Annotated in this window: 63 protein-coding genes and 1 riboswitch; of the genes, 53 read left to right on the top strand and 10 right to left on the bottom strand. The window is 38.1% G+C overall.

Annotated elements, in window-relative coordinates:
- The first annotated feature begins 227 nt into the window (after window positions 1–227).
- The 11 genes from H514_RS0109995 to H514_RS0109935 all read left to right on the top strand — a co-directional run bounded on the left by H514_RS0109995 (window position 228) and on the right by H514_RS0109935 (window position 8,439).
- Window positions 228–860, top strand: a complete 633-nt coding sequence (locus H514_RS0109995; RefSeq protein ID WP_027446845.1) for a stage V sporulation protein AA — start codon at window positions 228–230, stop codon at window positions 858–860.
- Complete coding sequence (locus H514_RS0109990) at window positions 841–1,257, top strand: stage V sporulation protein AB (RefSeq protein WP_027446844.1); 417 nt, start codon at window positions 841–843, stop codon at window positions 1,255–1,257. Before H514_RS0109995 ends, H514_RS0109990 begins: the two co-directional genes overlap by 20 nt.
- Window positions 1,258–1,271: 14 nt before the next feature.
- On the top strand, window positions 1,272–1,730 hold the full coding sequence (gene spoVAC / locus H514_RS0109985) for a stage V sporulation protein AC (protein ID WP_027446843.1): 459 nt from the start codon (window positions 1,272–1,274) through the stop codon (window positions 1,728–1,730).
- A 12-nt stretch (window positions 1,731–1,742) separates the two neighbouring features.
- On the top strand, window positions 1,743–2,759 hold the full coding sequence (gene spoVAD / locus H514_RS0109980; protein WP_027446842.1) for a stage V sporulation protein AD: 1,017 nt from the start codon (window positions 1,743–1,745) through the stop codon (window positions 2,757–2,759).
- Window positions 2,759–3,109, top strand: a complete 351-nt coding sequence (spoVAE, locus tag H514_RS0109975) for a stage V sporulation protein AE (RefSeq protein WP_027446841.1) — start codon at window positions 2,759–2,761, stop codon at window positions 3,107–3,109. The genes spoVAD and spoVAE overlap by 1 nt, the downstream gene beginning before the upstream one ends.
- A gap of 6 nt (window positions 3,110–3,115) precedes the next feature.
- Window positions 3,116–3,685, top strand: a complete 570-nt coding sequence (locus H514_RS0109970; protein WP_027446840.1) for a stage V sporulation protein SpoVABEA — start codon at window positions 3,116–3,118, stop codon at window positions 3,683–3,685.
- Entirely contained in the window at window positions 3,675–5,171 is a 1,497-nt protein-coding gene (locus tag H514_RS0109965) for a spore germination protein (protein WP_051255102.1), read from the top strand. The genes H514_RS0109970 and H514_RS0109965 overlap by 11 nt, the downstream gene beginning before the upstream one ends.
- A gap of 246 nt (window positions 5,172–5,417) precedes the next feature.
- Complete coding sequence (gene lysA / locus H514_RS0109960; RefSeq protein WP_027446838.1) at window positions 5,418–6,722, top strand: diaminopimelate decarboxylase; 1,305 nt, start codon at window positions 5,418–5,420, stop codon at window positions 6,720–6,722.
- A 14-nt stretch (window positions 6,723–6,736) separates the two neighbouring features.
- Window positions 6,737–7,171 carry a peptidylprolyl isomerase gene (locus H514_RS0109955; RefSeq protein WP_027446837.1) on the top strand — a complete coding sequence of 145 codons (435 nt, stop codon included), beginning with the start codon at window positions 6,737–6,739 and terminating at the stop codon, window positions 7,169–7,171.
- A gap of 46 nt (window positions 7,172–7,217) precedes the next feature.
- On the top strand, window positions 7,218–7,682 hold the full coding sequence (locus tag H514_RS25375; RefSeq protein WP_027446836.1) for a site-2 protease family protein: 465 nt from the start codon (window positions 7,218–7,220) through the stop codon (window positions 7,680–7,682).
- Window positions 7,683–8,097: 415 nt separating this feature from the next.
- Entirely contained in the window at window positions 8,098–8,439 is a 342-nt protein-coding gene (locus tag H514_RS0109935; RefSeq protein ID WP_027446835.1) for a GNAT family N-acetyltransferase, read from the top strand.
- A gap of 58 nt (window positions 8,440–8,497) precedes the next feature.
- On the opposite strand, the gene H514_RS0109930 is transcribed toward H514_RS0109935, so the two are convergent.
- Window positions 8,498–9,022: a DUF309 domain-containing protein gene (locus tag H514_RS0109930; protein WP_027446834.1), complete on the bottom strand. Its 525-nt coding sequence runs from the start codon at window positions 9,020–9,022 to the stop codon at window positions 8,498–8,500.
- A 143-nt stretch (window positions 9,023–9,165) separates the two neighbouring features.
- Window positions 9,166–9,255, bottom strand: coding sequence for a YjcZ family sporulation protein (locus H514_RS24315; protein WP_084103087.1), 90 nt, complete (start codon window positions 9,253–9,255; stop codon window positions 9,166–9,168).
- 149 nt (window positions 9,256–9,404) lie between these two features.
- Here H514_RS24315 and H514_RS0109920 point away from each other — a divergent pair, with 149 nt between their 5' ends.
- The 18 genes from H514_RS0109920 to H514_RS0109830 all read left to right on the top strand — a co-directional run bounded on the left by H514_RS0109920 (window position 9,405) and on the right by H514_RS0109830 (window position 26,286).
- Entirely contained in the window at window positions 9,405–10,148 is a 744-nt protein-coding gene (locus H514_RS0109920) for a segregation/condensation protein A (RefSeq protein WP_027446833.1), read from the top strand.
- Window position 10,149: 1 nt separating this feature from the next.
- The gene (gene scpB, locus H514_RS0109915; protein WP_027446832.1) at window positions 10,150–10,743 is read left to right on the top strand and encodes an SMC-Scp complex subunit ScpB; all 594 of its coding nucleotides are present in this window, start codon (window positions 10,150–10,152) and stop codon (window positions 10,741–10,743) included.
- 147 nt (window positions 10,744–10,890) lie between these two features.
- Window positions 10,891–11,304 carry a hypothetical protein gene (locus tag H514_RS0109910; protein WP_027446831.1) on the top strand — a complete coding sequence of 138 codons (414 nt, stop codon included), beginning with the start codon at window positions 10,891–10,893 and terminating at the stop codon, window positions 11,302–11,304.
- Window positions 11,305–11,359: 55 nt separating this feature from the next.
- Entirely contained in the window at window positions 11,360–11,848 is a 489-nt protein-coding gene (locus tag H514_RS0109905) for a DUF3907 family protein (protein ID WP_027446830.1), read from the top strand.
- 56 nt (window positions 11,849–11,904) lie between these two features.
- Window positions 11,905–12,789, top strand: coding sequence for a superoxide dismutase (locus H514_RS0109900; protein ID WP_027446829.1), 885 nt, complete (start codon window positions 11,905–11,907; stop codon window positions 12,787–12,789).
- A 674-nt stretch (window positions 12,790–13,463) separates the two neighbouring features.
- Entirely contained in the window at window positions 13,464–14,567 is a 1,104-nt protein-coding gene (locus H514_RS0109890; protein ID WP_027446828.1) for a D-alanyl-D-alanine carboxypeptidase family protein, read from the top strand.
- Window positions 14,568–15,158, top strand: a complete 591-nt coding sequence (locus H514_RS0109885) for a nucleoside recognition domain-containing protein (RefSeq protein WP_027446827.1) — start codon at window positions 14,568–14,570, stop codon at window positions 15,156–15,158. It begins immediately after the preceding gene.
- Complete coding sequence (locus tag H514_RS0109880; RefSeq protein ID WP_027446826.1) at window positions 15,155–15,685, top strand: spore maturation protein; 531 nt, start codon at window positions 15,155–15,157, stop codon at window positions 15,683–15,685. Before H514_RS0109885 ends, H514_RS0109880 begins: the two co-directional genes overlap by 4 nt.
- A gap of 196 nt (window positions 15,686–15,881) precedes the next feature.
- Window positions 15,882–16,622: a pseudouridine synthase gene (locus H514_RS0109875; protein WP_027446825.1), complete on the top strand. Its 741-nt coding sequence runs from the start codon at window positions 15,882–15,884 to the stop codon at window positions 16,620–16,622.
- Between the two features lie 56 nt (window positions 16,623–16,678).
- The gene (gene resA / locus H514_RS0109870; RefSeq protein ID WP_036843447.1) at window positions 16,679–17,230 is read left to right on the top strand and encodes a thiol-disulfide oxidoreductase ResA; all 552 of its coding nucleotides are present in this window, start codon (window positions 16,679–16,681) and stop codon (window positions 17,228–17,230) included.
- A gap of 30 nt (window positions 17,231–17,260) precedes the next feature.
- Window positions 17,261–18,895: a cytochrome c biogenesis protein ResB gene (gene resB, locus H514_RS0109865; RefSeq protein ID WP_027446823.1), complete on the top strand. Its 1,635-nt coding sequence runs from the start codon at window positions 17,261–17,263 to the stop codon at window positions 18,893–18,895.
- Between the two features lie 34 nt (window positions 18,896–18,929).
- Window positions 18,930–20,132, top strand: a complete 1,203-nt coding sequence (gene ccsB / locus H514_RS0109860) for a c-type cytochrome biogenesis protein CcsB (protein WP_027446822.1) — start codon at window positions 18,930–18,932, stop codon at window positions 20,130–20,132.
- A gap of 85 nt (window positions 20,133–20,217) precedes the next feature.
- Complete coding sequence (locus H514_RS0109855) at window positions 20,218–20,934, top strand: response regulator (protein WP_027446821.1); 717 nt, start codon at window positions 20,218–20,220, stop codon at window positions 20,932–20,934.
- On the top strand, window positions 20,934–22,697 hold the full coding sequence (locus tag H514_RS0109850) for an ATP-binding protein (RefSeq protein ID WP_027446820.1): 1,764 nt from the start codon (window positions 20,934–20,936) through the stop codon (window positions 22,695–22,697). Before H514_RS0109855 ends, H514_RS0109850 begins: the two co-directional genes overlap by 1 nt.
- Before the next feature lie 95 nt (window positions 22,698–22,792).
- Window positions 22,793–22,981, top strand: a riboswitch (cobalamin riboswitch).
- A 197-nt stretch (window positions 22,982–23,178) separates the two neighbouring features.
- Entirely contained in the window at window positions 23,179–23,604 is a 426-nt protein-coding gene (locus H514_RS0109845; protein ID WP_051255101.1) for a DUF4430 domain-containing protein, read from the top strand.
- 4 nt (window positions 23,605–23,608) lie between these two features.
- On the top strand, window positions 23,609–24,154 hold the full coding sequence (locus H514_RS0109840) for an ECF transporter S component (protein WP_027446818.1): 546 nt from the start codon (window positions 23,609–23,611) through the stop codon (window positions 24,152–24,154).
- A 202-nt stretch (window positions 24,155–24,356) separates the two neighbouring features.
- Window positions 24,357–24,899, top strand: coding sequence for an RNA polymerase sigma factor SigX (sigX, locus tag H514_RS0109835; protein ID WP_027446817.1), 543 nt, complete (start codon window positions 24,357–24,359; stop codon window positions 24,897–24,899).
- Window positions 24,886–26,286 (top strand): GerMN domain-containing protein, encoded by a 1,401-nt coding sequence (locus H514_RS0109830; protein ID WP_027446816.1) that lies wholly within the window; start codon window positions 24,886–24,888, stop codon window positions 26,284–26,286. The genes sigX and H514_RS0109830 overlap by 14 nt, the downstream gene beginning before the upstream one ends.
- Before the next feature lie 865 nt (window positions 26,287–27,151).
- Here the strand turns inward: H514_RS0109830 and H514_RS0109825 are convergent.
- Window positions 27,152–27,643, bottom strand: a complete 492-nt coding sequence (locus H514_RS0109825) for an inorganic diphosphatase (RefSeq protein WP_027446815.1) — start codon at window positions 27,641–27,643, stop codon at window positions 27,152–27,154.
- Between the two features lie 133 nt (window positions 27,644–27,776).
- Between H514_RS0109825 and H514_RS0109820 the strand changes: the two genes are divergently transcribed.
- A complete protein-coding gene (locus tag H514_RS0109820) occupies window positions 27,777–28,229 on the top strand; it encodes a helix-turn-helix transcriptional regulator (protein WP_027446814.1) in 453 nt (150 codons plus the stop codon).
- Between the two features lie 41 nt (window positions 28,230–28,270).
- On the opposite strand, the gene H514_RS0109815 is transcribed toward H514_RS0109820, so the two are convergent.
- Complete coding sequence (locus H514_RS0109815) at window positions 28,271–28,519, bottom strand: ferredoxin (RefSeq protein WP_027446813.1); 249 nt, start codon at window positions 28,517–28,519, stop codon at window positions 28,271–28,273.
- A 190-nt stretch (window positions 28,520–28,709) separates the two neighbouring features.
- Between H514_RS0109815 and H514_RS0109810 the strand changes: the two genes are divergently transcribed.
- Genes H514_RS0109810 through H514_RS0109795 form a run of 4 tightly spaced genes read left to right on the top strand, consistent with a single transcriptional unit; the run spans window position 28,710 to window position 32,534 of the window.
- Window positions 28,710–29,738: a YpbB family protein gene (locus H514_RS0109810; RefSeq protein WP_027446812.1), complete on the top strand. Its 1,029-nt coding sequence runs from the start codon at window positions 28,710–28,712 to the stop codon at window positions 29,736–29,738.
- 13 nt (window positions 29,739–29,751) lie between these two features.
- On the top strand, window positions 29,752–31,308 hold the full coding sequence (locus tag H514_RS0109805) for a RecQ family ATP-dependent DNA helicase (protein WP_027446811.1): 1,557 nt from the start codon (window positions 29,752–29,754) through the stop codon (window positions 31,306–31,308).
- The gene (locus H514_RS0109800) at window positions 31,286–31,867 is read left to right on the top strand and encodes a CPBP family intramembrane glutamic endopeptidase (RefSeq protein ID WP_027446810.1); all 582 of its coding nucleotides are present in this window, start codon (window positions 31,286–31,288) and stop codon (window positions 31,865–31,867) included. Before H514_RS0109805 ends, H514_RS0109800 begins: the two co-directional genes overlap by 23 nt.
- A gap of 4 nt (window positions 31,868–31,871) precedes the next feature.
- Complete coding sequence (locus tag H514_RS0109795) at window positions 31,872–32,534, top strand: LysM peptidoglycan-binding domain-containing protein (RefSeq protein WP_027446809.1); 663 nt, start codon at window positions 31,872–31,874, stop codon at window positions 32,532–32,534.
- A gap of 54 nt (window positions 32,535–32,588) precedes the next feature.
- Here H514_RS0109795 and H514_RS0109790 read toward each other — a convergent pair whose 3' ends face one another.
- The 3 genes from H514_RS0109790 to H514_RS0109780 are packed head-to-tail and all read right to left on the bottom strand — an operon-like array spanning window position 32,589 to window position 33,673.
- Window positions 32,589–33,158 carry a manganese catalase family protein gene (locus H514_RS0109790; protein WP_027446808.1) on the bottom strand — a complete coding sequence of 190 codons (570 nt, stop codon included), beginning with the start codon at window positions 33,156–33,158 and terminating at the stop codon, window positions 32,589–32,591.
- A gap of 39 nt (window positions 33,159–33,197) precedes the next feature.
- Complete coding sequence (locus H514_RS0109785; protein ID WP_027446807.1) at window positions 33,198–33,461, bottom strand: spore coat protein CotJB; 264 nt, start codon at window positions 33,459–33,461, stop codon at window positions 33,198–33,200.
- Window positions 33,458–33,673, bottom strand: a complete 216-nt coding sequence (locus H514_RS0109780; protein WP_027446806.1) for a spore coat associated protein CotJA — start codon at window positions 33,671–33,673, stop codon at window positions 33,458–33,460. The genes H514_RS0109785 and H514_RS0109780 overlap by 4 nt, the downstream gene beginning before the upstream one ends.
- Before the next feature lie 166 nt (window positions 33,674–33,839).
- Here H514_RS0109780 and H514_RS0109775 point away from each other — a divergent pair, with 166 nt between their 5' ends.
- From H514_RS0109775 to H514_RS0109745, 7 genes are all read left to right on the top strand, one after another.
- Window positions 33,840–34,472 (top strand): CBS domain-containing protein, encoded by a 633-nt coding sequence (locus tag H514_RS0109775; protein WP_027446805.1) that lies wholly within the window; start codon window positions 33,840–33,842, stop codon window positions 34,470–34,472.
- 57 nt (window positions 34,473–34,529) lie between these two features.
- Window positions 34,530–34,913 (top strand): hypothetical protein, encoded by a 384-nt coding sequence (locus H514_RS0109770; RefSeq protein WP_027446804.1) that lies wholly within the window; start codon window positions 34,530–34,532, stop codon window positions 34,911–34,913.
- Window positions 34,914–35,648 (top strand): metallophosphoesterase, encoded by a 735-nt coding sequence (locus H514_RS22850; RefSeq protein WP_051255100.1) that lies wholly within the window; start codon window positions 34,914–34,916, stop codon window positions 35,646–35,648. It abuts the gene before it with no gap.
- 93 nt (window positions 35,649–35,741) lie between these two features.
- Window positions 35,742–36,650: a MerR family transcriptional regulator gene (locus H514_RS0109760; protein ID WP_027446803.1), complete on the top strand. Its 909-nt coding sequence runs from the start codon at window positions 35,742–35,744 to the stop codon at window positions 36,648–36,650.
- 113 nt (window positions 36,651–36,763) lie between these two features.
- Window positions 36,764–37,345, top strand: coding sequence for a genetic competence negative regulator (locus H514_RS0109755; RefSeq protein ID WP_027446802.1), 582 nt, complete (start codon window positions 36,764–36,766; stop codon window positions 37,343–37,345).
- Between the two features lie 376 nt (window positions 37,346–37,721).
- Window positions 37,722–39,002: a Glu/Leu/Phe/Val family dehydrogenase gene (locus tag H514_RS0109750; protein ID WP_027446801.1), complete on the top strand. Its 1,281-nt coding sequence runs from the start codon at window positions 37,722–37,724 to the stop codon at window positions 39,000–39,002.
- Window positions 39,003–39,103: 101 nt separating this feature from the next.
- Complete coding sequence (locus H514_RS0109745; protein ID WP_027446800.1) at window positions 39,104–40,081, top strand: YpdA family putative bacillithiol disulfide reductase; 978 nt, start codon at window positions 39,104–39,106, stop codon at window positions 40,079–40,081.
- 535 nt (window positions 40,082–40,616) lie between these two features.
- Here H514_RS0109745 and H514_RS0109740 read toward each other — a convergent pair.
- Entirely contained in the window at window positions 40,617–41,585 is a 969-nt protein-coding gene (locus tag H514_RS0109740; protein ID WP_027446799.1) for an asparaginase, read from the bottom strand.
- 92 nt (window positions 41,586–41,677) lie between these two features.
- Here H514_RS0109740 and prsW point away from each other — a divergent pair, with 92 nt between their 5' ends.
- Window positions 41,678–42,367 carry a glutamic-type intramembrane protease PrsW gene (prsW, locus tag H514_RS0109735; RefSeq protein WP_027446798.1) on the top strand — a complete coding sequence of 230 codons (690 nt, stop codon included), beginning with the start codon at window positions 41,678–41,680 and terminating at the stop codon, window positions 42,365–42,367.
- A 185-nt stretch (window positions 42,368–42,552) separates the two neighbouring features.
- Here prsW and H514_RS0109730 read toward each other — a convergent pair whose 3' ends face one another.
- Window positions 42,553–42,753, bottom strand: a complete 201-nt coding sequence (locus H514_RS0109730; RefSeq protein WP_027446797.1) for a hypothetical protein — start codon at window positions 42,751–42,753, stop codon at window positions 42,553–42,555.
- 190 nt (window positions 42,754–42,943) lie between these two features.
- Here H514_RS0109730 and sleB point away from each other — a divergent pair, with 190 nt between their 5' ends.
- From sleB to fni, 8 genes are all read left to right on the top strand, one after another.
- Window positions 42,944–43,774, top strand: coding sequence for a spore cortex-lytic enzyme (gene sleB, locus H514_RS0109725; protein WP_027446796.1), 831 nt, complete (start codon window positions 42,944–42,946; stop codon window positions 43,772–43,774).
- A gap of 18 nt (window positions 43,775–43,792) precedes the next feature.
- Complete coding sequence (gene ypeB / locus H514_RS0109720; protein WP_027446795.1) at window positions 43,793–45,130, top strand: germination protein YpeB; 1,338 nt, start codon at window positions 43,793–43,795, stop codon at window positions 45,128–45,130.
- A gap of 266 nt (window positions 45,131–45,396) precedes the next feature.
- Complete coding sequence (locus H514_RS0109715) at window positions 45,397–46,062, top strand: flagellar brake protein (protein ID WP_027446794.1); 666 nt, start codon at window positions 45,397–45,399, stop codon at window positions 46,060–46,062.
- Between the two features lie 57 nt (window positions 46,063–46,119).
- Window positions 46,120–46,320 carry a DUF5359 family protein gene (locus H514_RS0109710; RefSeq protein WP_027446793.1) on the top strand — a complete coding sequence of 67 codons (201 nt, stop codon included), beginning with the start codon at window positions 46,120–46,122 and terminating at the stop codon, window positions 46,318–46,320.
- 138 nt (window positions 46,321–46,458) lie between these two features.
- A complete protein-coding gene (gene cmk, locus H514_RS0109705) occupies window positions 46,459–47,133 on the top strand; it encodes a (d)CMP kinase (RefSeq protein ID WP_027446792.1) in 675 nt (224 codons plus the stop codon).
- Between the two features lie 12 nt (window positions 47,134–47,145).
- Window positions 47,146–47,727 (top strand): lysophospholipid acyltransferase family protein, encoded by a 582-nt coding sequence (locus H514_RS0109700; RefSeq protein WP_027446791.1) that lies wholly within the window; start codon window positions 47,146–47,148, stop codon window positions 47,725–47,727.
- Between the two features lie 95 nt (window positions 47,728–47,822).
- Complete coding sequence (gene rpsA, locus H514_RS0109695; RefSeq protein ID WP_036842915.1) at window positions 47,823–48,959, top strand: 30S ribosomal protein S1; 1,137 nt, start codon at window positions 47,823–47,825, stop codon at window positions 48,957–48,959.
- 15 nt (window positions 48,960–48,974) lie between these two features.
- Window positions 48,975–50,006 carry a type 2 isopentenyl-diphosphate Delta-isomerase gene (gene fni / locus H514_RS0109690; protein WP_027446789.1) on the top strand — a complete coding sequence of 344 codons (1,032 nt, stop codon included), beginning with the start codon at window positions 48,975–48,977 and terminating at the stop codon, window positions 50,004–50,006.
- 173 nt (window positions 50,007–50,179) lie between these two features.
- Here the strand turns inward: fni and H514_RS24310 are convergent, their stop codons facing one another.
- Entirely contained in the window at window positions 50,180–50,314 is a 135-nt protein-coding gene (locus tag H514_RS24310) for a YpzI family protein (RefSeq protein WP_081672986.1), read from the bottom strand.
- A 108-nt stretch (window positions 50,315–50,422) separates the two neighbouring features.
- Here H514_RS24310 and H514_RS0109680 point away from each other — a divergent pair, with 108 nt between their 5' ends.
- The 3 genes from H514_RS0109680 (at window position 50,423) to H514_RS0109670 (ending at window position 53,568) form a co-directional block, all read left to right on the top strand.
- Window positions 50,423–51,025, top strand: coding sequence for a YphA family membrane protein (locus tag H514_RS0109680; RefSeq protein ID WP_027446788.1), 603 nt, complete (start codon window positions 50,423–50,425; stop codon window positions 51,023–51,025).
- 194 nt (window positions 51,026–51,219) lie between these two features.
- The gene (der, locus tag H514_RS0109675) at window positions 51,220–52,530 is read left to right on the top strand and encodes a ribosome biogenesis GTPase Der (protein WP_027446787.1); all 1,311 of its coding nucleotides are present in this window, start codon (window positions 51,220–51,222) and stop codon (window positions 52,528–52,530) included.
- 15 nt (window positions 52,531–52,545) lie between these two features.
- Complete coding sequence (locus H514_RS0109670; protein ID WP_027446786.1) at window positions 52,546–53,568, top strand: NAD(P)H-dependent glycerol-3-phosphate dehydrogenase; 1,023 nt, start codon at window positions 52,546–52,548, stop codon at window positions 53,566–53,568.
- Window positions 53,569–53,870: the final 302 nt, after the last annotated feature.

Raw genomic sequence — 53,870 nt, 5'->3', positions numbered from 1 at the left:
CCCGCCGCTCTCCACAAAAGCAACGGAACCATACGCCCTTTATCTCGATTTCAAGTCTTCAAGATAAGGGGGCTATTATGGAATAAGAAGGTTACAAAACAGCTCCTCTTCTGAATTCTCCTGCTCACTCCTCATAATACAAAATTTTTACATCTCCACATTACGAATGATACCAGCCAAGGTGACTCATACTAATTTTAAACTTCTCTATCAAGGAGGGGTGTCAAATGGGGAAAATTGTTTACTTGCGTTTAAAAAATAAAGTAGAAGCTAAGCTTCATCAAACCATCAAACTAGGAGACATCGCACTTGTTTCAGCAGAAGATGAAATCAGAAAAAAGCTTATGAATACAGAGTTATATGAGATCAAAAAAGAAGATCGTAATATTGTTATTATTGATGTTTTTAGAGTCATTCATCAGTTAAGCCAACGATATACCAACCTTGAGTTTCAACAAGTAGGACCCAATCAAACCATCATTAACATACAGAAACCTAAAAAAACTTCTTCAATGGTATTTGTAACCCTTATTTGGCTCCTTCTATATATCGGTGCGGCTATGGCGATTATGAATTTTCATTATGATGTCAGCATGGAAGAGGTGCAACAGCGACTCCATTACCTCCTTACCGGTGAAGAGGTTAAGCATCCATTGTGGATTCAAGTCCCTTACTCGATTGGCTTAGGAGTAGGTATGATTTTATTTTTTAATCACCTGTTCAAGAAACGGATTAATGAAGAGCCCAGTCCACTTGAAGTAGAAATGTTTAAATACCAACAAGACTTAGATCAATATGTCATTTTACATGAAAACAAATTGGTAAAGGATCAATCCAAAGATGACACATCGAATTCTTGAAACATTTATAGGTCTTGCAGGTGGGCTTGCAGTTGGTGCAGGTTTTGTAGCTTTTTTGACGGTTTTAGGGATTATACCAAGGCTCGTTCAATTGAGTAAAAGTTCAAAGGCAACGAAGTTATATGAGTTTTCTGTGGTTATTGGTGTATTAAGTGGTACGTTTTTGTCGTTTGATGATATGACCATTTCAATACCTGTGATCTTTTTAGCAATATGGGGAGCCTTTCATGGTGTATTTATTGGCATGTTAGCTGCAGCACTGACAGAAGTATTAAATGTGTTTCCGATTTTAACAAGAAGGATCGGAATGGAACAAAGTTTATTGTGGTTTCTAATGGCCATTGTTTTAGGGAAAATTTCAGGATCTCTATTCCAGTGGATAATTTTTGTTAAATGACGAGGTGGAAGATCATGAGTGATCAATTTAATCAAAAGCAATACAACAATACATTGAAAAATTATCAGCCCAAACCTAATTTGATCGTAAATTGTTTGAAAGCTTTTGTAGTGGGTGGGCTAATTTGTTTGTTTGGACAAATGCTTACAGATATATATATGAATGTATTTGATATGACTGAAAAAGAAGCGGGGAACCCCACCGTTACAACATTAATACTGCTTTCAGCTTTACTAACTGGCTTTGGTGTTTACGATAAACTAGGACAATTTGCTGGAGCTGGTTCAGCAGTTCCTGTAACAGGTTTTGCGAATTCCATCACAAGTGCAGCATTGGAGCATCGAAGCGAAGGAATTGTATTAGGTGTTGCTACTAACATGTTTAAGCTGGCTGGGTCTGTCATTGTATTTGGAGTTGTAGCTGCTTATGTAGTAGGGATTATCCGATATGTATTTCAATCCATTTTTATGTAAGGAGGGATAGCTATGAGAAAGGTTGGTAAGCAGACATGGATGTATGAGAATCCAGTCTATTTAAATTCATCTGGGACAGCAGTTGGGCCTAAAGAAGCAGAAGGTCCATTAGGAGACACGTTTGATATAAGTCACGATGAACTCCATTGTGATGAAGATAACTGGGAACTTGCAGAGCGTAAGTTAATGGAGGAAGCTATTCATACCTGTCTTGAAAAAGGGGGCCTATCTAAAGATCAGATCGACCTATTTTTAGCCGGTGACTTGTTAAATCAAAATGTAACTTCCAATTATGTAGCAAGGTCACTATCTATCCCTTTCTTATGTATGTTCGGTGCTTGTTCTACATCTATGGAAACATTAGCTGTAGGGAGTGCACTTGTTGACGGTGGATTTGCTGAAAATGTTGTAGCAGCGGTCAGTAGTCATAATGCCACTGCAGAGCGTCAGTTTCGTTATCCAACTGAATACGGGGGGCAAAAACCAAAAACTGCGACCTCAACCGTTACAGGGGCTGGGGCAGCGCTTGTCTCTCGAAAAAAGTCGAATATTCGAATTGAAAGTGCTTCGATTGGAAAAGTTATGGATTACGGTACAAAAGATCCCTTTGATATGGGCTCAGCCATGGCACCTGCGGCTTATGACACCATAAAGACACACTTTGAGGACACAGGGCGTGATCCTGATCATTATGACTTAATTGTAACAGGGGACCTTTCTGGAGTAGGGAGTCCCATACTCAAAGATATGTTAAAAGAAGATAATTACGATATTAATGCTAATCACAATGACTGTGGCTTAATGGTATATAACAGTGATCAGGAAGTATTCGCTGGAGGTAGTGGATGTGCTTGTTCAGCAGTGGTCACATATGGTCATCTTATTCAGTCATTAGAAAGTGGAAGATACAATAAGATCTTTGTTGTGGCTACTGGGGCATTAATGAGTCCAACAATGGTACAACAAAAAGAAACTATCCCTACTATTGCGCATGGGGTTGTATTAATGCGAGAGGAGGGCGGAGTTTAATGGATTATTTCTGGGCTTTCGTTGTAGGCGGAGGGATTTGCGTAATTGGACAAATCTTATTAGATGTATTTAAGCTAACACCAGCTCACGTGATGTCTTCATTTGTTGTAGCGGGTGCTGTATTAGATGGTTTTGATATCTATGATAACCTGATTGAATTTGCAGGTGCAGGTGCTACTGTACCCATTACAAGTTTTGGACATTCACTCTTGCACGGTGCGATGGAAAAAGCCAATGAAAATGGCCTAATGGGTATCGCTATGGGGATTTTTCACCTTACATCAGTGGGTGTTGCATCAGCTATCTTATTTGGTTTTCTCGTAGCCATTATCTTTAAACCTAAGGGGTAGGTTTGTATGGAATCAAAAAGAGTGATCGTCATAACTGACGGAGATGCATATGCTCGAAATGCACTTGATTATTTAGCGAAGCGGATTGGTGGAACATGTCTTACCGACTTAGCTGCAAATCCTACAACGGCAACCAAAGATGAAATGTTAAAAGCTATTCAAAGAGCTGATGAAGAGCCAATTTATGTATTATTTGATGATGCTGGCGTTCCTGGAGTGGGGATGGGTGAGGAAGTTCTTGTGGATTTGGCGAAAGAGCCAGAAATTGAAATTATTGGTGCGATAGCAGTAGCTTCTCACACACGATCATTGGAGTGGTCACGTTTTGACTTTGCTATTGATGGAGAAGGGCAACTCGTTCCTAATGGAGTGGATAAAGAAGGTGTCCCTGAAATGGAAATTGGACGCATAAGTGGAGACACTGTCTACTGCTTAGACCAACTTGATATTCCTACCATTGTAGCTATAGGTGATATTGGGAAGATGCGTGGAAATGATGATATAGATAAAGGAGCCCCTATTACAAGAAAAGCGATCGAACTGATCCTGGAAAGGGCTGATGTAAATGGGAAATAGTGAATTAAGAGAACGAAAAGAAAAAAATGAAAAACAACCAATCTCTTCAGATATCAAAACAGTAGAAGCCTATATGAAGGAAAATGCAGGGGTAGGAGTTTCCTTTGATTTAGGTTTTCGCAAACTACAAATCCTAGGTACAGACATTGATATTTATTATTTAACTGGTATGGTTGATGCAAGTTATGTCATACAAATCATTGAGAACCTTGTAAAAATCAATGATGTTGAGAAGCCTGATCCATCTAAGATTGATGACATTATTCAGAATCGTCTCGTTCATATGCAGGTTGAAAAAATAGACTATATGAACAAAGCAATCACACAAATGCTTTCTGGCCTAATTGTCGTTTTTATTGATGGATTTGATCAAGCGATAACAATAGATACGCGTCATTATCCTGGTCGTAGTCCTAAAGAGCCTGATACTGAGAAAGTAGTTCGTGGTTCTCGAGATGGTTATACTGAAAACATTATCGAAAATACAGCTTTAACGAGAAGAAGAATTAGAGATGAAAGACTTCGTCATGAAATCTTTCAAGTGGGTGAGCGATCCAAAACAGATATTTGTATATCTTATATAAAGGATGTAGCTGATCCTGGATTAATTAAGCTAATCAAAGAAGAACTTCAAAACATAGATATCGATGGTCTCTCCATGGCAGATAAAACGGTTGAAGAATATATTGTGAGTCAAGGTAAAAACCCTTTTCCGTTAGTACGCTATACAGAGCGTCCTGATGTCGCCTCTGCCCATTTATTTGAAGGGCATGTCCTAATTATGGTAGATACATCACCGAGTATGATTATTACACCTACAACATACTTTCATCATGTACAGCATGCTGAGGAGTTTCGACAAGCCCCTATTGTTGGTTCTTTTGTAAGATGGGTCCGTTACTTAGGTATATTTATGTCGGTTTTCTTATTACCTCTTTGGCTCTTGATGGTTATGGATCCTACTTTACTTCCGCAAAATTTACAGTTTATTGGACCGCAAGAAGAGAGTAATATTCCTGTTGTGTTCCAGTTACTCATAGCTGACCTCGGGATTGAGTTTCTAAGGATAGCCGCTATTCACACCCCTACGCCGTTATCAACTGCTATGGGTCTGATTGCTGCAGTACTGATTGGACAAATCGCGATCGATGTTGGTTTGTTTATACCAGAAGTTATTTTATATGTTGCGATCAGTGCCATCGGTGCTTTTTCTACGCCTAGTTATGAATTAAGTGTAGCGAACAAAATTTGCAGATTGATCATGCTTGTTATTACAGCTTTGTTTGGCGTTAAAGGTTTGATGATTGGGTTCACCGTTTATATCTTACTGTTAACTCGTACAAATTCTCTTAACACTCCTTATTTATGGCCTTTACTACCATTTAACTTCGGAGCTAGTATGCAGCTACTATTCCGAGTATCTGTACCATTATCTAAAAAACGTCCAAGTATTGTTAATCCGCAAAATCGCCACCGCCAATCATAATTGAATATTGAATAACCATGCATGTTGTGATAAATTTATTTTAATCTTTCAGTGTGTGAAAGGGAAAAGAAGACAGATAATCTGTCTTCTTTTTACACGTTAAGAAAGTATAAAATTTTAGCACAAGTTTTCTTTAAGTGTACATTTAAGGATAATCTTTTATTAAAATGAAAAAATTGCATTTATATATTCTATGTACTTTTAGTCAAATTCATTTATGTTCTAGAGGTCGGGGAGTGATTTAACATGAATAGAGAACAGTTCAACAGTAAAGGTCATCTACTTGTAGGGGGAGTAGATACCGTTCAATTAGCTAATGAATATGGAACTCCTTTATATGTCTATGATGTCGAAAGAATCAGACAAAATGCACGAAGCTTTGTGGAAACATTTAAAAAGTTAGGTGTACAAGCCCAAGTTGCCTATGCTTCTAAAGCGTTTTCCTCTATTGCCATGCTTCAAGTTGCAAAGGAGGAAGGTCTAAGCTTAGATGTTGTATCAAGAGGAGAGCTATATACAGCTATTCAAGCAGAGTTTCCAACAGATCGTATTCATCTACATGGAAATAATAAGAATATAGAAGAATTGGAAATGGCGATTGAACAGGATATTGGGTGTATCGTCATTGATAACTTTTGGGAGATTGATTTACTCAATGGTTTACTCGAAGAACATGGAAAAGAAATGGATGTTCTTTTACGTGTAACACCAGGAATTGAGGCTCATACACATGATTATATTTTGACAGGTCAAGAGGATTCCAAGTTTGGGTTTGACTTATGGAATGGTCAAGCTGAACAAGCCCTAACGCAATTAATGGATCTTGAGAGAATTCATATAAAAGGACTTCATTGTCATATAGGGTCTCAAATTTTTGAAACTCATGGATTTGTGATGGCTGTTCGTAAATTATTTGAAGCTCTAAATAACTGGAAGAGTCAATATGGTTTTATTCCTGAAGTCTTAAACCTCGGTGGGGGATTCGGAATTCAATACACGGATGAAGATGAGCCTCTTCCAAGATCGACCTATGTTGAAGAACTTGTTACAGAGGTGAAAAGACAAGTTGAAAGTATGCAAATTGACATGCCAGAAGTTTGGATTGAGCCCGGAAGAGCGATCGTAGGGGATGCTGGATTAACCCTTTATACTATAGGGGCTATAAAGGATATCCCGAATGTACGGACTTATGTGTCTGTTGATGGCGGTATGACAGATAACCTTCGTCCAGCTCTTTATCATGCTAGGTATGCTGCCGCTGTTGCAAATAAGATGAATGCACCAAGAGAACAATTAGTTTCTATTGCAGGGAAGTGCTGTGAATCAGGAGATATGTTAATATGGGATGTGGAGTTACCACACGTTGAAAGTGGTGACATCCTGGCCACATTTAGTACAGGTGCTTATGGATATGCCATGAGCAATCACTACAACCGTTTTCCTAAGGCAGCTGTTGTATTCGTTGAGAATGGAGAACACCAGTTAGTGATTCAGCGTGAATCGTATGAAGATATCACACGATTTGACCTACCGTACGAAAGGCCGTATTAGAGGAGGAGAAAAGAATGAAAAAAGGTATCATCGAGTTTGAAAATGGAGAAAAGATTACATTTGAATTATATGAGGATGCTGCACCAGGTACAGTAGAAAACTTTGTAAAGCTAGCAAACTCTGACTTTTATAATGGACTTACTTTTCACCGAGTAATTCCAGATTTCGTTATTCAAGGCGGTTGCCCTGATGGTACAGGAGCAGGTGGTCCTGGCTATACGATTAAATGTGAAACCGAAGGAAATCCTCATAAGCACCAAAGAGGAACACTATCTATGGCACACGCTGGTAAAGATACAGGCGGAAGTCAGTTCTTTATTTGTCATTCCCCTCAACCACACCTTGACGGCCGACACACTGTCTTTGGACAGGTTGTAGAAGGTGTAGAAATTGTGGACCGTGTACGTCCTGGAGATGTCATGCAAAAAGTAACGATAATAGAGGAGTGAGTCTAATGACTCACTCTTCCTTTTTGTTGCTTAGAAAGGTGATCAGATGATTGTTGGGTGGCTCCTCTTACTCTTTATAATTGTACCTCTAGGCTTGTTTTTGCATGAGCTAGGACACGGCTTTTTTGCTTTTATTCGGAACGTTTCTTCCATTCATATTGGAATTGGGAGGGGTAAAGAAATCTTCTCGTTTCAAATGGGGAGGATTCATGTACATATATCTTTGTTCTTTTTTATAGGAGCATTTGCTAGTTATTCTAGTGAGGAAGCATTTACATATATGGATAAAATAATGATATCGTTAGGTGGTCCTTTATTTAGCATGGCTGCCTTTTGGTTAAGCTGGTGGGGGTTTCTTACAATTCAAACAAACTTTCTTTTTACTCTAATGCTTTTCAACGGTTGGTTAGCATTTATTAATTTAATCCCTTATAAAGTGAAAGATAAAAAATCTGATGGTTATACGATCATAGAAGCTGTAATAGCCCGTTTTTTCAATAAACCTGCTTAGTATCCCTTCCCTTATCTAGCAACTAGGATACCACTTGCATATTTACGCATTGTCGTTATAATAAGGGAGGAGTGACTACAATGAAGAAGAAAAATTGGACTCTGTTTGCCATATTATTAGGCCTAAGTATGGTCTGGGGTATTATCTATTGGATGATATTTGTCCTGAAATAAAATCATGCAATATAATAGCTGTGACTTTTTAGAACATGCCATTTACGCTTACGTATTAAATCATTGACAATTTCTAGGTATTACGTCATAAATAGAGAGACACATGAATATTAAACTTGAGAAGGTGTCGGTGAATGAAAAGCGATAAACAAGAGAAAAAACTATTCTGGTTAATAATTACTGTAGCTGGGATCTTTCTATTATCGATGCTAGGAAAGTTATTTTCTTAATGAGGGGTAATTATGTTAATTCGATATAAAAAAAGCTTTGAAAAAATTGCCATGGGGCTCTTGTCTTTCATGCCTGAGGAAAAGGATGTTAAAAAACTTCTTAGTACTATTAAAGAGTATGAGACAAATGATAGCTGGCAATTATATTTATGGAAAGAGGAAGATATTTTAGGAGCTGTTGGAGTTAAGTTTGATGAATCACAAGCAGTCATCCAACACATCACAGTTAATCCTTCCCATCGAAATCAAGGAATAGGAAAAAAGATGGTAGAAGCATTAAGAAGTGAGCTTCAAAATGAATATACTATTTGTGCGAATAAAGTAACGGAAGAATTTGTTGAGCAATGCGATTAATTCTTTGTACAAAAAGGAAGCCAGTTCCTGCTAGAACGAGGAACTGGCTTTTGTTTGCTTAATTCTTCTTTTCTTTTCGTTTACGTAGTTCTGCTTCTCGCTCTTCAATAACCTCTGTTCTATCACGCATAGAGTGACGGTGAATTAAATGTTCATTTTCAATGTCACTAGGCACTCCATATGAAGAGCCTAATTCTTCGCAGCGTTTCTTAACAAGGGACAGGAGTTGATCGTGAATGATAGGGAGCTCTATGCTTTGATAATCTTCACCCTTGTTAATCTTATTCTCTAACGTTTCTAATAAGCTAAGCGTACGTTTTTGGTCGAGACCATAAGAATCTAAGTGATCTTGTTTGGATTGAATGATATCATTCGCTTTTGCCAATGTTCGAAGAGCTCCTGATGTATTTCCTCTTCGATAATGATAAAGGGAAACTGATAGTTGAATGAGTCCAACCCACAAGGATTGTTTATCTAAAGGCGTTTCTTCTTTCCAACGCTCTTCTAGTAGTTCGTGACACTCAAAGTAATCTCTTGTTCCGTGAAAATGAGCGAGATAGTCGATATATGCTTGATCATACATGGGATTAGCTCCTTAACTCTTTTTGATATCAGTGTATCATATATGAAAAGCTGTAAGTCAAAGCCAGAACTTATTACATATACTATGTACAAATGAAATGGAAAACGCGTTAAGCTTGACAGCTTAACGCGTGAAATGAGGTTCTAGTACAACCAGCTAGCCCCTACGATAATTAGTAAAATGAACAACACTACGATTAACGCGAAACCTCCGCCGTATCCGTATCCACTCATTATGAATTCCTCCTTTTTTCTGTTAACGGATAAATGTTTTTTTGATAACATTTATCTTACAGTATTACTTTATGACGGCGGTGCATTTGACGTATGGGCGTTTGTAATGTAATTTGAATATTTAATTAGATGTTAGAAAGGAATAGCCTATGAACGATCGTTATACGGTTAAAATAGACGCCTTTGAAGGCCCGTTAGACTTGCTATTACACTTAATCAATCGGTATGAAATTGATATTTATGATATTCCTGTTGCAGAGATCACAGAGCAATATGTATCTTATATACATACGATGCAACAGTTAGAGCTAGATGTCGCAAGCGAATATCTTGTGATGGCAGCGACTTTACTGGCTATGAAAAGTCAAATGCTTCTTCCGAATCAAGATCTCGATCTTGAAGATGAAGAGTACGAGGAAGAAGATCCTCGTGAAGAGCTAATGAGAAGACTTATTGAATATCGAAAATATAAGGAAGCGGCAGATGGTTTAAAAGAACGTGAATTAGAAGCAAATCAAATCTATACACGACCACCCAAAAGCTTAGATGAGTATCAAGGGGAAGAAAAACCTATAACAACACAAGGTGATGTCACAATATATGATATGATCGGTGCTATGCAAAAACTTTTTAAGCGTAAAAAGTTAGAACAGCCCCTTGAGACAAGAGTGCAAAGACAAGAAATCCCCATTCAAGATCGAATGGACGAAATCATGACGGAAATTGAAAACCATAAAAATGGAATTAGTTTCTATAATCTTTTCCCAGTACCTACGAGACCGCATATTGTAGTAACCTTTATAGCAATCTTAGAACTTATGAAAAGTAGAAAAATATTATGTGAACAATCTAGTCATTTTGAAGAACTAGTGGTGTATAAGATGGAGGAGTAACATGGAAGTACAGAAATATAAAGCTATAGTGGAAGGATTACTTTTTGCATCCGGCGATGAAGGCATGACTAAAAAACAAATCGCTGATGTAATGGATTTAGATGATGAAACAGTTGAACTGGTATTAGATGAATTAAAATATGATTATGACCATGAGAGTCGTGGTATTGCGATTATGCAGTCAAAAGCTTACTTTCATTTGACTACCAAACCCGAACATGCTCCGTATTTCCAGCGCTTAGTGGAATCACCGCATGCATCTCGACTGTCTCAAGCAGCACTTGAAACCTTGGCGATTATTGCATATCAACAACCTATTACTCGTACAGAAGTAGAGGAAGTACGTGGTGTGAAGAGTGAGCGTCCCATTCAAACATTGGTTACACGTAATTTGATTGAAGAGCGTGGAAGAAGAGAAGGTGCTGGGAGACCAATTCTTTACGGGACTACTACAGACTTCTTAACGTATTTTGGCTTAACGTCTATTGAAGAACTTCCTCCCTTACCTGAAGCTGTCGAGCAAGGCGATGTAGAGGATGAAGCAGACTTATTCTTTGAGACGTTTCAGGGAATGGAAGAAGAACAATCAGATTGATCAGTCAAAAAACACTCGTCACTTGGCGAGTGTTTTTCTATACCCTTCCTTATGTAATTCAAGAATTCTTACATTTTGTCAGAATCATCAGAAATTACATTAGTATTATGATAATATAAGATGTAATTAGAAAGGGGGAACATTCTCATGCAATTGCTACAATGTAAAGGTAAAGAGTTAGAAAAAGAGAAAAAGAATTCTCCTGAAGATTTTTTTAATGAATCTACTATTAAATACGTAGATAAGGGAAATGAACATGAGTTACGTGTACTTTATGTAAGGTATTTTGAGGAAGATCTTTCTTCATTTACTCCTTTTGATACAAATCCAATTATGTCTTTTGGTGATCAAACATTTGACTTAAAAGATATAGTGGGGCTGGTTGCACTTATAAAAAAACCTGGTTTTAAACATAGAAAGAGGGTATATATCAATCAACAAGACGAATTCGATGAAATGTTTAAAGATCTTAAATGGGATAAATTACAACAAGTTTGCATGAAATTGGCTGATGGAAAACCATATGACTTAGAATCAACACTTGAGTTTATGACATCATAAGAGTATCTACTCATTTTGGTAACAGCGCAAGCTCATTATTTTGGGAGGCCCTCTCATGAATAATCAAATGGTTCAATCTCAGTTAGAAGACGTAAGAACGGTTTTAAACAACTCGGTACAACGAATTAGTTCTTACTTAGACCAACATTGTCTAGATCAAATGCTAAAAGAAGAAGGTAGTGGGAATGAGGATTACTACTCTTCTCTTTTGAAGGCACTTAGGCGATTAGAAGTTTTTTGTGATGAGGCACATGATGCAGTTCATGTAATCCTCAAGTCAGAAGTATTTCGAAAGCATGCAGCAGAAAAAACCTTATATGGCATATATCATCAATGCATTATGGAATTTTTCTCACCTAAGGGAGATATTTGGTACGAAAATAGTCGTGCTGCTTATACAGGAAAAGATACAATTACGTATCATCATACACCACCAGACTCATTTGAAACACTAATCCATTCTTTGGAAAATGGGTTTCAACAACTTCGTGAGGACTTGGCTTATTATGAAACAAATTACCAAAGAAAAAGCTCTCCATCCTAATGGAGAGCTTTTCACTTTTTCTAGGCGTTAGGCATACGATAGGTCGAGGTGATTGTATGCATAAATCCAAACAACAATATCTAAAATCTCTTCTTAATTGGGCCGAAGAAGTTGAGCAAAAAGTGAATGATACTCATATGAGTGAGGAGAACCAGAAAGAATGGAACAAGAAAATGAATGCTTGGAAAAAAGACATTAAGAAAGTTCTGGAGCAAGATGATGTAACTGATTCTGAAATTGTTCAATTACAACAACAAGGGAAAGAGTTAATCTACAATTTAGAAGAATATTACGATCAAGAAAGACAAAAAAGTTCTGTGGCAGTGGGTGAACATAAACTCCCACCACTCCCTTATCCGTACAATGCTTTAGAACCATATATTTCAGAGGAAATCATGCGTCTTCATCATGATATTCATCACAAAAGTTATGTAGATGGGTTGAATAAAGCTGAGAAGAAGCTTCAAGAAATTCGTCAAAGTGGAGATGCAGACCTCATTAAACATTGGATGAGGCAACAAGCATTTAATGGTTCTGGTCATTTTCTGCACACGATCTTTTGGTTTAATATGAAGCCGAATGGTGGAGGAAAGCCAAAAGGACCATTACTCAAGCAAATTGATAACGATTTTGGAAGTTTTCAAGCCTTTAAGAAAGAATTTACTGAAGCGGCTAAATCTGTAGAAGGTGTTGGTTGGGCCATTCTTGTTTGGGAAATGCGTTCTGGAAGGCTTGCTATCCAAACGGTTGAAAAACATCAAATGTTCTCCTTATGGGATGTTGTACCATTACTCGTATTAGATGTGTGGGAGCATGCTTACTATTTGCAATATCAAACCAAGCGCGGTGAATACGTGAACAACTGGTGGAATATTGTGAATTGGGACGATGTTTCGAAACGATTTAATGAGGTTAAAAATGTGACTTGGACTTTATATTAGAAAAAGCTTTTTGGAGGAAGAAATCATAACTGATTTCTTCCTTTTATATTATAAGGGGTAAATGTTGTTCAACAATCTGGCAGGATTGTTGAAGACTTGATTCCGAGATATTGGTTGGGAGAAGTCCGTTGCTGTTGAGTAATTTGTTCCGGTCAGTGAAACGGCAAGCCTGTTGTGGAAGAAAAGCCGAGCCTCCTCGTGCCTGCGGGGTCTCGTCTTCCCTTTGTTACCACGACAGTTTGCCGTTTCCTTCCCTCCACGCGTTTATAGAGACTAACGGACCATAATTTGGACTTTCCCATCTCAAATTGATTGGAAATCATATTCAGAGAAGTTGCTCAGACCCTTGTCATGAGCGGTTCCGTTAGTCACCATTCGGCAAAGGTGGGATGTGGAGCGGGTTGACTCCAGCGGAAGAACGGAGTGACGAGACCCCGCAGAGAGCTTGCGAATGAGGAGGCTCGGCGCTTCGTCCGCAGGAAAGCAACCCGTTCCACAGCCCGCCTATCTGCACAAAAGCAACGGAACCATACGCACTTTATCTCGATTCCAAGTCTTCAACAATAGGGGGCTATAGTGGAATAGGATATCTACACGTTTTGTATCAAAATCATTCATATGCCTGTCCTCCTAGCATAAATATGTACAAAGCATATTGAATGGGAGGACTACCCTTGAAACGAAAGTCGATCATAATACTAACATTGTGCTTAACCATGTTAATCTCCCCGTTACAGGCTTATGCAACGTCTAAGCCGAATGTTTCAGCGCGTAATGCTGTGCTCATGGAACAAGAAACGGGACGAGTTTTGATGGAAAAGAGAGCGCATGAAAAACGAAATATAGCAAGTATCACTAAAATAATGACTGCGATTGTTGCAATTGAATCTGGTAATTTAGATAAAAAAGCTACTGCTTCACGAAAAGCTGTTTATACAGAGGGCTCATCCATCTACCTCGAACAAGGAGAGAAGATGTTACTAAAAGATTTAGTGTATGGGCTCATGCTACGTTCTGGAAATGATTCAGCAATCGCGATTGCTGAAAAGGTGGGAGGAAGTGTCGAGGGCTTTGTTCATTTAATGAATGAAAAAGCTGATTGGATCGGTATGACCAATACGAACTTTGCCAACCCTCATGGATTAGACCAGGAAGGACATTATTCCACAGCTTATGATATGGCACTTCTAATGCGTTATGCAATGCAAAATGACTTATTTCGAAAAATCTCTGGAACAACTACTTATAAAGCAGACTCAAGGGTTTACGCTTGGGGCAACAAAAATAAATTGCTAACGAAATACTATGAATACTGTACAGGTGGGAAGACAGGATATACGAAAACCGCTGGTCGTACATTAGTTACAACGGCTAAAAAAGATGATATGGAACTTATAATGGTAACGCTGAATGGACCGGATGATTGGAATGACCATAGTCATTCATTTGAATGGGGATTTAAAGAGTATGATATGAAAGAAATTCGTAAAGAGGGCAAATACGACCTGGACTCAGGTGATGAGGAAACAATGGGGTATTTATGGGAAGATGTTCGAGTTCCTCTTACAAAAGAAGAGGTAGGTCAATTATCTGAAAGAGTTATAACAACAAATACAGGCGGATTATCACCTCTTTCATCAATAGTTGGAAAAGCCATATATACTGTCAATGGAGAACAGATTGAGGCCGTTTCGATCATGGCATCTCCTGAAGAGAAGGATCGATCCTATTTTGATCAACTTATTCAGGTCATCAAATCAATGGCAGGAGCCTATTAAATGGTTAACCTCATATGGGTGGCGATGGCAGCAATCGGTATTTTTTATGCCATGATCAATGGGACCATGGAAGATGTCAACGAAGCACTTTTTAAAAGTGCTGATGATGCCGTTATGTTATCCATTGGACTGATTAGTGTATTAGTTTTCTGGCTTGGTCTAATGAAGATTGCAGAAGCCTCTGGTTTACTTGAGGGGATGTCGAAAATATTTAGACCTTTTATAAAACGTCTTTTCCCTGACATCCCACCTGATCATCCAGCTATGGGTTATATTTTATCCAACATATCTGCAAACCTCTTTGGGCTTGGCAATGCAGCTACACCAATGGGCATAAAGGCAATGGAACAGATGAAGAAATTAAGTGGTTCGGATCGTGCTAGTCGATCTATGATTACATTTTTAGCTATAAATACGTCGAGTGTTACGTTAATTCCGACGACTGTTATTGCTATTCGAATGAAATACGATTCCATTTCACCGACTGAAATTGTAGGTACTACGATAATTGCTACACTTATATCAACTTTGGGAGCCATAATCGTTGACCGTATTTTTCACATCATTCGTACACGGAGGAATGAATCATGAGTATTGTTACTACCATAAGTACGTGGCTAATTCCTTGCATTATTTTACTTGTGTTACTAGTAGGGACCTGGAAGAAAGTTCCGACTTACGAGACGTTTGTCGAAGGTGGTAAGGAAGGGGTACAAATGGCGATATCCCTTCTTCCTTTTTTATTAGGGATGATGGTGTCGATTGCCATTTTTCGTGCATCTGGTGCAATGGAAGCTTTTGTTTCTATGCTAAATCCTATTCTGAGTATGATAGGGATCCCAAGTGATATTGTACCATTAGCTATGGTTCGTCCGATTTCTGGTACAGCAGCCTTGGGAATGACAACTGAACTTATATCAACACATGGTCCAGATTCGTTTATTGGTCGATTGGCTTCTACGATGCAAGGTAGTACAGACACTACTCTTTATATCATAACTGTTTATTTTGGAGCCGTAGGAATTAAACGTATGGGAGATGCCTTGAAGGTTGGACTATTAGCTGATTTTATTGGTATAATGGCTTCAATCATAGTAGTCTCAATTGTTTTTGGTTAATAAAAGCGTTAAGATAGGTAGGGTGCTTTTTAATAAGCCTTTAAACAAAGCGTTATAAAGAGGTAAGTTACAGGAAACAACTACTTTTAACCTATAAAGGTCGGAAGTAGTGTTTTCTATTGGAAATAAAAAAGAATGTACGCGCCCAGTTAATATGGGGAAACCAATTCATACGAACGAAAAAGGAGATTCATTTATGTCTGAAAATCGAGAACGTTTACAAAAAGTAATTGCAAATAGTGGTTTTACATCAAGGAGAAAAGCTGAAGAGCTCATACAAGATGGTCAAGTGAAGGTGAACGGAAAGGTTGTCACGGAGCTTGGAACCAAGGTTGGTCCTAACGAAAAAGTAGTAGTAAATGGTATTCCAATTGAAAAAGAAGAGCCTGTCTATCATTTGCTCTATAAACCTCGTGGAGTTATTTCGAGTGTGGAAGACGACAAGGGTCGTAAAACCGTTACAGACTTTTTCCCACAAGTAACACAACGTATCTATCCTGTTGGCCGACTGGATTATGATACATCAGGACTCATTATTCTTACCAATGATGGTGAATTTGCACAATCTCTTATGCACCCGAAACATGGTATTGATAAAGTATATGTGGCGAAGTTAAAAGGTATTCCAACTAAAGAAGAACTACATGAATTGAAAAAAGGGATCGAAGTTGATGGGGAATTTCTGAAAGCTGTTCACACGAAAATTTTATCTACCGATCGAAAAAAAGGAACAGCGATCGTTCAAATGATCCTACATGAAGGAAAAAACCGTCAAATCCGCAGAATGTTTGAGGCAATGGGATATCCGGTTTCTAAATTAAAACGTGAACGATATGCCTTTTTAACGACTCAAGGGCTTCAGCCAGGAGAAAGTCGAGAGCTAACTCCATATGAAGTTAAGATGTTAAAAAAGGCTGCGAGTGAAAATGTTAACTAAACTTTCAAATTTTCAAACCGTTTTCAATGATATAATGACCAGGGGGAGTGACAAGCATGGCTAATAAAAACAAAAAGAAAAATAGGCTTATCTTCCGGGTTATTGTATTGATTGTACTTGCTGCTGCAACGGTCTTTGCATTGTACTCCACATTAACCAAGGATGATCAAGAAGTCATTCAAGAAGGAGATCAAGCACCTAACTTTCAATTGAAAACAGTAAATATGGAACAAGAGACTATGTCACTGGGGGAATTAGAAGGTAAAGGTGTTATGTTAAACTTCTGGGGTACTTGGTGTCCGCCTTGTAAAAAAGAGATGCCATATATGCAAGAGTTGTACCCTGAGTATAAAGAAAAAGGTGTGGAGATCGTTGCGGTTAGTTTAGATGATAGTCGACTAGTTATAGAAGATTTCTTAAACGAGTATGGACTGACATTTCCAATTCTTCATGATAAAACGTATCAAGTGAATGACGCCTATGGAGTGGGATACTTACCAGCTACATTTTTCATTAATGAGGATGGCGAAGTTGTCAAAAAAGTCGTTGGTGGCTTGACACTTGATAAATTAGAAGGTCATTTAAAAGAGATCGTACCAGAATCTTAAGCGCACCTAGAAGATTGAGAGGGTAACGCAATGAACAAAATTAAGTGTGAATGCGGACACATAAATCCTGAGGGTACTGTGCTGTGTGAATCATGCGGGAAGCCTGTGGAACAAAACCAACATATCGATGGTAATAAACATAATAAGCTTCTAAACATGCGTTATGATGGAAGTGCCCGCCGTTCGCAAACCTATAATAAATCGTTCGTAGATAAAATATGGAATTTCTTTTCATCCGTTAAAGTGGGCGTATGGTTGATTGCCATAACATTATTGGCTTCGTCTTTAGGAACCATTTTCCCTCAAGAGATGAATAACCAATCTTCTCTGCCTGCCGATGAGTATTACGAAGTGAACTATGGATTAGCTGGGAAAATCTATTACCAACTTGGATTCCATGATCTATATGGTTCCTGGTGGTATATGTTGCTAATTGCTTCAATTGGAATTTCTCTAGTTATTTGTAGTATTGATCGAGTAGTCCCTTTATATAGAGCTTTGAAGAAACAGAAACCAGTAAGACACGAGTCCTTTCTAAAGCGTCAACGCGTCTTTGGAGAAGCTGAACATGTTACAGATGAAGAGAAAGAAACTCTTTTAAAGCAGCTTAAGGAACGTCGGTTTAAAGTAATGGAACAAGACGGCCACCTATTAGCAGAAAAAGGACGGTTTTCAAGGTGGGGACCTTATGTAAATCACATTGGTCTTATCATCTTCTTAATCGGAGCCCTTCTTCGATTTGTACCTGCAATGTACGTAGATGAACAATTGTGGGTTCGTGAAGGGGAAACAGAAGTGATTCCAGGTACAGAAGGAGAATACTACATAAAGAATGAGGATTTCTTTGTAGAAATGTATGATGAAAACGATGAACGATATAAAGAAGCCATTCAAAAAGAAGGTGGCAGTGTACCGAAAAATTATCAAACGAATGCCGTTCTCTATCAACGTACCGATGATTCGCTTCCAGGTGCACAACCTGAGCTAGAAAAGGTGAAAGAAGGATCTATTCAAGTAAACCGACCATTAAAGATCGATGGATTCGCTCTCTATCAAACAACTTATCAATTAAATGAATTTAAATCGATGTCATTTAAGTTACACGAAAAAGACGATCCAAACGAAGAGTCACTTGGTGAGATCACAGTGGATCTCATTGATCCTAAACAAGAATATAAGCTTGATAATGGCTATCGAGTTGTTCTAGATAAATATTATCCTGAATTTAAAATGGAGAATGGTGAACCGATTACAGAGTCGAAGTATCCTAGAAATCCAGCTTTAGTATTTAATATTTATACACCTGAAAATCCAAATGATCCTGAAGTAAGCATGTTAGGAGTAGGGTTTAACATTGATCCATCTGAGTCAAATGACTATAAGCTTGGGATAACAAATGTTGAAATGCGAGATGTTACAGGTTTAACCATTACTAAAGACCTCACTCTACCGATACTTGGTATAGGTGGGTTCATCTTTATGATTGGTGTGATTCAAGGAATGTATTGGAATCATCGACGTATTTGGGTGCAACCTCGTGAAAATGGCTTATGGATAGCAGGACACACGAACAAAAACTGGTATGGATTAAAACGAGATATCCAACAAGTTATTGCTGGGACAAATATTCCTGAGCCTAATGATCAGCTTGAACGTAAAGAATAACCGACTTGATAAAGGAGGTTAAGGAGGAATAGGAATGGAACTAAGTACAATAAGCAGTTATTTGTTATACACTGCCTTTGTCCTTTATTTAATTGCAACGGTCTTTTTTGCCGCAACAATTAAAGAACAAGAAAAAGCCACTAAGCAATCAAAGGCCGGTAACATCGGTATTGCGATTACCATTATAGGCTTTATCTCACAGGTAGGATATTTTATTACAAGGTGGATTGCAAGCCAACACGCACCTGTAAGTAACTTATTTGAGTTTACTACCTTCTTCGGTATGATGTTTGTATTTGCGTTTATTGTCATTTACTTTATCTACCGGTTTAACTTGCTAGGGCTATTCACATTGCCTGTGGCATTATTAATTATTGCATATGCATCGATGTTTCCAAGAGAAATTTCACCTTTAATACCAGCGCTTAAAACACATTGGCTATACATTCACGTTACAACAGCAGCGATAGGTGAAGCGATTTTAGCTGTCAGCTTTGCTGCAGGTCTTATTTACTTAATACGCACAATTGATCAATCCTCACTGAATAAGAAAACGTTTTGGTTAGAATTCATTATTTATACACTTTATGCGACGATAGGATTTGTTCTTATTACGATGGCCTTTCGTGCAGGTGGATATGAAAATGTGTTTGAATTTCAAGCTACTGATAATAATGGTAAGGAAATTACAGTACAATCGGAATACACTTTACCTCCTTTATTCGGACCTCATGACAATAAGCAACTTACCGAAGGGGCAATGAAACCATTGGTAGAGGTTCCGAGTTGGTTGAAAGGTGAGCAAGCAGCTAGAAAGTTAAACACACTTGTTTGGTCAATCGTGACAGGCTTAGCGCTGTATGGTCTCACATTACTTATTTTACGTAAGAGAGTAGCGGCTTGGATTCAACCTGCCCTACATCGTGTTAATCCAGACCTTGTTGATGAAGTATCTTACCGTGCAGTTGCAATTGGTTTCCCAGTATTTACGCTTGGTGCTCTAATCTTTGCGATGATCTGGGCTCAACAAGCTTGGAACCGGTTTTGGGGTTGGGATCCTAAAGAAGTCTGGGCTTTAATTACTTGGTTGTTTTATGCCTGGTTTTTACACTTGCGACTTTCCAACGGTTGGCATGGAGAGCGATCAGCCTGGTTGGCCGTGATTGGGTTTGCAATCATTATGTTTAACCTGATTGCAGTAAATCTAATTATTGCAGGATTACACTCTTATGCCTAGAATTACAATAAAGAGGCTGCGAATCGTTAGATTTGTAGCCTTTTTTACACATTAAGAATGAATAAGCAAAAGGGGGAGCTCTGACATGGAACAGGGATCAAAAATTTTAGTAGTTGATGATGAGGAACGTATTCGCCGATTAATTAAAATGTATCTTGAAAGAGAAGCATTTGAAGTAACAGAGGCGGAAGATGGAGAAGAAGCTTTAAAAATCGCATTAGAAGAAGATTTTGATGTAATTTTATTAGATTTAATGTTACCTGGTATAGATGGAATTGAGGTTTGTAAAGAGTTACGTGAAAAGAAGGCTACTCCAGTTATTATGCTTACGGCTAAAGGAGAAGAATCTAACCGTGTCCAAGGGTTTGAGGTTGGTACAGATGACTATATCGTTAAGCCATTTAGTCCAAGAGAAGTCGTACTACGTGTGAAAGCACTCCTACGTCGTTCTTCCTCAACGAAATTCTTACAAACAGAAACAGCAGCTAAAGATGTTATTGAGTTTGAACATCTTACAATAGACAATGATGCCCATCGTGTTTTAGCAGATGGTAAGAATGTAAGTTTGACACCAAAGGAATATGAATTATTACTATTCTTGGCACAATCTCCTGATAAAGTCTTTGACCGTGAGGAACTTCTTAAGGAAGTATGGCAATATGAATTTTTCGGAGATCTACGTACAGTCGATACACACGTAAAACGTTTACGGGAAAAGTTAAGCAAGGTATCAAAAGATGCAGCGAAAATGATCGTAACTGTATGGGGTGTTGGATATAAATTTGAGGTTGTGGGTGACTAATGTTTTGGCGGAGTGTCGTTGGTAAGCTATGGTTTACCATTTTACTTCTAGTATCCTTTGTTTTATTTATATTAACTGTACTGTTACTTGAGTTCTTTGAAAATTACCATGTCTTTCAAGCTGAACAAGAGTTAATGCAGTCAGCTAAAAAGATTTCCACTATTGTAGAAGAACATGAAGACCGTGAGTTAGCTCAGTCCATCGCGGAGCAAGTTATTGATCCATCTAGTCGTGTAGTCATTGCCTTTGATCAGGATGATTATTGGGAATCGGACAGATTTAATGATTCGATTCCAAATGTACCAGTGAAATGGATATTTCATCATGAATTATTATCGCAAGTGTTAACACAACGTGAATCAATTAAACAGGAAGAAGTTGTACCTACTACGAATACCAACATCATGATTGTGGGTCACCCTCTTCAGCGAGACGGTGGAGCTGTGTATGTTTACCAATCATTGAAGTTTGTTGAAAAAACCACTTCACAGACGACTAAGATTATATTATTAGGTGCTGGCATAGCTATTATTTTAACTACTATATTTGCTTTCTTCTTATCAACTAGGATTACTGCGCCACTTCGTAAGATGAGAGAAGGGGCATTTGAGTTAGCAAGGGGCGAATTTAATACAAAAGTTCCGATTTTAACTCATGATGAAATCGGAGAATTAGCTATGGCATTTAATCGTATGGGTCGACAATTAAAGTTCCATATTAATGCACTTAATCAAGAGAAAGAGCAGTTATCGGGTATTTTGCGATCTATGGCAGATGGCGTTATTACATTGAACCGAAATGGTAATATGCTTGTTACCAATCCGCCTGCTGAACAATTCATTGAGGCATGGCATTACGAAAATTATGGTTATTCTCAAGGAAAAGAATTACCTGAGGAACTGCAGAAAATGTTGCAAGAGGTCATTTCTTTAGAAAAAGAAGTAATGACTGAACTAAATATTCAAGGGCGTAGTTGGGTTGTTATTATGACCCCGCTTTACGACCGCTCTTTTGTTCGTGGTGCAGTTGCTGTGCTTAGGGATATGACAGAGGAGCGAAGATTGGACAAGCTTCGTAAAGACTTCATAGCCAATGTATCTCATGAATTACGTACACCCATTTCTATGTTACAAGGGTATAGTGAAGCGATTGTAGATGATGTAGCAGAAAGTCCAGAAGATAAAAATGAACTTGCTCAGATCATTTATGATGAATCCCTAAGAATGGGACGATTGGTTAATGAGTTGTTGGACCTTGCTCGAATGGAAGCAGGACATATTCAATTAAATCAAGAATCGGTTTATATACCAGACTTTGTCGAAAGGATCACAAAGAAGTTTCAAGGTATGGCTGACCAACATGATGTAAATTTGTCTCTAAACATTGCAGATAATGTCGAATCTACGCTTATGGATCCAGATCGAATTGAACAAGTCCTTACAAATTTAATTGATAATGGAATTCGACATACAGAATCAAACGGAGATGTATCCGTTTCAATTGAGAGTCTTGAAGAGTATATTCAGTTTGCTGTTACAGACTTCGGAGCTGGAATTGCAGAAGAAGATCTTCCTTTTGTTTTTGAGCGTTTTTATAAAGGTGACAAATCTAGAAAAAGAGAAGAAGGTAAATCGGGAACAGGCCTTGGGTTAGCTATTGCGAAAAATATTGTAGAAGCACACAAAGGGATTATCTCCGTTCACAGTAAAGTGGATGAAGGGACGACTTTCATGTTTAAAATCCCAAAATATAGCGAAAGATAGCCGGATTTGGCGAACAATCTTGTTCCCTATGAAACAAATTTGCACAAATGTACCTTTGCTTCGATGGTAAGGTATGCTAATATATTTAATGAAAACACAATATGTAGGATGAAGGTGCTCAGACGATATTTGAGCTTAAAAGGGAATCTGGTTAAAAGCCAGAACTGTCCTCGCAACTGTAAGTGTGTACGAAAGGGAGTTCCACTGTGCGGCAAGCCGTATGGGAAGGGCCCGGAGTAGGGTGATACACAAGTCAGTAGACCTGCCTGAATCTAGCGTTTCAAAGCTTCGAGGATTGAGCGTTTGAGACGACCGGGATATAACATGAATATTTTAATATAAATGATCATGGAATAACTGTCGTACTCAAAAAGCTTTTCTCCATAGCGGGAAAAGCTTTTTCTTTTAGGATTCCTGGACGTCCAACGTCTGATCCTCTCCAATAGGCAATGAAACCACTAAATTTTATAGGAGAGGTTGGATGAAGATGAAACAAATGTTACGTGTGTTGATCGTGAGTTTATTTATGCTAGGAGCACTAGTAGCGTGTGGTGGAGAAGAGTCACCGACAACAAGTAATGAGAACAACAATGAAGCGAAACAAGAAGAAAATCAGGAAGTTGTTCAAGTAACTGTATCTCAAAACAATGGAGAAAAAGTTATTGCTGAAAAGGAAGTCGAAATTAAAGAAGGTACTTCTGTTATGGAGGTTATGAAAAATAACTTCGACATTAAAGCAGCAAGTGGTGGAGGATTTATCACCACAATTGAAGGTGTAAAAGCTGAACAAAGCGAGAAAATGGCTTGGTTTTACACTGTAAATGGAAAAGAAGCACAAGTAGGAGCGAAGGAATACGAACTAGAGCCAGGTGATAAAGTAGTGTGGGATATGCACAGCTGGGAGTGATCGTGTGAAAACGCAAAAACTAACTTTACTGGCTATGCTAGCCGCTCTGGCTACAGTAGGAAGGATATTATTTTCTAGTCTATTCTATCTACCAAATGTTCAACCAGTAAGCACCTTAGTCATCATTTGTGGAATATGGTTAGGGCCAGTTGAAGGGGTTATTTTAGCTGTTTTATCTACAATATTATCTAACCTAGTACTAGGAATGGGAATATGGACACTACCTCAAATACTATGTTGGGGGATCATTGGATTGATTAGTGGTCTTATTGGTAAGTATCGTAAATCAATTCCTATTTGGGTTTTAGCATTGTTCAGTGCTTTTGCAGGGTATGGTTACGGTTTAGTTATGTCACTAACCTATGGGACAATTGGAAACCATTTCTGGGCTTATTACTTAAGTGGTCTTATGTATGATACGTATCATGCAGTTGGAAATATCATCTTTATGGTTACTTTATATCCAGTACTTTCGAAATTATTTGTTCGTTTTTTGGAGAAAGACAATTTAACATCTTTTAAATCGTTAAAAGAAGTAAACCATTTTTAATGTAATATAAGGATTTCTATAAGGCGTTGAATCCCATAGCGATTCAACGCCTATATTATTCCCAAAGTGGTGAAATTAGGTGTATAAAGTTACCAAATGGTGATTTTTCCCTATTCAAATAAAGGAAAATATTTTATAGTAATTAAGTGTGAAACTTTTTGGATACATAAACGACTATATCATATGAACGGGAGGTTCATGAATGAAATCGGTCTTTCAAGAGCTCTATGAGAATTACCATAAAGACGTCTTTCAATTTTTATTTTATATGGTAAAAAACCGGGAACAAGCTGAGGATCTCGTTCAAGAAGTATATATTAAAGTGATGAATTCTTATGATCGCTTTAAAGGGGACAGCAGTGAAAAAACATGGCTTTTTTCTATTGCACGTCATGTAGCGATTGATCACTTTAGGAAGCAAAAGCGTAAGCGTAATCGTGTGCTTGAATTCTTTGACTGGGGTGAGAAGGGACATCTTATTCAGGATGACCAACCGGAACCTGAAGAAGTAGCTCTTCAAAATGAAGAAATCCAGAAGATATATAGGTGCTTAGACCATTGTTCCGTAGATCAAAAAAGTGTGATTATATTACGATATATTCAATCCATGTCAATTCAAGAAACCGCTGATATATTAGGTATGAGCGTGAGTAAGGTGAAAACAACACAACATCGAGGAATGAAGACACTTCAAAAACTCATGCAAGAGGATCAAAAGGAGGGGATAAACAGTGAAGCAAAATAAGAACTACACCGAAGATGACTTGCAAAACCTCCTGCAAAAAATGCCAGAAGTTGAAGATAGTCAAACACCAGATGAACTGTATAATAAAATATCCTCTCGTTTGAATTCGGCAAAACCGGATAAAACACCATTTTATAAACAACCTTGGGTAGTAACTACCATATCAGCGGCTGCAGTCTTGCTGTTTCTTATAACGACAATGTCTTGGTTGTTTGATGGGACATATAATACAGCAAATGATGGTGCGGAATCTAAGGATTCCTCAAGTGAAGCGAACATGGAAAGGTTCCAAGAAGAAAGTGAGTCTTCTGCATCAGAAGGTGGCGATAATTCCGCTAATGGTGATAGCGCAGGCTCTCAAGATCAGGGAAAAACATTTGACAGTAAGGCAGATGATGGTGCTCAACAGAATGGTGACCAAAATAATAAAGATGCAAATATCAACTCTATAGCTCCTTCAGAAGGAGATGAGTCAAATAGTACAGAGTCATCTGAAGGAAATATCACTAGTGAAGAGAACAAAAAGCAGGAAATAGGTGGACACTCTAAGCTTGAGCAATCCTATGTATTTCCTAAACGACCTCATGACAAGTTCGCAACAATAGCATTGATGGGTACTAATTCAGATGTGGTTATCCCAATTACCATTATTGCACCTCCTAATTGGGGTTCTGTAAATGAAGTATATAATTCAATTGCGAGATCTGTAAAAGCCGACGAGTGGGGTATTCAAGAGTATGCCTTTAAAGATGTAACATTTAATTTGAAAAAAGATCAGAATCTTGTTGAAGCTAATTTCCCGAAAAGTTATTCATTGCCACAAGAGGAGATTAAGGAACAAAACCTTCTTTATGCACTAAAGGAAATGTTCCGACCACATGGTATTCAAAAGATTCAATTACAACGGGATGGAAACGCTGGCGTGAACTTCCCGAATATGGGGGTTAAGAAAGAAATTCAAATTGAAGCATTGAGTGGTAGAGCCTATATGTTGTACCAAAATGGTGAGAATAGACCAGGCTTCTTAGCACCTGTTTCAATAAAAGATCAAACCATTGCTAATGCTTTGAACCATATGAAAAAAGGTTTACCAGCTAAGAATGTTAAGCCCGTTATTCCTCAAAATGCAACGTTCAAGTCAATTAAGGGTCAAGGGGAAACATTACAGATCACCTTAACGAATGATTCTAGCTTTGGTGATAAACCACTTGCTATGATAGAAGCGATTCTATTGACAGCTAAATCATATGGGTATAAAGAAGTAAAGTTTAATAATGCACCACAACAAGAATACGGATATGGTGCTTACAATCTAAATGAAGCCATTCAAGTTCCTGATTTATTAAATCCAAAGCCTTTTAATTTTCCACCAGGAACAGCACCTTGATGAATAACTAAACAGTTCTGTTTTGTAGTACAAATGAGTTTTGTGCTACTTAATGGAACTGTTTTTTCTTATTCCGTTATATGGAAGGATTGTTGAAGACTTGATTTCGAGACTTTGGTTGGGAGAAGTCCGTTGCTTGTATAAGAGTAAGGGGGTCAGTGAAACGGCAATACTCCTGCTGCCCCACACGACGTGGGGTAGGTCGACGTTGCCACACGATGTGGCGGTCTTAGTCGATCTTCATTGTTTACTTGCAGCCTCCTCATCCGCAGGCTCCTTGCGGAGTCTCATCTGCCCTTTCTACTGCGGGAGTTTGCCGTTTTCCTTCCCCCCTTTGCTTTTGTGGAAATTAACGGACCCTGGTTGGTGTGTTCTAAACCTTACGGACATCTGTTCCTTTATTTTGAACTTTAAAGGTGTTTTAAGAGTCATTACGGACATATGGTACCTTATTTGTGAAAATCAGTCTTTTTTAAGGTGATTTGAAGCAAATAACGGAATGAATGTCCGTAAGCTCTTAAAAAAGATCATTTAAAAGCAAATTAGTGGAACAAATGTCCGTAAGCACCGACCTCTCTACATCGCTGCGGTTCCGTTAGTCACCATTCGGCTAAGGTGGGCTGGGAAACGGGCTGACTCCTCCGGAAAAACGGGCGAGCGAGACCCCGCAAGAAGCGTAGCGTATGAGGAGGCTCGATCGTTCGTCCGGGGAAAGCAGCCCGTTTCCCAGACCGCCGCACTCTACTAAAGCAACGGAACCATACGCACATTATCTCGATTCCAAGTCTTCAACAATAGGGGGCTTTAATAGAATAAGTAAAATAAAAAAAAGCAGTGCACTCATGCACTGCTTTTCCCATTAAAGTTATTCACTTTTATACCGATCTAGGCAATCGTCGATAAGCTTGTTTGCTGCTTCAACGCCTTCCCATTCACCGATTTCTGTGATCTTACCTTGAAGATCTTTATACGTCTTGAAGAAATGAGAAATCTCTTCAAGCTTGTGTTGAGGTACATCATCTAGTGTGTGTACATCCTTGAAGCGAGGATCTTCTGTTGGTACAGCTAGAAGCTTCTGGTCTTCTTCACCATCATCAATCATGTTTAAGAATCCGATAACTCGAGATTCAATAACACAGCCAGGGAATGTTGGATTTGTTACTAGAACTAATGCATCTAGTGGGTCATCATCCAATGCAAGTGTTTCATCTATATACCCATATTCAGCTGGATAGAATTGAGAAGAGAATAGTACACGGTCTAGCTTAAAGACACCTTGTTCTTTATCATATTCATATTTGTTTTGACTTCCTGTAGGTATTTCAATAAATACGTCTAATACTTTATTTTCAGCCATACGACATCCTCCTATTGATACAAAATTTATGTATGTGCCTACGGTTTCATATTATATCAACATTTTAGTAGGAAGGAAAGTAGAGAACATGTTAAAATATTGTTATCGAAATAAGATTGGAATGGTGACACAAATGGATCAACAAATGATCGTTGAACAACTATCGTCAAAACTAAAGCTTGTACGTGTTGAAAAAGGGTACACACAAGATCGAATGGCAGTGATATTAGGAATTTCTAAAAAAACACTTGTCCAAATTGAAAAGGGTCGTACTGAAGCAGGGTGGACGACTATGGTTGCAATGTGTGCACTATTTCGAGATAGCGAAGTCATACAAAATACACTTGGAGCTGACCCAATTGAGGTTGTGGAAACAGTAGCTCATGAGCATGTTGATCGTCCTAGACAACGAACTATGGGTGGTAAAGTATGGTGGGCAAAAGTAGAAGAACGAGGTGGCTTTACACTTCAGCAAAACGTAATTAGCCAACATTATCGAATAATCGATGACCAATTCTACCGATATTTTAGTACTTTCGATCAAGGAGAAGCGCAAGAAAAATTAAAAGAACTTTCAAATTCATAATATAAAAATCCCTCCACTTACTAGTGAAGGGATCAAATCATTTATTCAAACTTCGTTGCATCTCCGTCAAATGGTTCATCTGCAATTTTGATGGAATCTGTTGGACAACCATCAAAGGCATCTTCCATGTCTTCATGAAGAACTTCTGGAATTTCAACGATTCCTTGGTTATCGTCAAGTGTCACGTATGCAATACCTTCATCATCGTAATCATAGATATCTGGAGCCGCCGCACCACATGCACCGCAAGCAATGCAGGTCTCTTTGTCAACAATTGTGTACTTAGCCATGTCTCATACCCTCCTATAAAATCATGATCCGAAAAGGATCTATTAATACATATATAAGTATCCTGATTTGGAAACATTCGCCTCAATCTTATTGTAAAGCTACTTTTTAAACTTTTCAACATTAAATCGTCTATAGGGCGGGACCATATCAGGATATAAAATTTCGCTTAAAAAAAGTGAGGTCGCTACATTGTTTCAATATTTAATCATACATAGTATTTCCGCATTTAAAGGTGAACGGACAGAAGCTGCCATCTATCATATGCTTGTAGGTAAACGATCTTCCCAAACGTTCCAGGATATTCACGCTTATAACCTCACTTCTTTTTTTGGAATTTGCCGCTCACTCAAGAGAGAAGAGCTACACCAAGAACTTATGGATCTTCAAGCTAAAGGGTTTATTCAAGAGGAGCAGGGGCAATACCTCGTTACATCGCTTGGGTTATCTGAAATACAACGTGACGCTGTCGAGGAACTTCAATGGCTAAATGGTTTACAATACCATCAAATGGACCAACTGTTTTGGTCGCGATTTTTATTATTTGTTCAGACAGCCTCAAATATTGAACAAGGTCAAAATCAATTTATTCCAATCGATGAACGAAAAGAGATTTTACAATGGGTGAAAGCAAAGTATCAACATGAAAAACATGATTTACAAAATCTCCTCGATCACCTATACAATGAACTGTACAACTTGTTTTCTCAGTTCCCTTCATGGCTTGCAGAACTTTTGACTCAACGAATGACAGGTGGACATCGATATGGATTGAGTAAAGAGCAGCTCGCTTTTCATTTTAATTTAAAAAAGCTAGATGTAGATGTTTATATAACATCAGCCATACACTTTCTGCTTCAGAATGTTTTGAACGCTCCTCAATCTTATCCATTTCTTTTTGGCTTTTGTAATGACTTGGTTCAAGAATTGCCTATAACTCAATCGGCTAAAAAAACGTTAGAGTTACTACGAAAAGGTCACACTTTTGAAACCATTACGAGAATTAGACGATTAAAAACCAGTACAATACAAGATCATATCGTTGAAATTGCCTTGGTGGACCCTTCTTTCTCAGTTGAACAATTTGTTTCAACCGATGCGGTACAAAACATTTCCCGTGTGGCAAATCACTTAAACACCAACAAATTAAAGGTTATTAAAGAAAACTTAGAAGAAGAATATAGTTATTTTCAGATCCGTTTAGTATTAGCATCACAGTAGAGGTGGATGATTTATGGAAAAATTACGATTAGAAGATCATTTACAACGAGCTTTTGGCTTTACTTCTTTTCGTGAAGGGCAAAAAGAAATTATTGAAGACTTAATGAAAGGAGAGGACGTACTAGGTATTCTACCAACAGGAACTGGTAAGTCCATGTGCTATCAACTACCTTCTATACTTATGGAAGGGACAGTCCTGGTCGTATCACCTCTTATTTCATTAATGGTTGACCAAGTAAAGCAACTCAAACAGCAAGGTTATAAACGGGTCACAGCTATTAACAGTTTTCTTGATTTTCAACAAAAAAAAGATATCATGACAAGACTGAACGCTTATCAATTAATTTATTGTTCACCTGAGATGCTTCAGAATAATCACTTCTTACAACAGCTTGAGGACCAAGTAAATGTTTCTCTTTTTGTCATTGACGAAGCTCATTGTATTTCACAATGGGGGCATGAGTTTCGACCAGATTATTTAAAGCTAGATCGAGTGTTACGACGTTTAGGGGAACCTCGAGTTCTTGCATTAAGTGCAACAGCTCCTATGGTCGTTCAACAGGATATTATGGCGCAAATCGGCCGACCAAATATGAAAAAGCACATTTATCCAATGGATCGTGAAAATATTGCTTTTGTTATAGAGCACTTAGAGGGCATGCAAGATAAACTGGATCGAATGAAACAGGTGTTATCTGAAGGCCGTGTACCAGCTATGATTTACTTTACCAGTCGGCAATGGACAGAAAAGGCTGCTTATGAGTTATCCCATGCTTTAAGTGATTTAAGGGTTGCCTTTTATCATGGAGGTATGGAACAAACAGACCGTTTATTGATACAACAACAATTTATGAACAATCAATTGGATGTAATATGCTGTACAAGTGCCTTTGGTATGGGGGTGAACAAGCCGGATATTCGATTGATTATTCATGCACATATTCCTTCTCAAGTAGAATCATTTTTACAAGAAATAGGACGAGCGGGACGAGATGGGAAGCAAAGTGTTAGTTTAACGTTGTATGCACCGGGAGATAGTGAAATTCCTCGAAAGTTATTTGAAAGTGAGCTACCAGATGAATACACAATTCATAAAGTCATGAACTATTTAGCTAATCTTGCCAATGAAAACAAGCTCCTCCCACTTCAAGATAGTGAAGTAGAATCATTTTTAGAAATTAATGAAATTCATTGGAGGTTTTTAAAATATCAATTTGAGAAACATGATATGATAGATGGAAGAAGTATTCTTTATGATAAATATGAATGGAATAAAACGTTTCAACATATTCAAGCTTTTATTGTAGAAAGAATGAATCTGAAACAGCAGAAACTATCATGGTTGCTTCATTGGATCCATCAAAATGAATGTAGACGAACATTTTTGTATGAGCCCTTTCAATCTTCTCTAAAAGAGCCAACGGGGTTCTGTTGTGATCATTGCGATTTCCGTTTTGATGAATGGGTTGTAGAACATCAACAACCTGCCCCAAAAACATCGGATTGGGAAATGGAGCTAAAAAGGATTTTTGTACAAGGGGATTATAATGAAGTGGACAAATCAAGCTGAAATCATCAAACAATTATCTGATCGGCAAGTGGTCAATCATCTATATTTAACTCAAGGAATTATCCTTGCGATTACTATGATTGCAAGTATATTTTTATTTCCTTCATTGACGAAATGGCTTGATTTATGGAAGTATGATGTTAATGAAATCTTAATTTATGGTGTTTCAGCAGGGTTCTTAGTTATTATTATTGATGTATTATTAATGATTTGTCTACCTAAACGATTTTATGATGATGGAGGAATTAATGAAAAAGTATTCCGAAGTCGTCCGGTTTTCGAAATATTATGGATTGCTTTCCTTGTTGCTTTTGCAGAGGAACTCTTGTTTAGAGGTATACTGCATACAACATTTGGCTATATTACGGCAAGCATTGCTTTTGCTTTCATTCATCTTCGCTATTTAACAAAACCAGTTTTACTCATCTCTGTTCTTTTAATTAGCTTCTATTTAGGCTGGATGTTTGAAGTTACAAACAATTTACTTGTCACCATTACAGCACATTTTATAATTGATTTTATCTTAGGACTTATGATTCGTTTTAAAATAATGGGGTGATCGGATGTCGAATTCGTCTGAACAGTTTGAAGATCAAGCTCAAGTGCTTAGACAAAGAATGCATCATACGAATGAAGAAAGTATGGAAGAAAAAGCAGGTGACCATAAGTACGCAGATGCAAATGAAGAGGAGTTGAATGTTTTAAATCTCCCACCAAGAAGTGAAACACATAAAGATAAAAAAACAGGGTATAAGTGGAAAGTTCGTTATCCGCTTATTCGCCTTTTAATTGTGTTATTTATTATACTTGTATTATTAATTCCGATATACAACTTATGGGGAAAGCAGGATGAATCAGGGGGATCACTTGGATCTGTTCAATCTGCTAAAGCTTCAGATGCGAGTTATATGATGGAGTTAACGCGACAGAAAAAATCACCAGAAACTGGATTGGGCTTAAAAAATGAAGAGGAAAAAGGAACAAGTGTAAAAACATCAGATACTTCTGAAAGAAATAGCGAAAAGGGAAATAAGGATGACGTTGCTTCCACTAAAGATGGTGCAACCATTACATATCAGGAATATGTTGTAAAGGAAGGGGACACCTTATTCTCCATCTCAATGAAATTTTATAATAGTAAAGATGGAGAAAAACGTATTATAAGAGCAAACCATTTAGAAGCAGAAGAAATCTATGTTGGTCAGACGCTTCTTATCCCTAAATAGTTACATAATGAAAGGACTGCCTCCATTTATTTAGGAGAACAGTCCTTTTTTCTTTTAGAAGTAAATCTGCTTATCTCTTTCTTCTTTTAATATCTCAACAGCCTCCCGGAAGCGTTGAGAGTGTATAATTTCTCTTTCTCTTAGGAATTTTAGTCCATCATTTAAGTCAGGATCATCTGACATATTGATGATCCATTGATAGGTGGCTCTTGCTTTTTCTTCAGCAGCAATGTCTTCGTAGAGGTCAGCGATCGGGTCTCCTTTTGCCTGAATGTATGATGCTGTCCAAGGAACTCCGGCAGCATTATGATAAAACAATGCTTTATCATGAGTTGCATAATGTGCACCAAGTCCTGCTTCTTTCATTTGCTCTGGAGTTGCATCCTTAGTCAATTTATACACCATTGTTGCAATCATTTCCAAATGAGCAAATTCTTCAGTACCGATATCTGTTAGCAAGCCAATTACTTTATCAGGAATTGAATATCTCTGGTTTAAGTATCGTAGTGCTGCTGCTAACTCTCCATCAGCACCACCGTATTGTTCAATTAAAAATTTTGCTAAACGAGGATTACAAGTGCTTACACGCACTGGGTACTGGAGCTTTTTTTCGTAATTCCACAAAAGAAATGACCTCCTTTTCTATATCTCATCATTAAACCTCTAAACTTGCCAAGGCCATGGGGCATCATCCCAGTTCCATGGATAGCCAGAGTAACTTTTACCATATTGCATTAACGGTCCATACAGTTCCTCATATTGTTTCCTTAATTGTTTACTCTGTTTGGCAAAATGATTGAATTGCTGAATGGCGTTGTAATCGTTAGGATGTGTATCTAAATACAATGTTAGTTCCACTAAAACAAAATCCACTGCTTGAAGCTCTTCTAGCAATTCATAATATTCTGGAGGTAATGTTCTACTCATTCTTCTTCCCTCCCATCACTTGGATACGGGCTATAAAATGCAGGCCATAGCGTGCCGCAATGTAATGCTTGGCGAGGTGAATACTGTTCCATATTTGGTGGTTGGAAGCCTATATAAAGGTTAGGTGGAGTTTGGTAACTTTTAACGCGCATAGGAGGGCAAGGATCAAATGGACCTATATATGGATTCCAATACTTCACTTGTGTAAACACATTAGTCGCTCCTTTCTATACGTAGTCAAATGTACATTCACCTCATGTTTATGGCTTGATAACTTGTCTCATTCGAAAAGAAATAATTGATTAAGGGAGGGATTTTTTAATCTCTATCGAAATATAAGTTACATGTAATGATTATTTGTCATAAGAGGTGAAGGCTATGTTCGTAAAAAGTATGATGAAACCAGCACACAAAACATTAGTTACGAATGGTGATGCAACATTAGGAGAGGTTTTGGATAGGTTGAATGAGAAGGATTTCCAGGGGATGCCAGTAATTGAAGACGGTAAATTCCTAGGCTTAATTTCAAGACAAATGATTTATCAAGCATTCTTTAAAAGTGATTTAGACAGAGATACATTCTTAAAAGAGAAAAAAGTGCAGGAGTTTTATGGTCAATCGGATCTATATATTACAGAAGATGATGTCTTCGAGCATACATTAACTGCATTTAAAGGGTTTCCAATCATAGCTGTCATCGACAAAGATAAGAAGTTTCTAGGTATTGTAAGTCGCTATGATGTCATTGAACAATTTGAAAGTGCTTTCGGAATGAAGCGAGCAGGTGTTCGAATTGCATTTACTTCTGAGGAATCCGAGGGGAGAATTCTGCGACTATCTGAAATTGTAAAGCAATATCATGAAAATATTATTTCATTAGCTACCTTTGATGAGACGGATAAGTTAGCTCGTCGAATTGTACTTAAAATTGAAAAGAAAAATAATATTGATCGCTTTGTTAATCGACTTGAAAAAGCCGGTTTTCGTATATTAGATGTCAAAGAAGGTTAAGACAGTTTGACTATACACCTCCCTATAGACATATCTTGTCTTTAGGGAGGTGTTTTCATGATGATCATGCTATTTTGGGGAGGAATCGCTCTAACAGGGTGTTTTTTCTCCATTTTAGTAATTCCTTTTGCACAAGTCCCTTTAACTATGGATTCAATTATGCTTTGTGTTTTATATCCTGTAGATTTCTTCTTAGGAAGTGTGGCTTTTTTTATTAGTTTTATTAGTCATGCTCTTCTTTTGCAGCAGATTTTTTTGATTGAAAAATCTTCTCCCGTCAAATCAATCATAGGACTAATCCTTTACGTAACTCCTATAACCTTAATCCAATATTCTGTTAAGATTGTTTTGTTTTTTTTCGTATTTTCATTTATGTATTCTCTTCTTACGTTATTGTCTTATAGAAAACAACATAAGAAAACAATTAAGGAGCGGGGTTAATTGTACATTATTGGTGGAATAATTGCTTTTGTGGTGATATTGTTAGTTCTTTATAGATATTGTTTTGTTCAACATGATCAAGTTGTTCGAACCCATTTTGTATGCCATGACTTTCCGAAGACCTTTGGAGAGGTGTGTATATTCTTTATTACGGATATTGGTTCAAGAAAAGTTTTGTCTGAAACAATAGAGAGCATCAATGAAAAGGTGGATATGGTGATTATTGGAGGCGACCTTTCCAATAAACGTGTACCTCATTCAAAAGTGCGTGATAATATTCAAACACTTCAAATGCTTCAAGTTCCTCTATTCTTTGTGTGGGGAGACCGTGACTATGAAGGGGATTATCGTGAGTTAGATGCCATGCTATTGGATTGTAATGTCACTATCTTGGCTAATTCTGGAGTTAACTTTGAATCTTCAAAAGGGGAAATGATTAGTTTAATTGGATTAGATGATTTAAATCACAGGAAAGTGAATGCAAAATATGCTTTCCAAGATGCTAAAGGATCCTTTAAAATACTAGCTACTCACAATATTAAGTCTTTCTTTACATTAGATCCTTCAGAAAGGGAGCAGGTCCAAGTTGTTTTAAGCAGCTCCTCTCATGGATCTATAGATCATGAGAGTTCCCAAACCCAGTTCTTGAGTAGTCGGAGTTATCAAGCTTCTCGTTTGTCATCTTTATTTAGTGGAAGTGGAAACTGTTATGTAGTAACGATGCAATCTACCTAATGCTCTGCAAAGGTTATTCAAATGTCGTACGTATTTTACACAAGGCTGAAATTGGCGTATAATAAAGGAAATAACGCTTTGGAGGACATACGTATGGGTAGCACGCAAGGGAAGTATAACATCAAAGCTGTATCAAACATGCTAGGAATCCAACCTGGTACATTACGTGCCTGGGAAAGACGGTATAAAATGATACGGCCTAACCGAAATGAAGCGGGGCATCGGTTGTATACTGATGAACACATAAAGATATTAAAGTGGCTAATTGATAAAGTGAATCGTGGTTTTACAATATCTCAAGCTGTTTCCATATTAGAAAATAATCAGAACCATTTGGCTAGCACTGAGCAAAATGAATCTGTTCAACAAGATCAAATCGAATCTTTTTCAGAAGAAATTCTAGAAGCATTACTTTCATTTAATGAACAGGAAGCTCATAAAAAGTTGGATTATGTATTTAGTATTTTTTCACCGGAAAAAGTTGCGATCGAAATCATTGGCCCATCCTTAGTAAAGATAGGCCAATTGTGGGAAGAGAATCAAATAACAAGTGCTCATGAACATTTTGCAACCAATTTCTTGCGTTCTCGTATAGGAATGATGCTTATTTCTCTTCCTACAGATCAATTGCTCCCTAAAGCGATTTGTGTTTGTGGACCGAATGAAAAGCATGAGTTAGGATTGCTTATCTTCACCTTATTTCTGAAGCGTAAGGGATATGATGTGATCTATTTGGGACAAAGCATTGCACCTAGTGATGTGGATGTCATTATTGAAGAAGTTGAGCCTAAGTTTTTATTTATGTCATGCACGATGAAGAAAAATATTCCAGTAACCGTTGATTTAGCAAAGGCTTTACAGGATACATTTCCAAACCTCAAGATAGGTCTTGGTGGATATGCTTATGACATGTTACCAGAAGAAGAAAAGCAACGTATCGAACCATTTATCGTTGGGGGAAGTAAGGAAGAATGGGAGAAATGGCTTGCAAATGTTTTGTAAAAAAACTTGTCCCCCTGGCTTTTCCATCATATACTTTATTAAACAGCACCATTTTGCCAAAATAAACATATACTAAGATAAGAAATTGAAATGCATTCAGGGGGGATGAATGAATGCGTCTTGAGAAGCTTTCTCACAATAAATTCAAGATTTTTCTCACGTTTGATGATCTTGTAGAGCGTGGAATAACTCGGGATGATTTATGGTATGACTTACCTCGAGTACACCAGTTATTTCACGATATGATGTACGAAGCTACAGATGAATTAGGAATTGAGCTTTTTGGGATGTTGTCTGTTCAGGTTCATTTGCTACAAGCTCAGGGCATGTTAATAGTCGTTACCCAAAATGATCAATTAGATGATGACTTTGATGATGATTACATTGAAATGAAAGTAACATTGGATGAAAGTAAAGAAATGATTTTTGCTTTTGGTACTTTTGAGGATATTATACAAGTAAGTCAGCATTTACATCATTTAGGTTTAGATGGAGGAGAAGTCCACCATTTTGATGACTATTATTACATGCGGTTAGATGAGGAGGACCTGAAAGAACAAAATCGTGAACATATCATTGCGATTATGTCCGAGTTTGCATCACCCAGTACAATAACGAAACATCGATTGTTGGAATATGGAAAGCCAATTTTTAAAGAGTTAGCCATTCAACAAATAATTAAATATTTTTATTAAATGAGATCGATCGAAGTAGTGGTCGATCTTTTTTTGAAAAAGGGTTTAAAGTCGTCTCAAATAGCGGAACTTATACATATCAGCCGAAATTTTCACGAAAAAATTCTTCAATAAAGGATGTTTTGAGTACAATATTTCAATTGAACATGTTAGGATAATGAAGAATATAGTAATAGCACATATTAATAGTTGAAAAAGGTTATTGAAAGTTTACGAAAAGGAACTTATAATGAAATCGCTTACATGTTTATTGGATACAGTTACATGAAAATCTTCTTTTTCTTGTTTGCATAATCAATTAGAACATGTATACTATTCTCTGAAAGAAAAGGGAATGGACTTAGATTGAACTGAATTTTCATGGGAGGTTAGTTCATTGGTAGCCGATAAAGCAGCAGACTCTGGAAACGAAAATAATGACAAACTAGATGTATTAAAGTCTACACAAACCGTTGTAAGTAATGCCCTTGATAAGCTTGGGTATCCGAAAGAGGTATTTGATTTATTAAAAGAACCTGTTCGAATGATGACAGTTAGAATTCCTGTACGAATGGACGATGGCTCTATAAAGATTTTCACGGGCTACCGTGCTCAACATAATGACGCAGTTGGACCAACAAAGGGTGGTGTACGCTTTCACCCCAATGTAACTGAAAAAGAGGTAAAAGCTCTCTCAATTTGGATGAGTCTTAAAGCTGGAATTGTCGACTTACCTTATGGTGGGGGTAAAGGTGGTATCCTATGTGATCCACGTGAGATGTCATTCCGAGAGCTAGAAGGTTTGAGCCGAGGCTATGTTCGTGCTATTAGCCAAATTGTTGGACCAAACAAAGACATACCAGCTCCTGACGTGTTCACGAATTCTCAAATTATGGCTTGGATGATGGATGAGTATAGCCGAATTGATGAATTTAATAATCCAGGATTTATTACAGGAAAACCACTTGTTTTAGGAGGTTCTCACGGTAGAGAATCTGCTACAGCAAAAGGGGTTACCATTTGCATAGATGAAGCAGCAAAGAAAAAAGGTATTAACATTGAAGGAGCTCGCGTTGTCATTCAAGGGTTTGGTAATGCAGGAAGTTTCTTAGCTAAGTTTATGTATGATGCAGGAGCGAAAGTTATTGGTATTTCGGATGCGCAAGGTGCATTACATGATCCAGAAGGTTTAGATGTTGAATATTTACTTGATCGTAGAGATAGTTTTGGTACTGTGACCAACTTATTTAAAAACACGATTACAAATGAAGAATTGCTTGAATTAGATTGTGATATTCTAGTTCCGGCCGCAATTGAGAACCAGATTACAGAAGACAATGCTCATAATATAAAGGCTTCTATCGTAGTTGAAGCGGCAAACGGCCCTACTACTATGGAAGGGACACGCATTCTCTCTGAACGTGATATCTTACTTGTTCCGGATGTTTTAGCTTCAGCTGGTGGCGTAACCGTTTCGTATTTCGAATGGGTTCAGAATAACCAGGGTTATTACTGGAGCGAGGAAGAAGTAGAAGAGAAGCTTCATAAGGTTATGGTAAAAGGATTTAATACGGTTTATAACACAGCAGATACGAGACGTATTGATATGCGTTTGGCTGCTTATATGGTCGGTGTAAGAAAAATGGCTGAAGCGGCACGTTTCCGTGGATGGATTTAGGTTGAATCTTTTTAGAGCATCTCCTATCATTATATTGGTGGGAGATGTTTTTTTATTTTATTGGAATTTAATGCTTGTTAACTATAGAGGAGTGAACTTTTGTGCAAACCGAAGAAGTAATCATCATAGGAGCTGGGCCATGTGGAATGTCTACAGCAATCGAACTACAGGAGAGAGGGATTAACCCACTCCTTATTGAAAAAGGGAATGTTGTAAACTCTATTTATCATTATCCAACACACCAAACATTTTTTAGTTCAAGTGAGAAACTTGAAATTGGTAAGGTACCCTTCATTACAGAACATAAAAAACCAGTACGTAATCAAGCTTTAGCATATTATCGTTCTGTTTCTAGAAGAAAAGAACTACGTGTGAACACATATGAACGTGTGATGAAGGTTCATAATACAGGGGAAGGCTTTGAAGTTTGTACTGAAAAGCAATCTGGTGAACAGACATTTTACAAAGCCAATCAAGTAGTCATTGCTACAGGCTATTACGACCAACCGAACTACATGGGGATAGAAGGGGAAAACCTAGATAAAGTGAGTCACTACTTCAAAGAAGCTCACCCATACTTTGGGAAAAATGTAGCGATAATTGGTGGTAAAAACTCTGCTGTAGATGCAGCGCTAGAGCTAGTGAAAGCAGAAGCAAATGTAACGGTCTTGTATAGAGGATCCGATTATTCGAAAAGTGTTAAGCCATGGATCTTACCTGAGTTTACTGCACTAGTAGATAAAGATGTCGTGTCTATGGAATTTAATGCGAATGTTACTAAAATCGATACAGATCACATTTACTATCAAGTTGGAGGTAAAGAAAAAGTCATCGAAAATGATTTCGTTTTTGCTATGACAGGTTACCGTCCTGATCACGGATTTCTACAAAAAATGGGTGTAACCATTGATGAAGAAACTGGAAGACCAACCTTTAATGAAGATACGATGGAAACCAACGTACCTGGAATTTACATTTCAGGTGTTATTGCAGCTGGTTATAACAATAATGAGATTTTTATTGAAAATGGGCGTCACCATGGTGAACATATCGCGAAAGATATAACAGGAAAAGAATAAAAAAGTTCCGCTACCTAACCTTGAAGGATAGGATAGCGGAACTTTTATTGTTAAGGAGTAAGGAAAGTATAAGTTGGTAGCTCTACGATGTCTAGCTCCAGCGCCCAGCAACGAATGGACTTGGGCCCACACGACGTGGGTCAGATCGGTGTTGTCACAGGACGTGACGAACTTGGGCCTACAGGATGTAGGTCAGATCGGTGTTGTCACATGACGTGACGAACTTGGGCCTACAGGATGTAGGTCAGATCGGTGTTGTCACATGACGTGACGAACTTAACCGATCTTCCTTATTACTTTCTCCGTACGATAAGTCAACATCGATTCGCTAAGGCTCATCGTGTTTCCTTTACACATTTGATGACATGAAATTTTAGCAAAGAAGTAAATCGACGGAGTTAAAATTTCTAGGTTAAAGTACCACGGCAACTAAGCTTCTGTCTGCGCCTATCGGCTTGCCAATCAGCAAGTTTGGTTAATCGTACTACGGGCTCAGTCCAGTCCCTTCGTTGCTAAACGGGCACTTGCGCCTTTCTTAAGCAAACATCGCCATCAGTTCATTATGATTATCTGTCATTTCTAACGCAATCAGTAGTTTAATTCTCGCCTTCGGACCAGTTAAGCCGTTTGAGAAAATAACGCCCATGTCTTTTAATGAGCTACCCCCACCTTCATAGCTATAAACATCTTGTACGATGCCTTGGTAGCAACGGGAGACAAGAACTATAGGTACTCCTTGATCTAATAGTTGTTTTAAGGGTTCTACAATCGTTGGTGGAACATTTCCTTGCCCAAGTGCTTCTATTACCAGGCCATCTATACCAGCGTTCTCAAAGGCTTCGAAAATAGAGCCTTCCATACCAGCATAGGTTTTAACAAGGCCAACATGTTTGTTTAAATGTTGTACTGGATAGGATTCTCTTCTCGTTAATGAATGGTGGAATAAGATATTTCGCTTTGTAATAATTCCAATAGGACCATATTGTGGGCTTTGAAATGTAGCAATGTTACTTGTTGAAGTTTTTGTAACGTTTTTAGCTGTGTGAATCTCATCATTCATAACAACTAAAACCCCTTTATCCTGGGCTTCTTCAGAGCATGCTACTCTGACTGAAGTCATAAGGTTATATAGTCCATCAGAACCAACTTCATTAATTGACCTCATTGCACCCGTTACAATAACGGGTTTACGTGTTTGTAAGTAAATGTCGAGAAAAAAAGCAGTCTCTTCAAGTGTATCTGTTCCATGGGTCACCACAATTCCGTCAATATCTTCATTAGCAAGGCGTTCATGAATTCTTTTTCCTAGCGTAAGCATATGGTTAGGAGTCATATGTGGAGACGGAATATGGAATAAAACTTCATCTTGTATATCTGCTATCCCAGATAAAGAAGGTAACACTTCTAGAAGTGGATGCTCTCCTTCTGGAGCAACTTCTCCTGTTTGTTTGTTTTCCTTCATGGAGATCGTACCGCCAGTATGTATAATTAGAATTTTTTTCATTACCATCACCTACAGTTTTCTTTCAATATTTTCTTTCTACTACGTTCATGATACGATGAATGGGATAGAATTGGAAGGGGGGAGGAACGGTTGTGTTTACATTGTTATCAGCGGCTATTGCACCAGGTCTGTCGTTAATGTCATTCTTTTACTTAAAAGACCGTTTCGACCATGATCCTATTTCAATGATTATACGTACATTTATAATGGGAGCCCTTCTGGTGTTTCCGATTATGTTCATCCAATATGCATTTGAGACTGAAGGTGTTGCTCAAGCAGCATGGAGTCAATCTTTCCTCCTCTCGGGCTCTTTGGAAGAATTCTTTAAATGGTTTATATTTTTATATGTCGTTTATAAACATACATCGTTTAATGGTCATTATGATGGTATATTATATGGTGTTTCGATTAGTTTAGGGTTTGCAACGGTAGAGAATATTCTGTATTTGTTTGCAAATGGTATTGAAGTTGCCATGGGAAGAGCATTATTCCCCGTTTCTTCTCATGCGTTATTTGGAGTTCTTATGGGGTATTATATGGGTAAGGCCAAAACTTCAAATATTCAGTCGAAAAAGTCTAAACTACTCGTAGTATCGTTGTTTCTTCCTATAATTTTGCACGGATTTTATGACTTGATTTTAGAAATGTGGAGCACGTATTGGATTTATATTTTAACTCCATTTATGATTTTATTATGGTTACTTGCCCTTCGTAAGGTGAAAATAGCAAATGAGTATCGTATAAAAGTAGTTCCGATAGAAAAGAAAAAATGGAATGCGTAAAGCCTGCTTAATTGTAGGCTTTTTTGTTTGGATTTTTATACATTAAAGCCCCCTATTGTTGAAGACTTGGTTTCGAGATAAAGTGCGAGGCGGTAGTGCAGGGGGGCGAGGGAATTCGGCGTCTACCCGAGGGATTCTGTCGCCTACCCGAGGGATTCCGTCGCCTACCCGAGGGATTCCGTCGCTTACCCGAGCGATTCCGTCGTCTGAGCGAATCCGTCGCTTACCCGAGAGAATCTGTCGCTTACCCGAGCGAATCCATCGCCTACCCGAGGGATTCCGTCGCTTACCCGAGCGAATCCGTCGCTTACCCGAGCGATTCCGTCGCTTACCCGAGCGAATCCATCGCCTACCCAAGGGAATACTATTCCTTCCCACGAGAACATAGCCCCCAGCACTGCATAAATGCAACGGACTCCTCTCAGTTTCAAGTCTTCAACATAACTGCCATTTAACTGAATAATCTTTCTATCTATATCTCAACTGCTAAGCTTTCTTTTTTATGTATAAATCTACGTGAGTATCAGAAACTATTGTGGACAATACTGATTCTCAAATTGCAGGAGGAGCGGCAGGATGATATTAATAAAACGTGTATCTATGATCATGATTGTGGCTTTGCTAGCGATCTCGATTACATCTAGCGGAGACAATGAATCTCATGCATTTAGTCAGCGTATTTTACAAAAAGGCGCAACAGGTGATGATGTTATTGAACTCCAATCTAGACTCCAATATATCGGATTTTATGAAGGGAATATTGACGGTGTATTTGGATGGGGGACCTATTGGGCGTTACGAAACTTCCAAAAGGATTTCGGTTTAACTGTAGATGGATTAGCAGGGCCCACAACCAAGCAAAAATTGATTAGTGTTACGAACTATGATAAGCAATATGTGAAGCGGAAAATTGCAGCTGGTGAAGACGTGAACTATTACGGTGGAGCCCCAAGGGATGGACAAACCAATCAAGGAGGAACTCAGCAAGGAAATCAAGGTGGAGGAGGAAAAGAAGCAGCGCAACCTACCTCGGTTAATGTTCCTACTGGTTATTCCCAAAATGATATTAAACTGATGGCAAACGCTGTCCATGGAGAGGCCCGTGGAGAGCCATATGTCGGTAAAGTTGCAGTTGCTGCGGTTATTATTAACCGTGTTGTGAGCTCAACATTCCCAAATAGCGTATCTGGCGTTATTTTTGAACCGCGTGCATTTACCGCAGTAAGTGACGGTCAAATTTGGTTAACTCCAGATGAATCGGCTAAAAAAGCTGTTATGGACGCAATGAATGGGTGGGACCCATCTGGAAATGCACTTTATTATTTTAACCCGAACACTGCGACCTCTGATTGGATATGGAGTCGTCCTCAAATAAAAGAAATCGGAAAGCATATCTTCTGTAAATAAGTGAAAGGATGTGTCAAAATGATTCGTTGGCTGTTAATTGCCGTGTTAACGGTTGGGATAACAGGAACAGCTGTATGGGGCTATCAAGAGCATCAAGAAAAAAATGCTATTTTAATTCAAGCAGAAAACTCCTATCAACGTGCCTTTCATGATTTAACATACCAATTAAATTTACTGCACGATAAGATTGGAACCACATTAGCTATGAATTCTCAAAAGCAGCTTTCTCCTCAGCTTGCTGAAATATGGAGACTTACATCAGAAGCACATAATGATGTTGGGCAATTACCATTAGCTTTAATGCCATTTAATAAAACGGAAGAGTTTTTGGCCAATATTGGAGAATTCAGCTATCGAACGGCGATTCGTGATTTAAATAAGAACCCTTTAAAAGATGATGAAGTTAAATTGTTAGAGAAATTATATGAACAATCAGGAAGTATAAAAAAACAACTCCGCAAGGTTCAATATATGGTCTTGAATGATAACCTTCGTTGGATGGACGTCCAATTAGCATTAGCGACAAATGAAAAATCTGATAATAAAATTATTGATGGATTTAAAACGGTCGAGAAAAATGTAGAGGGATACACAGAAGGTGATTTAGGGCCAACCTTTACAGGGGCATCCAAAGATAATCACAAGTATAGAAATATTTCAGGAGAAGACATTTCTGAAAAGCAAGCTAAAGAGAAGGCAACAGATATCTTTGAAGTACCAAAAGACGCAAAAGTCAATATTACAAAGAGTGGAAAAGGTGCAGATATACCAACTTATTCTGTATCATACCGAAGTAAAGGCAAAAATGGGTATATGGATTTATCTGTTCAAGGTGGTCACCCTATAAACGTTTTAGTAGAGAGAAATCTAAAAGAACCTTCGATCAGTTTGTATCAAAGCCTAGAGAAAGCTAAATCGTTCTTGAAAAAGAATAAATTTGATAGCATGGAACCTTATCAAAGCAGTCAATACGAAAACATAGGAGTCTTTGGCTTTTTGTATGTACAAGATCAGGTTAGGATTTATCCTGATTCCTTACAGGTGAAAGTTGCCTTAGATAACGGAGATATTTTAGGTCTCTCTGCACGTAACTTTTTAAAGAATCATCAAAAGCGCGACATCCCAGAGCCTTCACTTAGTGAAGAAGAAGCTCAGGAAAAAGTAAATCCGAGTGTGAAAATTCAAGAAAGTCATTTAGCTATTATCGAAAATGACTTAAATGAGGAAGTACTTTGTTATGAGTTCCTTGGTACCTTAGGTGGAAGTACTTATAGAATTTTCATTAATGCTGAAGATGGCATGGAAGAAAAGGTAGAAAAGTTAAAAGAAGCAGAAATGAATTTCGCTACGTCCTAAAAGGAAGGTGTTTTTACACCTTTCTTTTTTCACGTTAAAAAAGCATAAAACTTTAACAAAGAAGTAATTCGATGTAGTAAAAATTTTGAAAGAATGGAGTATAAGGGAAACTAAGCCTCTTTCTGGTCCTTGAAAGGCTTGTCAATCGCCAAGTTTTCTTTAACTACTTTAATTAATAGATAAAGTAGCTTGCGTGTTTCTTACTTTCTTTGACATAATATAGTGTAAAGTGTTAGGTCATTCTGATCAGGGGGAGAGGGAGTATTTTGTTAAAGATAGGTATGCCTATAACATTAGAACTAAAACATTCCGATCAGGAGGAGCCGGAAGTCTTTCGGTGTAAGTTAGTTGAGTACCACGATGATGTCTTGTACATAGATTATCCTGTGAATCAGACTACAGGTAAAACAGGTTTTTTCTTTGAAGGAACCCAATTTAAAGCGACATTTGTGGGGAAAGACGAATCGGTTTATGTATTTGAAACAGAAGTAAGAGGAAGAAAGAAACTAAACATTCCGGTTTTAGCATTGCATTTTCCAGGCAAAGAGCAAATTCTTCGGATTCAGCGTAGACAATATGTAAGGGTTGAAACAGCTGTAGATGTGTCTGTCCATCCTTCTACAGGATCTGGACCATCATTCACAAGTACTACAGTAGATATAAGTGGCGGTGGGGCAGCTGTCATTTCGTCTCCGAACTTAGAGGTTGAAGAGGAAGATCGAATAGAAGTATGGTTTGTGATTCCGTTAGCATCAGGTGAAACGCAGTATATTCAAACCTTATCTCGGGTTGTTCGTGTCTGGAAGGGGAATGCTAAGGAAAGAGATAAACTATCGCTTGAATTTGATGAGATTGACGAAAATGATCGTCAAATCATTATCCGTTTTTGTTTTGAGCGTCAGCTTGCTAATCGTAGACGAAGCGTTCTGTAAATCGAATAGATATAAAAGATCGGGGTAACACTATCCCTAAAAAGGTTGTTTTAGGGAATGAAACGAATTGAACGCTGGGTTCTTGTTCTCGTATTTTTTCATGCTGTGTTACTCATTATTGTGCAATGGATGATTCTTAAAACAGATATGGCACTATACATTAATCCTGTCTATGAATATTTTGGAGTAAACAAAATTCAAGATGGTAAAGTCATTGAAACAATAGACCAGTTCTTTCAAAATGTGTTATCATTTTGAGGAATACTCGGGTGCGTACACATGAACAAACAAGCAGGACCATCCTGCTTGTTTGTTTTATCCTTAGGGTTTTAAACTCAATTTGTAGAGTTACATATATAAAAAGAGAATAATTAGCAATGTGAAAGAGGGATTTTTATGGAGAAACCAATTGCAATTGCCATTGATGGACCAGCAGCTGCCGGTAAAAGTACAGTGGCCAAAATCGTCGCAAGCAAACTATCTTATGTCTATATTGACACTGGGGCAATGTATCGAGCATTAACTTATAAAGCCCTACAACAAGATCAATCTTTAGAAGATGAAAAAGCCATGTACCAATTACTTCAAAATACCATCATAGACTTGGTCCAAACGGAAGCTGGGCAGCTTGTTAAGTTAGATGGAGCCGATGTATCCTTGGAAATTCGAAACCAGGAAGTCACATCAAATGTATCCATAGTAGCTCAGCATGGTTCTGTGCGTGAGGAAATGGTAAACCGTCAAAGACAACTTGCTAAAAAAAGAGGCGTTGTAATGGATGGGAGAGACATCGGCACACACGTTATTCCAGATGCCGAGTTGAAAATCTTTTTAATAGCTTCCGTAGAAGAACGTGCAGAAAGAAGACATAAAGAAAATCAAGAAAAAGGATTTTCTTCTGATCTAGAAAAACTTAAAGATGAGATTCGAAAAAGGGATCAATTAGATTCAGAGCGAGAAGTATCGCCTTTATTGAAAGCTGATGATGCAATCGAAATTGATACAACTTCTTTAAGTATAGATGAAGTTGCTGGTAAAATATTAAGTAAGGTCGATGCGAAAAAAGACTAAGGGGAATGGGTTATGAGTTTATACACATTTGCAAAAAATGTTTGTGCTGCTATCTTTTATCCGAAATATAAAATAAAAGTAGAAGGGAAAGAAAACGTTCCTGATCAAGGTCCAGTTTTAATATGTTCGAATCATATTTCGAATTATGACCCTATTGTTGTAGGGATTACAGCCCCTCGAGACATTTATTTCATGGCGAAAGAAGAGCTTTTTGAGAAGAAAGCATTAGGTTGGTTGCTTCGTAAAATTCATGCTTTTCCAGTGAAAAGAGGAATGAAAGATCGAGAGGCGCTTCGAAAAGCACTAGGTGTTTTGAAAGATCAGAACGTTTTAGGTTTGTTTCCTGAGGGTACTCGAAGTAAAACCGGTGAACTCAAGAAAGGGTTGGCTGGAGCTGGGTTCTTCGCGCTTCGTTCTGAAGCGACTGTAATCCCTTGCGCTATTATCGGATCCTATAAAAGCAAAGAACCTCTTAGAGTCGTTTATGGAAAGCCTGTTCCGATGGCAGAATTAAGAGAGCGTAAAGCTTCCTCACAAGAGGTTACAGATGTCATAATGGGTGACATTCAGAAGCTTTTAGATCATAATAGATAATAGGATTTTTTGCTTGACAAAAAGCCATAAATGTTAGAAGTTAGAACAAAGAATAAAATTATGGCTGGTGGTGGCGGAACTAAGGAGGATTTTAAATGGACGAAATGAATCAAGGAATGGAAAACATGCCAAACCTAACTGTTGGAGATGTTGTGACAGGAAAGGTTGTTAAAGTTGAGGACAAGCAGGTTCTAGTTGATGTGGGTTATAAGGTAGATGGAATTATTCCAATCAGCGAGATCTCAAGCCTTCATGTAGAAAAGGCAGCAGATGTTGTCTCTGAGGGCGATGAATTAACGCTTAAAGTGAAAAAGGTTGAAGATGATGAAGTTGTATTATCTAAACGTGCTGTTGATGCAGATGCAGCATGGGAAGACCTTGAGTCAAAGCTTGAAACAGGCGAAGTATTTGAAGCTGAAGTGAAGGATATCGTAAAAGGTGGTCTAGTTGTAGATGTAGGTTTACGAGGATTCATCCCAGCTTCACTTGTTGAAACTTACTATGTTGAAGACTTTAATGAATATAAAGGACAAACACTAAAACTAAAAGTTATCGAACTTGATCGTGAGCAAAATCGTGTCATTCTTTCTCACAGCGCTGTTGTAGAAGATGAGAATGAATCGAGAAAGCAAGCGTTAATGCAATCTTTAGAAGAGGGCAAAGTTCTTGAAGGTACTGTACAGCGCCTTACAGACTTTGGTGCGTTTGTAGACATTGGTGGCATGGACGGCCTTGTGCATATTTCTCAGCTAGCTCATGAGCATGTTGATAAGGCTTCTGATGTAGTTGAAGAGGGCCAAAAAATCCGTGTGAAGGTTCTTTCAGTAGACCGTGACAATGATCGTATTTCACTGTCACTAAAAGATACGTTACCAGGACCATGGGATCAAGTAGAAGACAAAGTGCGCCCAGGTGATGTACTAGATGGTACTGTACGCCGTTTAGTGAACTTTGGTGCATTCGTAGAACTTCTACCTGGTGTTGAAGGTCTCGTTCACATTTCTCAAATTGCAAACCGCCATATCGGTACACCTCAAGAAGTTCTTGAAGAAGGACAAGAAGTGAAAGTGAAAGTTCTAGATGTAAATGAGGACGAAAAACGTATTTCTCTAAGCATCAAGGAACTTGAAGAAGACCAATCTCGTGCTGAAGTAGAGCAATACCAAAAAGATGATGATTCTGGTTTCCAACTAGGAGACTTCATTGGAGACGAACTAAACAAATTAAAATAATATTTGGTGATACTATTGAGTCGATCAAGAAGAAAATTAGAGCACATTAGACATGCGCTAAACCGCGAAGACATGGGTGTTAATAGCTTTGATGAAGTTGAAATCATTCATCAAAGCTTAACCGATATACATTGGGATGATATTTCTCTTCAGACTCAATTAGGCGAACTTTCTCTAAGTTCGCCTCTTTTTGTCAATGCCATGACTGGTGGCGGTGGTGAAAAAACTGAAGCCATTAATCGGGACTTAGCAATAGCAGCTCGAGAGACGGGGATTGCTCTTGCTGTAGGTTCTCAAATGTCTGCATTAAAAGATGAGAAAGAAAGGCAAACCTATCAAGTCGTTAGACGTGAGAACCCGGATGGGATTGTTTTTGCAAATATCGGTAGTGAAGCAACTCTAGAACAGGCTAAAATTGCAGTAGATATGTTAGAGGCTAATGCCTTACAAATTCACCTTAATGTCTTGCAAGAACTAATTATGCCTGAGGGAGATCGTGATTTTTCTGAACGACTCCGACAAATTGAAGAAATAGTCAAGGGTGTCGATGTTCCTGTTATTATAAAGGAAGTTGGCTTTGGAATTTCGATGGAATCTACAAGGCAATTGAAGGATATAGGTGTATCTTATATTGATGTGGGTGGAAAAGGTGGAACAAACTTTTCAAAAGTGGAGAATAAGCGTAGGAAGCAACCATTTGAATCCTTTAATCAATGGGGGATTCCAACTGCGATTTCCGTTAAAGAGGTTAAAAGCGTTTATCCTGAATGTAATGTGGTTGCATCAGGAGGTATGCGTAACGGCCTAGACGGTGCAAAAGCTTTTGTTTTAGGTGCTAATGCTTTTGGAATGGCAGGCCACCTACTTCGCATCTTAATTAAAGATGATCTCGAAACGTTAGTTGAAGAGATCAACCACATTCATCATGAATTTAAAATTGCAATGATGGTTTTAGGTGCAAAAGATACGTACATGTTAGACGGAAAACCACACATTTTTACAGGCCGTACAAAAGCATGGCTTGAGCAGCGTTCAACAGGTTTGTAAGTCTATATACTTTACATTATAAGAAGCTCAGAGTGTTCACTCTGAGCTTCGTTTTTGTGCTTTGAGAAAATTTAACTGTTGAAGAGGGTTAAAGTTTAAGGAAAAACATCGGTTTCGCCATTTTTGACGATAACCGTGTTTTTCTAATAATTAAAGGCTATTCAATAAAAGTCCTAGCGTTTTTGATCTTCACGAGCTTGTTCAGGTGTATCCATGTACGTGCTTCCTTTTGGATGTGATTTTGGATCGCGGTCGCTTTCAACACGACGTTCTTGTTTTAAGCGTTTTTCTTGTCTATCCTTTCCCATTAGAAAACCTCCCTTACCTTCCCTTATTGTGTATAGATTGAGAAGCTTTATACATGATTAGAATGGCGGCTTTTGTCCATAATGAGGAGTGAGATGGAGGAAATAATTATGGACGGCATATATTTTATTTATATCAATTGGCTTTTATGGGTTACAGTGTATTTCTTTATGCCTAAATCCCAAAAGCGTACAGGGATTTCAATCAGTTTGTTACTGCTTATCATTACCTTCTCTTTTGAGATTAAAATTAGTTTTATTCTAATCAATGTAGCTAATGTATGTATTACGATCATTTCAATAGTCGTAATAGCCATGCATGCAAAACAAATCAGAACCACTTGTTTAGCGTTATCGGTTTGTATAGGGTATGTTGGAGCCTTATTGTGGGAAATGGTGAGCCCGGTTTGGATATTTGCTCCACGCCTTCTCGTGTACTCATTGTTAGCTTTTCTGCTAATGCTGTTTATAAGCCATTCTATGTGGCTGAGAATGGCTATTTGGGGGCTTGGCGCTTCAGTAGGAGAAATCATCTATTCATTCATTCTTATGGATTATGGTTTCCAAGATGCTGCAGGTGACAAAGGCTTTTTGGATATCTATAGCGTTGTCATTGTACTGATTGTGATCACAAGTTTAGTTGGTAAGTTTACAACTTGGATGGAAAACACTATAACAGAAATTGTGAAACGAAAAGCTGGAATAAAGACGTAAATGAGATTCAACATTCCCTTTGATTGGGTATGGATAAAGAAAGCTCATGAAATATCACAGAACTTGGTATGATAAGAAAAACATTGTTACTTATCAAACCTTTTGCTAAAATAAAAAAGTTAAGTGTTCATGTAGAATGAACAAAAGAAACAAAAATATGAATAACGAAATTGAAAAGAAAGGGTGAACCTTTCATGAGAAAATCTGTAGTTGCAGTGGTAGGTCGTCCAAACGTAGGGAAATCAACAATCTTTAACAGACTTGTAGGTGAGCGTATTTCCATTGTGGAAGACACACCAGGAGTAACAAGAGACCGTATTTACTCTGAAGCAGAATGGTTAAATACCACTTTTAATATAATCGATACAGGTGGAATTGAATTAGGTGATGAACCTCTTCTTGTGCAAATGCGTGGACAAGCAGAGGTAGCAATTGATGAAGCGGACGTCATCCTCTTTATGGTAAACGGACGTGATGGAATTACAGGCGCAGATGAGGAAGTTGCCCGTCTGTTGTATAAATCAAACAAGCCTGTTGTTTTAGCTGTAAACAAAATTGATAATCCAGAAATGCAAGAAAAAATTTATGAGTTTTATGCACTTGGCTTCGGTGAGCCGTTCCCAATCTCGGGTACGCATGGGCTAGGTCTTGGAGACATGCTTGATGAAGTGGTTAAGCATTTTCCTGAGCGAGTTATGCCTGATGAAGACGATGATACCATTCATTTTAGCTTGATAGGTCGTCCGAACGTTGGAAAGTCTTCTCTTGTGAACTCAATTTTAGGTGAAGAGCGTGTCATTGTAAGTGAAATAGAAGGAACAACACGAGATGCTATTGATACATCATTCTCAAAAGATGATCGAGATTATGTCATTATTGATACCGCTGGTATGCGGAAAAAAGGGAAAGTGTATGAAACCACAGAAAAATATAGCGTACTCCGTGCGTTGAAAGCAATCGAACGTTCTGATGTCGTATTGGTTGTGCTTGATGCTGATACAGGTATTATTGAACAAGATAAAAAGATTGCTGGTTATGCCCATGAAGCAGGAAAAGGTGTCGTAATCGTTGTGAACAAATGGGATGCCATTGAAACTGACGATAAAACGATGAAAAAATTCGAAGATAAAGTTAGACAACAATTCCAGTTCCTTGATTATGCTCCAATTGTGTATCTATCAGCGAAAACGAAAAAACGTATGCACACTCTATTACCGAGCATTCTTCTAGCAAGTGAAAATCATACAAAACGTGTTCAAACGAATATATTAAACGAAGTAATCATGGATGCTTTAGCTTACAAACCAGTTCCATCCTTAAAGGGGCAGAAATTGAAAATCTTTTACGCAACACAGGTTTCCATACAACCACCAACCTTTGTTGTATTTGTAAATGATCCAGATCTTCTACACTTCTCCTATGAACGTTTCCTTGAAAACCGTATACGAGAAGCATTTGGATTCGAAGGAACACCGATTAAGATATACGCAAGACAAAGAAAATAGAGGAGGAATGTGCAAATGGCAAGTGTTGCAGTTCTTGGAGCAGGAAGCTGGGGAACAGCTTTATCCATTGTTTTAGCAGATAATCAACACGATGTTCGTTTATGGACTCATCGTAAAGAACAAGCAGATGAAATAAATACAAACAACAAGAATGAGCGATATTTAAAAGATGCAACGATTCCATCTTCAATAACAGCTTATACAGACCTCACTGAGGCAGTAAAAGATGTTACGGCCGTTGTTTTAGTGGTGCCAACAAAAGCAATACGAGAGGTATGTCAGCAGCTGAAAGAGGCACTTTCCAATAAGGTTACTCTTATTCATGCTACGAAAGGAATTGATCCCGATTCTCTAAAGCGTGTCTCCGAAATGATTGATGAAGAGTTGCCCGATAAATTATATGAAGATGTAGTCGTGCTAAGTGGTCCAAGCCATGCTGAAGAAGTAGGCTTACGTCAACCGACTACGGTTACGGTATCTTCCGCTACCATGTCTGAAGCAGAAAAGGCTCAAGACCTCTTTATCAATGAACACTTTCGTGTGTACACAAACCCTGATGTAATTGGTGTTGAACTTGGCGGTGCTCTCAAGAATATCATTGCTTTAGGTGCTGGTATTTCCGACGGATTGGGTTATGGAGATAATGCTAAATCTGCACTGATCACAAGAGGCTTGGCTGAAATTGCTAGACTTGGATCTTCAATGGGAGCAAAACCTCTCACATTTGCTGGTCTTACAGGCGTAGGAGACCTTATAGTAACTTGTACAAGTCCTCATAGTCGAAATTACCGTGCTGGACATATGCTCGGTAAGGGACAGCCTTTAGAAGAGGTTTTAGAGCATATGGGAATGGTGGTAGAAGGTGTTCGTACGACAAATGCCGCTTACCAATTATCTAAACAACAACAAGTTGAAATGCCAATAACAGCAGGTATTGAGGAAATTTTATTTAATCATGCGCATCCGAAAGATGTCGTTGACCAGCTTATGACAAGAGGACGTCGTCATGAAATGGAAGATCTTTCAAACATTTTATAAATAATACTTGTTTTTTGAAAGACCAATTATGAATCCGGTTTTCATCCAGGTGGATGAAAATCGGATTTTTTATTGTCTAGGAAATTATAAAATTTGTGACTTGTGCATAACTTTTTTAACGGGAGCGGGGCAACATCCAGCTCCAGCGCCCAGCAACAAATGGACTTCCCTCGCCTCCGTACGATAAGTCAACATCGATTCACCAAGGTTCATCGTGTTTCCTTTACACGTTTGTGACATGAAATTTTAACAAGGAAGAAAATCGACGTAGTTAAAATTTCTAGGTGAAAGTACCACGGCAA

This window comes from Pontibacillus marinus BH030004 = DSM 16465, from assembly GCF_000425225.1.
Classification (GTDB): Bacteria; Bacillota; Bacilli; order Bacillales; family BH030062; genus Pontibacillus; species Pontibacillus marinus.
The sequence above is the reverse complement of the archived record's forward strand: the minus strand, read 5'-3'. Positions and strand labels throughout refer to the sequence as shown.

Coding starts and splice junctions, on each gene's coding strand:
- rpsA (WP_036842915.1), top strand. CDS start 47,823: ATGGACGAAATGAATCAAGGAATGGAAAACATGCCAAACCTAACTGTT.
- H514_RS0109935 (WP_027446835.1), top strand. CDS start 8,098: ATGTTAATTCGATATAAAAAAAGCTTTGAAAAAATTGCCATGGGGCTC.
- spoVAC (WP_027446843.1), top strand. CDS start 1,272: ATGAGTGATCAATTTAATCAAAAGCAATACAACAATACATTGAAAAAT.
- H514_RS0109880 (WP_027446826.1), top strand. CDS start 15,155: ATGAGTATTGTTACTACCATAAGTACGTGGCTAATTCCTTGCATTATT.
- spoVAE (WP_027446841.1), top strand. CDS start 2,759: ATGGATTATTTCTGGGCTTTCGTTGTAGGCGGAGGGATTTGCGTAATT.
- scpB (WP_027446832.1), top strand. CDS start 10,150: ATGGAAGTACAGAAATATAAAGCTATAGTGGAAGGATTACTTTTTGCA.
- H514_RS0109710 (WP_027446793.1), top strand. CDS start 46,120: ATGAAACGAATTGAACGCTGGGTTCTTGTTCTCGTATTTTTTCATGCT.
- H514_RS0109970 (WP_027446840.1), top strand. CDS start 3,116: ATGGAATCAAAAAGAGTGATCGTCATAACTGACGGAGATGCATATGCT.
- H514_RS0109770 (WP_027446804.1), top strand. CDS start 34,530: ATGATGATCATGCTATTTTGGGGAGGAATCGCTCTAACAGGGTGTTTT.
- H514_RS0109850 (WP_027446820.1), top strand. CDS start 20,934: ATGTTTTGGCGGAGTGTCGTTGGTAAGCTATGGTTTACCATTTTACTT.
- H514_RS0109905 (WP_027446830.1), top strand. CDS start 11,360: ATGAATAATCAAATGGTTCAATCTCAGTTAGAAGACGTAAGAACGGTT.
- H514_RS0109875 (WP_027446825.1), top strand. CDS start 15,882: ATGTCTGAAAATCGAGAACGTTTACAAAAAGTAATTGCAAATAGTGGT.
- H514_RS0109930 (WP_027446834.1), bottom strand. CDS start 9,022: ATGTATGATCAAGCATATATCGACTATCTCGCTCATTTTCACGGAACA.
- H514_RS0109755 (WP_027446802.1), top strand. CDS start 36,764: ATGCGTCTTGAGAAGCTTTCTCACAATAAATTCAAGATTTTTCTCACG.
- H514_RS0109800 (WP_027446810.1), top strand. CDS start 31,286: ATGAAGTGGACAAATCAAGCTGAAATCATCAAACAATTATCTGATCGG.
- H514_RS0109995 (WP_027446845.1), top strand. CDS start 228: ATGGGGAAAATTGTTTACTTGCGTTTAAAAAATAAAGTAGAAGCTAAG.
- H514_RS0109900 (WP_027446829.1), top strand. CDS start 11,905: ATGCATAAATCCAAACAACAATATCTAAAATCTCTTCTTAATTGGGCC.
- der (WP_027446787.1), top strand. CDS start 51,220: ATGAGAAAATCTGTAGTTGCAGTGGTAGGTCGTCCAAACGTAGGGAAA.
- H514_RS0109965 (WP_051255102.1), top strand. CDS start 3,675: ATGGGAAATAGTGAATTAAGAGAACGAAAAGAAAAAAATGAAAAACAA.
- lysA (WP_027446838.1), top strand. CDS start 5,418: ATGAATAGAGAACAGTTCAACAGTAAAGGTCATCTACTTGTAGGGGGA.
- H514_RS0109910 (WP_027446831.1), top strand. CDS start 10,891: ATGCAATTGCTACAATGTAAAGGTAAAGAGTTAGAAAAAGAGAAAAAG.
- H514_RS0109775 (WP_027446805.1), top strand. CDS start 33,840: ATGTTCGTAAAAAGTATGATGAAACCAGCACACAAAACATTAGTTACG.
- H514_RS24310 (WP_081672986.1), bottom strand. CDS start 50,314: ATGGGAAAGGATAGACAAGAAAAACGCTTAAAACAAGAACGTCGTGTT.
- H514_RS0109680 (WP_027446788.1), top strand. CDS start 50,423: ATGGACGGCATATATTTTATTTATATCAATTGGCTTTTATGGGTTACA.
- sigX (WP_027446817.1), top strand. CDS start 24,357: ATGAAATCGGTCTTTCAAGAGCTCTATGAGAATTACCATAAAGACGTC.
- H514_RS0109805 (WP_027446811.1), top strand. CDS start 29,752: ATGGAAAAATTACGATTAGAAGATCATTTACAACGAGCTTTTGGCTTT.
- H514_RS25375 (WP_027446836.1), top strand. CDS start 7,218: ATGATTGTTGGGTGGCTCCTCTTACTCTTTATAATTGTACCTCTAGGC.
- sleB (WP_027446796.1), top strand. CDS start 42,944: ATGATATTAATAAAACGTGTATCTATGATCATGATTGTGGCTTTGCTA.
- H514_RS0109730 (WP_027446797.1), bottom strand. CDS start 42,753: ATGTTCTCGTGGGAAGGAATAGTATTCCCTTGGGTAGGCGATGGATTC.
- H514_RS0109955 (WP_027446837.1), top strand. CDS start 6,737: ATGAAAAAAGGTATCATCGAGTTTGAAAATGGAGAAAAGATTACATTT.
- H514_RS0109845 (WP_051255101.1), top strand. CDS start 23,179: ATGAAGATGAAACAAATGTTACGTGTGTTGATCGTGAGTTTATTTATG.
- cmk (WP_027446792.1), top strand. CDS start 46,459: ATGGAGAAACCAATTGCAATTGCCATTGATGGACCAGCAGCTGCCGGT.
- H514_RS0109785 (WP_027446807.1), bottom strand. CDS start 33,461: ATGAGTAGAACATTACCTCCAGAATATTATGAATTGCTAGAAGAGCTT.
- resB (WP_027446823.1), top strand. CDS start 17,261: ATGAACAAAATTAAGTGTGAATGCGGACACATAAATCCTGAGGGTACT.
- resA (WP_036843447.1), top strand. CDS start 16,679: ATGGCTAATAAAAACAAAAAGAAAAATAGGCTTATCTTCCGGGTTATT.
- H514_RS0109990 (WP_027446844.1), top strand. CDS start 841: ATGACACATCGAATTCTTGAAACATTTATAGGTCTTGCAGGTGGGCTT.
- H514_RS0109855 (WP_027446821.1), top strand. CDS start 20,218: ATGGAACAGGGATCAAAAATTTTAGTAGTTGATGATGAGGAACGTATT.
- H514_RS0109740 (WP_027446799.1), bottom strand. CDS start 41,585: ATGAAAAAAATTCTAATTATACATACTGGCGGTACGATCTCCATGAAG.
- H514_RS0109760 (WP_027446803.1), top strand. CDS start 35,742: ATGGGTAGCACGCAAGGGAAGTATAACATCAAAGCTGTATCAAACATG.
- H514_RS0109885 (WP_027446827.1), top strand. CDS start 14,568: ATGGTTAACCTCATATGGGTGGCGATGGCAGCAATCGGTATTTTTTAT.
- H514_RS0109920 (WP_027446833.1), top strand. CDS start 9,405: ATGAACGATCGTTATACGGTTAAAATAGACGCCTTTGAAGGCCCGTTA.
- H514_RS0109825 (WP_027446815.1), bottom strand. CDS start 27,643: ATGGCTGAAAATAAAGTATTAGACGTATTTATTGAAATACCTACAGGA.
- H514_RS0109700 (WP_027446791.1), top strand. CDS start 47,146: ATGAGTTTATACACATTTGCAAAAAATGTTTGTGCTGCTATCTTTTAT.
- H514_RS0109795 (WP_027446809.1), top strand. CDS start 31,872: ATGTCGAATTCGTCTGAACAGTTTGAAGATCAAGCTCAAGTGCTTAGA.
- spoVAD (WP_027446842.1), top strand. CDS start 1,743: ATGAGAAAGGTTGGTAAGCAGACATGGATGTATGAGAATCCAGTCTAT.
- ypeB (WP_027446795.1), top strand. CDS start 43,793: ATGATTCGTTGGCTGTTAATTGCCGTGTTAACGGTTGGGATAACAGGA.
- H514_RS0109670 (WP_027446786.1), top strand. CDS start 52,546: ATGGCAAGTGTTGCAGTTCTTGGAGCAGGAAGCTGGGGAACAGCTTTA.
- H514_RS24315 (WP_084103087.1), bottom strand. CDS start 9,255: ATGAGTGGATACGGATACGGCGGAGGTTTCGCGTTAATCGTAGTGTTG.
- H514_RS0109815 (WP_027446813.1), bottom strand. CDS start 28,519: ATGGCTAAGTACACAATTGTTGACAAAGAGACCTGCATTGCTTGCGGT.
- H514_RS0109820 (WP_027446814.1), top strand. CDS start 27,777: ATGGATCAACAAATGATCGTTGAACAACTATCGTCAAAACTAAAGCTT.
- ccsB (WP_027446822.1), top strand. CDS start 18,930: ATGGAACTAAGTACAATAAGCAGTTATTTGTTATACACTGCCTTTGTC.